This is a genomic window from Acidovorax sp. PRC11 (assembly GCF_031844105.1).
GTDB lineage: Bacteria > Pseudomonadota > Gammaproteobacteria > Burkholderiales > Burkholderiaceae_C > Paracidovorax.
Window position 1 is genome coordinate 1 of record NZ_JAUZUQ010000017.1, and the last position, 54,811, is coordinate 54,811.

A 54,811-nucleotide genomic window follows, 5' to 3' on the forward strand; every position below is an offset into this window, starting at 1 on the left:
CCACGCGAACGGTAACTTGTATTGTGAGAGTTCCGCCTCGAACGTGCGAGAAGGGAATGCGCCAGGTTTTTGCATGTCCGGCCTGTGCCCGCATGATCGGGTGTTCACTTGATCGACCTCCTCCGAAGAACGTCTTCGTGGGCGCAATCCCCCCATTAAACGTGAGCGTGGCGCTCCACTCATATGTCGGGGCTGAGCCCGGAGGGATTGCAATCCCTTGCATTTCCGCAGTTGCGGTGATGAGGGGCATGGTGGCATCTGCGCCAATGAAGAATTTCGGACCCGGAGGCTGACAGGTAATAACGATGGGCATAGTCAGAAAGACGGCCTTGGGCCGTCTTGGCTTGAATTTGCACAGGCATTGTCAGTCCACGGATGAGTTTGACAAGCGGCCGCATTGTCACGAATTGTTGTGTGAACAGGGTCATACGATTAGTCGATGGCACCTCCGTCCGCTATGGCACACTCGCCCGCTTCGAGTTTTCATCGTTCGTTGGCAGGGGTTATGCAGCAGATCATCCGGCAACTGGCCGCGGAAATCAGGGTGGGGGAGCAGCAGGTCCGTGCGGCCGTGGAACTGCTCGACGGCGGGGCGACGGTGCCCTTCATCGCGCGCTACCGCAAGGAAGCCACGGGCGGTCTGGACGACGTGCAGCTGCGCGAGCTGGATGCGCGGCTCGCCTACCTGCGCGAGCTGGAGGACCGCCGCGCGGCGGTGCTCAAGGCCATCGACGAGCAGGGCAAATTGACCGATGCGCTGCGCGCCGCGATCGCTGCCGCGCCCACCAAGCAGGAGCTGGAGGACCTCTACCTGCCCTTCAAGCAGAAGCGCCGCACCAAGGGCCAGATCGCGCGCGAGTTCGGCATCGAGCCGCTGGCCGACCGCCTGTTCGAAGACCCGACGCTCGATCCGTCCGTGGAGGCGCAGGCCTTCCTGCGCCCGCCCGAGGTGCTGGACGACGGCAAGCCGGGCGCCGATTTCTCCACCGTGGGAGCTGTGCTGGACGGCGTGCGCGACATCCTCTCCGAGCGCTGGGCGGAAGACGCCGCGCTGGTGCAGTCGATGCGCGAGTGGCTCTGGACCGAGGGCCTGCTGCGCAGCAAGAAGGTGGAGGCCAAGAACGAGGCCGATCCCGAGGTGGCCAAGTTCCGCGACTATTTCGATTACGACGAGCCGATCGGCCGCGTGCCGTCGCACCGCGCGCTGGCGGTGTTCCGCGGCCGGGCGCTGGAGATCCTGGAAGCCAAGCTGGTGCTGCCCGTGGAGCCCGAACCCGGCAAGCCGAGCATCGCCGAAGGCCGCATCGCGCTGCACCTGGGCTGGAGCCATGCCGGCCGGCCGGCCGACGACCTGCTCCGCAAGTGCGTGGCCTGGACGTGGCGCGTGAAGCTCAGCCTCTCGACGGAGCGCGACCTGTTCTCGCGCCTGCGCGAAGAGGCCGAGAAGGTGGCGATCAAGGTGTTCGCGGACAACCTGCGCGACCTGCTGCTGGCCGCTCCCGCGGGCCCGCGCGCCGTGATGGGACTGGACCCGGGCATCCGCACCGGCGTGAAGGTGGCGGTGGTGGATGCCACCGGCAAACTGGTGGAGACCGCCACCGTGTATCCGCACGAGCCGCGCCGCGACTGGGACGGCTCGCTGCACACGCTGGCGCGCCTCGTGCAGAAGCACGGCGTGCAGCTGGTGGCGATCGGCAACGGCACCGCGAGCCGCGAGACCGACAAGCTGGCGGGCGACCTGCTCAAGCTGGTGGCCAAGGCCGATCTCTCGTTCGAGAAGGTGGTGGTGAGCGAGGCGGGCGCGTCCGTCTATTCCGCCAGCGAATACGCGAGCCAGGAGATGCCGGACGTGGACGTGAGCCTGCGCGGCGCGGCGAGCATCGCGCGGCGGCTGCAGGATCCGCTGGCCGAACTCGTGAAGATCGACCCGAAGAGCATCGGCGTGGGCCAGTACCAGCACGACGTGAACCAGAGCGAGCTGGCGCGCACGCTGGACGCGGTGGTCGAGGACTGCGTGAACTCGGTGGGCGTGGACCTGAACACCGCGAGCGCGCCGCTGCTCTCGCGCGTGTCGGGGCTGTCGGGCACCGTGGCCAAGTCGGTGGTGCGCTGGCGCGAGGCCCACGGGGCCTTCCGCAACCGCCGCCAGCTGATGGAGGTGGCGGGCCTGGGCGCGAAGACCTTCGAGCAGTCGGCCGGCTTCCTGCGCATCCGCGGCGGCGAGAATCCGCTGGACATGACGGGCGTGCACCCGGAGACCTATCCGGTGGTGGAGCGCATCCTGGCGCACACGGCCAAGCCGGTGAACGAGGTGATGGGCCGGGCCGACATGCTCAAGCAGCTCAAGCCCGAGCTGTTCGCCAACGAGAAGTTCGGCGCCATCACGGTGAAGGACATCCTCGCCGAGCTGGAAAAGCCCGGCCGCGATCCGCGCCCGGACTTCAAGGTGGCGCGCTTCAACGACGGCGTGGAGGACATCGCCGACCTGAAGGAAGGCATGGTGCTCGAGGGCACGGTGAGCAACGTGGCGCAGTTCGGGGCCTTCGTGGACCTGGGCGTGCACCAGGACGGGCTCGTGCACGTAAGCCAGCTCAGCCACAAGTTCGTGCAGGATGCGCGCGAGATCGTGAAGACCGGCGACATCGTGAAAGTGAAGGTGCTGGAGGTGGACGCGCCGCGCAAGCGCATCAGCCTCACGATGAAGCTCGATGCCGCCCCCGCGCGGCGCGACCAGGACGGCCGCGGCCCGCGCGAGAACCGGTTTGAAGGAGTGGGGCGCGGCCATGCCCAGCCCGCCCGCCGGGCGCCGGAGCCCGCACAGCCGTCCGCGATGGCGTCCGCCTTCGCCAAACTGCAAGGTCACAAGCGGTAAGAACCGTTTCAGGCGTGGATAATGGGGCGCACCCTTGCCCCGCGCCCCACGCCATGGACATCAACGCCCTGCTGGACATTCCCGTGGCGCTGCCGAGCCATCCGCGCGCGGTGGCGCTGCTGATGGCCGAGCTCTCGCATGCCGAGCCGAGCCTGCGCCGGCTGACCCAGATCTTCGGGACCGACCCCGCGCTCGCCGCGCGCCTGCTGCAACTCGCCAACGGGCCCGATTTCGGCGCGCCCTGCGCCGTCTGCGGCGTGCCCGAGGCGCTGGCCCTGGTGGGAAAAGAGCAGCTGCGTGCGCTGGTCGGCTCCGCGCCGCTGGGCACCACGTCGCGCTCCGTGCCCGGCATCAATCTGCAGCAGTTCTGGCGCTACAGCCTGCACACCGCGAAGATGGCGCGCTCGCTCGCGGGCCTGGTGCGGCACAACGCGCTCGCGGCCTACACGGCCGGGCTGCTGCACGGCCTGGGCGAGCTGCGCATCCGCCTGGGGCACGCGGAGCGGCTGTCGTCCATCGACGCGGTGGTCGGCAGTTTCGATCCGCGCCGCGCCGGCCTGGAGCGGCGCCTGCTCGGCTACGGCTTCGGCAGCGTGAGCGCGGCCATGGCGCGGCAGTGGCATCTGCCGCAGGTGGTGGTGGATGCGCTGCAGTACCAGCATGCGCCCTTCGACAACAACGTCTACGAACCGCTCGCCGCGGTGCTGCACCTGGCCTCCTGGCGTGCCTGGGCGCGCGAGGCGGGGTGGAGCGAGAAGGCGCTCGCGGTGTCGTTCCCGGCCGAGGTGGGCCTGCCCCTGGGCCTGGACATCGACATGGTGCTGCAGCAGGACCCGATCGACTGGACGGCACCCGCGGACGCGGGCGCCTACGTGGTGTGACGGCGGCGCGGCCCTTGCGGGCACTGCGCATCCATGCGGGGCCCGCGGCCCTGCGGCACATTGCGCGGCAGGGCCTCGCACCGGCCGACGTGGGCGTGATCCCGGCGGCCGCGGGCGGGCCCAAGGGCCTGGTGCTGGGCCCGCTGGACCGGTTCCTGTTCGGCGGCTGGCTGAACGCCGCGGCCACGCCCGTGCACCTCGTCGGCGCATCGATCGGCGCATGGCGCATGGCCACCGCCTGCATGGATCGGCCGGTGGAGGCGTTCGAGCGGCTGGAGCAGGCCTACATCCACCAGGCCTACGACGTGCCGCCCGGGCAGCGGCGGCCGCCGCCGTCGCACGTGAGCGAGCGGTTCGGGCGGAATCTGCAGGCGTTCTATGCCGGCCACGTGGACGAGGTGCTGGCGCATCCCCGATACCGGCTGCACGTCGTCACCTCGCGCGGGCGCCACCTGCTCGGGCGCGAGCACCGCGTGGCCACGCCGCTGGGTTACCTGGGCGCGTTCGCGGCGAATGCGGTGCACCGGCGGGCGCTGGGGTGGTGGCTGGAGCGGGTCGTGTTCTCGTCGCCGCAGCCGCAGGGAGGGCCGGCCGCGCTGCCGTTCGGCGTGCGCGACTATCCCACGCGGCAGGTGGAACTGGGTGCGGACAATTTCCTGCCCGCGCTGCAGGCGAGCTGCTCCATTCCCTTCGTGCTGCAGGCCGTGCACGACATTCCGGGCGCGCCGCGCGGCGCCTACTGGGACGGCGGCATCACCGATTACCACCTGCATTTGGCCTATGGCGCGGCCCGGCCGGGCGCCCTCGTGCTGTATCCGCATTTCCAGCAGCACGTGGTGCCCGGCTGGCTCGACAAGGGCCTGCGATGGCGCCACCGGGCCACGCCGGCACTGGACGCCATGGTGCTGCTCTCGCCCGACCCCGCCTGGGTGCGCGATGCCCTGCCCGACGGCAAGCTGCCCGACCGGCAGGACTTCATGCGCTACGGGCTCGACACGGCGGCCCGTGCGCGGGCCTGGGGCGCCGCCGTGGCCGCGAGCCGGCAACTGGCGGACGAGTTCGCGGCGTGGCTGGACGGCGGCTGTTCCGCGGACGTGGTCGAGCCGCTGTAAGCCTGCGTTCCCATCCGCACGTCCGGTCTCGCGGCCCCGGCCGCGAGGGCGGTCAGGTCGATTCCGCCAGCATCGCGCGGTAGTCCTCCGCCGTGGCCTCGCGCGGATTGGTCTTGTGGCAGTGGTCGGCCATCGCGCCGCGGATCACGCCGTCCCACACGTCTTCGCCGACCCCCATGGCCGCCAGGCCCGTCGGCAGGCCCAGGCGCGCGCTCATGTCGCGGATCGCATCGGGAATGTCGCCGGCCGAGGCGAGGCCCATGGCCTGGGCCATGCGCTCCAGGCGGCGGTCGCGGCGCACGGCCTCGTCCTGCGCGTTGAAGCGCACCACCGCGGGCAGGAACACGGCGTTCAGCGTGCCGTGGTGCAGGCGCGGGTTGATGCCGCCCAGGCTGTGGCTGAGCGAATGCACGCAGCCCAGGCCCTTCTGGAAGGCCAGGGCGCCCTGCATGCTGGCGCTCATCATGTGCAGCCGCGCCTCGCGGTCCTGGCCGTCGCGCGTGGCGCGCTCGATGTGCGCCCAGCCGCGGGTGAGCCCGTCCAGCGCGATGCCGTCGGCCGGCGGGTTGAAGGCGGACGACATGAAGGTCTCCATGCAGTGCGCGATCGCGTCCATGCCGGTGGCGGCCGTGAGGTGGGGCGGCAGGCCCAGCGTCAGGGCGGGATCGCAGATGGCGGCCTTGGGCACGAGGTGCCAGGAGTGGAAGCCCAGCTTGCGGTGGTCGTCCACGATGATGATGGCGCCGCGGGCGACCTCGCTGCCGGTGCCGGCGGTGGTGGGCACGGCGATGAGCGGCGCGGTGCGTTCGGTGATGCGCGGCGAGCCGCCCTCGATGGTCGCGTAATGGGTGAGCGGCCCCTCGTGCGTGGCCGCGATGGCGATGCCCTTGGCGCAGTCGATGGCGGAGCCGCCGCCCACCGCCACCAGGCCGTCGCAGCCGTGGGCACGGTAGATCTCCACGGCCGCGCGCACGGCGGCCTCGGTGGGGTTGGCGGGCGTCTGGTCGAACACGGCCACGGGCAGGCCGGCCAGGGCGTCCAGCGCGGGCTGCAGCACGCCGGCCGCCTTGACGCCGGGGTCCGTCACGACCAGCGGGCGGGTGATGCCCGCACGCGCGCACTCCTGCGCCAGCAGCTGCACTGCGCCGTAGTCGATCTGGATCTGGGTGATGTAGTGGATGAGGGCCATGGTGGTGATGGGGGTTGCCAGGATGCGTGCCGGGCGCGTTGGTGGTGTGATGGCGGCAATCTACAACCCCGGAGCTTCCCATGGTGCTGCAGCAAACCCTCACCGCCTTCCTGGTGGCCGTCGCGTGCGTGACAGGCGCGCAGGCCGCATGCCTCGACGACGCACGCGTGGCCGACATGGCGGCGCACTACTTCGAGCGCACGCCGGCGGCCAACCTGCCGCCGATGGATGCGGCCGACGCGGCCTGCACGCGCGCGAAGTTCGACGCGCTGCTCACCCAGCGGCTGGGCAAGGCGGTGGGCTACAAGGCGGGGCTCACCAATCCCGCGGTGCAGCAGCGCTTCCGCACGGACCAGCCGGTCTGGGGCCGGCTCTACCCGGGCATGGTGCTGCCGTCCGGCAGCGAGGTGGAGGCGGCATTCGGTGCCCGCCCGCTCTACGAGGCCGACATGCTCGTGCGCGTGAAGAGCGCTGCCATCAACCACGCGCGCACGCCGATGGAGGTGCTGGACGCGATCGACCAGGTGATTCCCTTCATCGAGCTGCCCGACCTGCTGGTGCAAGCCCCGCCGCAGCTCGACGGCGCGGGGGTGGCGGCGATCAACGTGGGCGCGCGCCTGGGAGTGGCGGGCGCGCCCATCGCGGTGCCGGCGTGGCGGGGAGAGCGCTATGCACTGCTCGATGCGCTGGCCGCGATGACGGTGACGCTGACCGACGGTACCGGCGCGAAGCTCGGCGGAGGGCAGGGCCGCGACATCCTCGGCCATCCGCTGCAGGCCGTGGTGTGGCTGGCCGGCGCGCTGCAGAAGGAGAACATCGCGCTGCAGCCGGGCGATCTCGTCAGCCTGGGATCGTTCTCCGCGCTGCTGCCGCCGCGGCCGGGGCTCGCGGTGAAGGCCACGTTCGACGGGCTGCCCGGGGCCGCGCCGGTGGAGGTGCGGTTCCGCTAGCGCGGCGGCCGGGCGCCGGTGGGCAAGTTCCGTGCGGCGCTGCACCCGCCACCCGTTTCGGGGATGATCGGCGGTTGCGCCGAAGCGCGCCGCCCATGCCCGGGCCTTCCGCGCGTGCTTTTCGATGATCCCCGCTGCCGCCACCGTGCGCTCCTGCCCCCGTGATTGAAGTGACCGTCCTCCCGACCCCTTCCTCCCGCACCCCCGGTGCCCTCCAGCACCGCCTCACGCCGCAGATGCGCAGCGTGATCGACCGCATGCGCCGCGCCCGCCGGCCCCCGATGGAGACGCTGCCCGTGGCGCAGGCGCGCGCCGCCTACGAACTCGGCGCGGGCGTGCTCGAGATCCCGAAGCCGGCGCTGCCGCGCGTGGAGGATCTGCGGATTCCCGCGCGCGACGGCGGGGCGCTGCCGGCGCGCCTCTATGCGCCCCATGCCGACGGCGAAGCCTTGCCGGTGCTGCTGTACCTGCACGGCGGCGGTTTCACGGTCGGCAGCGTCGATACGCACGACACCCTCTGCCGCGAACTGGCCCGCCGCGCCGGCTGCATGGTCGTGTCGCTGGGCTACCGGCTCGCGCCCGAGCACCGCTTCCCGACGGCGGTGGAAGACACCTGGGACGCGCTGTCGTGGCTCGCCGCCGAGGGCCGCGGCCTCGGTGCCGACCCCGCGCGGCTGGCGGTGGGCGGCGACAGTGCCGGCGGCACGCTGGCGGCCGTGGCCGCCCTGCAGGCGCGCGATGCCGGCCTGCCGCTCGCGCTGCAGCTGCTGATCTATCCGGGCTGCACGGCGCACCAGGACACGCCCTCGCATGCGCTCTACGCGCACGGCTTCGTGCTGGAGGAGCCGGCCATCACCTGGTTCTTCGGCCACTACCTGACCCATGCCCAGCGCAGCGACTGGCGCTTCGCGCCGCTGCTGGCGCCGGACGTGGACGGCGTGGCACCCGCATGGATCGGCCTGGCCGAGTGCGATCCGCTCGTGGACGAGGGCATCGCCTATGCCGACCGGCTGCGCGCCGCCGGCGTGGCGGTGGACCTGGAGATCTACCGCGGCGTGACCCACGAGTTCATCAAAATGGGCCGCGCCATTCCCGAGGCGCGCACCGCCCATGCCCATGCCGCCGCCGCGCTGCGCGAGGCCTTCGGCCTGCCCGATCCCCTGAGTGAACCCCTGGACAAGGAGACCCCCGATGCGACGCGCTGATTTCCGCTGCACCGAACGCCTGCGCGTGCGCTGGGCCGAGGTGGACATGCAGAAGATCGTCTTCAACGGCCACTATCTGATGTACGTGGACACGGCCATGTCCGCCTACTGGCGCGCCCTGGCCATGCCCTACGAGGCGGGCATGCATGCGCTCGGCGGCGAGCTGTACGTGAAGAAGGCCACGCTGGAGTACCACGGTTCCGCGCGGCTGGACGACATCCTCGACGTGGGCCTGCGCTGCGCGCGCATCGGCAACAGCTCGCTGCAGTTCCAGGCCGGCATCTTCGCGGGCGACCGTCTGCTGGTGTCGGGCGAGCTGGTCTACGTCTTCGCGGACCCGGCGACGCAGACCTCCCGGCCCGTGCCCGCCGCGTTGCGCGCGCTGATCGAGGCCCACGAAGCCGGCCACGACGTCGTCGAGCTGCGCACGGGCGATTGGGCCACGCTGGGCGAGGACGCCATGCGCCTGCGCATGGCCGTGTTCGTGGACGAGCAGGGAATCGATCCGGCGCTGGAAGCCGATGCCCTGGATGCGGGCGCGCTGCACGTGGTGGCCTACAACCGCATCGGCCTGCCCGTGGCCACCGGCCGGCTGCTGCAGCCCGCGCCGGGCGAGGCCCGCATCGGCCGCATGGCGGTGGACCGCGCGGTACGCGGCCAGCGCTGGGGCCGGGCGGTGCTGGACGCGCTGGTCGAGGCCGCGCGGGCGCGGGGCGACCGGCTCGTCACGCTGCATGCGCAATGCACGGCCGAGAACTTTTATCGGCGCGCGGGTTTCGAAGTGGAGGGCGAACGCTACGAGGAGGCAGGGTTGCCGCATGTGAATATGAGCATCCCCCCCTGAGCGGCTGACGCCGCTTCCCCCTTCTCTCGCGCTGGCGCGCGGGAAGGGGGACGACGCCGGTGGCCGGGCGGAGGCCGTTCCACGGCGTCCGCTGGCTTGGACTGCTCCGCGGCCCTCTGACGGGAAAGGCCGTTGCGGTTCCACGCATCTTTCGCAAGGCGCCCGCTCAGGCCACCGGAAGATCAGGGCAGCGTCAAATGTCTTCGAGCAGCGCGTAAGGCAGATCACCCAGGGCAAGCGGCACGCCTTCCGGGCCGCCCACGCGCAGCGCCTCGCCGGTGGAAGCCACCTGCAGCGCCACCAGCGCGTCGAAGCCGCCGCCCGGGGCCGCGGCGGCCTGCACGACGGTGCCGCAGGGCTGCTCGGCATCGCTCGCGGCGAACACCTCCGCGCCCACGGCGACCGCCTCGGGGGCATGGGCCAGGTAGGTGCGGCGCTTGAGCGTGCCGCGGAACTGGCTGCGCGCCACCACCTCCTGGCCGGGGTAGCAGCCCTTCTTGAAGTTCACGCCGCCCACCGATTCGTAGTTGACCATCTGCGGCACGAACAGGTCGGCCAGCGGGGCCGTGAGCGTGGCGACACCGCTCTGCACTTCGCTCCAGGCCCAGAGACCGGGTGCCAGTTCGGAGCCGGACGGAGCCGGCTGGCCTGCGGGCTGCGCCAGCAGGGCGCGCGGCTGTCCCGCGGCGGGGTAGAGGTGCACCACGGTGCCCTGCGGGGTGTCCGTGCGGCTCCAGGGCGGCAGGGCCTCGCCCGCCACCGTGGCGACGGCATCGCCCGCCAGGCCCCAGAGCGCGAAGTCGGCCGTGGCGTCGGTGAGGCGCGCCTTGGCGCGCAGCACGAACATCGACAGGCGCTTGAACGCCGCGGCCAGCACGTCCTGGCTGCAGACGAGCAGCACCTCGGCATCGCCCTGCCGCCAGCCGATGAACGTGGCCTGCATGCGGCCCTTGGCCGAAAGGAACGCCGCCAGCCGGGCCTGGCCCGGCGGCAGCAGCAGGAAGTCCTGCGTGAGCTGGCCGTGGAGGAACTTCGCGGCATCTTCGCCTTGCACGCGGATCACGCCGAGCCCGTTGAGGGGGGCCAGGCCATTCAGGGGGGACGTCATGCGTGAATTATCATGCCCGGCTCTTTCCCCTCTCTCCATTCCGGTTCGTGCGCCGTTTCCTCCTCTTCATCCTGCTGGTGGCCTTCGCGGTGGCCGGCACCGGTTTCTGGTGGCTCCACCATCCGCTGCCGCAGCGGGCCGCTTCGGGCTCCGCCGCGGCCGGTGCCACCCCGGGCGTGCTCGAACTCGAGATCGAGCCCGGCACCACGCCGCGCGGGGTCGCCGCGGCGGCCGTCGCCGCGGGCGTCGAGACCGACCCGCGCCTGCTCTACGCCTGGTTCCGCCTGTCGGGCAAGGACCGGCTGATCAAGGCCGGCAACTACGAAATCCCCGCCGGCACCACGCCTTTCGGCCTGCTGCAGAAGCTGGTGCGCGGCGAAGAGGCGCTGCGCGCCGTCACCCTCGTGGAGGGCTGGACCTTCCGCCAGTTCCGTGCCGCGCTCGACCGCGACGAGGCCCTGCGCCATGACACGCAGGGCCTGGCCGATGCCGCCGTCATGGAGCGCCTGGGCCGGCCGGGCGTGGCGGCCGAGGGGCGCTTCTTCCCCGACACCTACACCTTCGCCAAGGGCACGAGCGACCTCGCCGTCCTGCGCAGGGCGCTGCACGCCATGGACCGGCGGCTGGAGGCCGCCTGGGCACAGCGCTCGGCCGACACGCCGCTCAAGAGCGCCGACGAGGCGCTGATCCTCGCGAGCATCGTCGAGAAGGAAACCGGGCGCGCTTCGGACCGCGGCCAGATCGCGGGCGTGTTCAGCAACCGGCTGCGCACCGGCATGCTGCTGCAGACCGATCCCACCGTCATCTACGGCATGGGCGAGAGGTTCGACGGCAACCTGCGCCGCCGCGACCTGCAGGCCGACACGCCCTGGAACACCTACACCCGCGCCGGCCTGCCGCCCACGCCGATCGCGATGCCGGGCAAGGCGTCGCTCATCGCCGCCGTGCAGCCCGAGCGCACGCAGGCCCTCTATTTCGTGGCGCGGGGCGACGGCACCAGCCATTTCAGCCCCACGCTCGACGAGCACAACCGCGCGGTGAACCGCTACCAGCGCGGGCAGACGGCGCCGCAGGGGCAGTGAGCCCGCGCCGGCAGCGCACGCACCACAAAGGTCTTTTCTCCATGCAGCGACGGGGTTGGTTCATCACATTCGAAGGCATCGACGGTGCCGGCAAGTCCTCGCACATCGAGGCCGTGGCCGAGGTGCTGCGGCGCGCGGGCCGCACGGTCACGGTGACGCGCGAGCCCGGCGGAACGAAGCTGGCCGAGGCACTGCGCGCGCTGCTGCTGCACGAGGCCATGGATGCGCTCACCGAGTCGCTGGTCGTGTTCGCGGGCCGGCGCGACCATCTGCGCACCGTGATCGCGCCGGCGCTCGCGCGCGGCGAGGTCGTGCTGTGCGACCGCTTCACCGATGCCACCTTCGCCTACCAGGGCGCGGGCCGCGGCTTCGACCGGGGCGTGCTCTCGCAACTGGAGCGCATCACCCAGTCGGGGCTCCAGGAAGGGGTGGACACGCTGCTGCAGCCCGACCTGACGCTCTGGTTCGACCTGCCGGCCGAAGTGGCCGCCGAGCGGCTCGAGGGCGCGCGCGTGCCCGACCGTTTCGAGGCCCAGCCGGTCGAATTCTTCCGGCGGGTGGCCCAGGGCTATGCCGACCGCGAATCCGCCGATCCCGGCCGCTTCGCGCGGCTCGATGCGGCGCTGCCGCGCGAGGCCGTGCGCGCGCGGCTCATGGAGGTGCTGCAGCAGCGGGGCGTAGCGGGCGCCGCGGGGGAGGGCGCATGAGCGCCGCGGAATCCATCCCGCCGTGGATCGCCGCCCAGCGCCGGCAGCTGCTGGCGCAGCGCGGCCATGCCTGGCTGCTCAGCGGGCCATCCGGCCTCGGCCAGTACACGCTCGCGCTGGAACTGGTGCGCGCCTGGCTCTGCGAGAACCCGTCGGAGGACGGCGCCTGCGGCCATTGCGGCAGCTGCCACGCCATCGAGGTGCGCACCCACGCCGACCTGTGCGTGCTGATGCCGGAGACCGACATGGTCGAGCGCGGCTGGCCGCTGCCCGAGAAGGCGCAGGCCGAGATCGACGACAAGAAGCGCAAGCCGAGCCGCGAGATCCGCGTGGAAGCCATGCGCGACGCCGTGCAGTTCGCGCAGCGCACCTCGGCGCGCGGACGCGGCAAGGCGGTGCTGGTCTACCCGGCCGAGCGCATGAACAACGTCACCGCCAATGCGCTGCTCAAGACGCTGGAGGAGCCCGCCGGCGACGTGCGCTTCGTGCTCGCGAGCGAGGCCGCGCACCAGTTGCTGCCCACCATCCGCAGCCGCTGCCTGGGCCATGCGCTGCAGTGGCCGGACGAGGCGCAATCCCTGGCCTGGCTCGCGCAGCAGGGCATCGCGCCCGAGGCCGCCGGCCCGCTGCTGCGCGCCGCCGGCGGGCGGCCCGAGGATGCCCGGGCGCTCGCCCGGGGCGGCCGCAGCCCGCAGGCCTGGGCGCTGCTGCCGCGCGCCGTCGCGCGGGGCGACGCCACCGCGCTGTCGGACTTCTCGCCCGCCGAGGCGGTGGACGCGCTGCAGAAGCTCTGCCACGACCAGCTCGCCCGCCGCGTCGGCGCCGCTCCGCGCTACTTCGCCGAGGCCGACCTGCCTCCGCCGCCCGGCGTCGGGCCGCTGACCCGCTGGGCGCGCGCCCTCGCCAAGGAGGCGCGGACGGCGGACCATCCGTTCAACCCCGGGCTCATGCTCGAGTCGCTTGTGGCCCAGGCGCGAATCGCCCTAAACTCCCGCCATTGAACGACCACGACCGGCCCGTCCCGACATGAGCACCCCCTCCAGCGCCCCCCGTCCCAGCGTCATGCAGCTGGCCATCAAGGAGAAGGCGGCCCTGTACGCGGCGTACATCCCGTTCTTCGCCGAAGGCGGCATCTTCGTGCCCACCCCGCGCGAGTACCGCCTGGGCGACGACGTGTACGTGCTGCTCACGCTGCCGGAAGACACCCAGCGCTACCCCGTGGCCGGCCGCGTGGCCTGGGTCACCCCCGCCCGCGCGGCGGGCAACCGTACGCAGGGCATCGGCATCCAGTTCCCGAAGGACGACAAGTCCCGCGTGCTCAAGGCGCGCATCGAGGAGATCCTGGGCTCCGCCCTGGCCTCGGAGCGGCCCACCCAGACCATCTGATTTCCCGCGCCGCGCCGCCTTGCCGCCTGCGGCCACCGGGCGGGGAATCTCCGCCCTCGGCCCCGTGCGGGCCTTCCGGCCGTGCCGTGCCGTGACTCGTCGGGCCGGACCGCGCTTTCCCGCGCCGGGCAGCCGAAGCGCCGCCTCCCCGATCGCATTCCTTTCCGTCCACGATGCCCGGGCTCTTGCGCAGCGCTTCTCCTACGGGCGCCGCGCTCCGGGCCGCCTAACATTCCGTCCGCCATGTTCACCGATTCGCACTGCCACCTGAGCTTTCCCGAACTGTCCGCCCAACTGCCCGCCATCCGCGAGGCCATGGAGGCGGCACGCGTCACCCGCGCGCTCTGCATCTGCACCACGATGGAGGAGTTCGGCGACGTGCATGCGCTCGCCGTGGCGCACGACAATTTCTGGAGCACCGTGGGCGTGCATCCCGACAACGAAGGCGTGACCGAGCCGTCCGTGCAGGACCTGCTCGACCGCGCCGCGCTGCCGCGCGTGATCGCCATCGGCGAGACCGGGCTCGACTACTACGGCATGGAAGACCGCAAGGGCGGGCGCAGCGTGGCCGACCTGGAGTGGCAGCGCGAGCGCTTCCGCACGCACATCCGCGCCGCGCGCGCCTGCGGCAAGCCGCTGGTCATCCACACCCGCAGCGCGTCTGACGACACCCTCGCGATCCTGCGGGAAGAGGGCGAGGACGGCGCCGGCAACCGCGCGGGCGGCGTGTTCCACTGCTTCACCGAGACCGCCGAGGTGGCGCGCGCCGCGCTCGACCGGGGCTACTACATCTCGTTCTCCGGCATCCTCACCTTCAAGAATGCCCAGGCGCTGCGCGACGTGGCCGCCTTCGTCCCGATGGACCGCATGCTGATCGAGACCGACAGCCCCTACCTCGCACCCGTGCCGTACCGCGGCAAGACCAACAATCCCTCCTACGTGCCTTTCGTGGCGCAGCAGATCGCGGCGCTCAAGGGCCTGGAGGCCGAGGCCGTGGGAGAAGCCACGAGCCGCAACTTCGACACGCTCTTCTTCCGAAAGGACGCCCCATGACGCAAACCTCCCGCCTGTCGCGGCGCATGTTCGTTTCCGCCGTGGCCCTCACCGGCGCGGCACTGTGCAGCGCCTGCGCGCACGCCGGGGCCTACGACGATTTCTTCACCTCGATCGTGCGCGACCAGGGCAGCGACATCACGGCCCTGGTGCGCCGCGGCTTCGATCCGAACACGCGCAACCCGAAGGGCGACGTCGGCCTCACGCTGGCGCTGCAGCAGGGTTCGATGAAGGCATTCGACGCGCTCATGGCGGCGCCCGGGATCAAGGTCGAGACGCGCAATGCGAAGGACGAGAGCCCGCTCATGATCGCCGCCCTGCGCGGGCAGGTCGCGGCCGTGCGCGCGCTCATCGCCAAGGATGCCGACGTGAACAAGACGGGCTGGACGCCGCTGCACTACGCGGCCTCCGGCACCACCGACCAGCAGCTGGAGATCGCGCGCATCCTGATCGACCAGAGCGCCTACATCGACGCCGAGTCCCCCAACGGCACGACGCCGCTCATGATGGCCGTGAGCTATGGCCGCGCCGACGTGGCGCGCTTCCTGGTGGAGCAGGGCGCGGACCCGACGATCAAGAACCAGCTCGGACTCACCGCGGCCGATTTCGCGCGCCGCGCGTCGCGCCAGGACATGGCGGACCTCGTCGCCGAAGCGATGCGCCGCAAGCAGCCGAACCGCGGCACCTGGTGATGCCGGCAGCGGGCCGGGCGAGCCGGACCCTCAGCCCGCGAGCACCGCGCCCTTGAGGCGCGCGTAGAGCCCGCCCTGCGCGACCAGCTCGGCGTCCGTTCCCTGTTCCACGATGCGGCCACGCTCCATCACCACCACGCGGTCGGCGTGCTCGATGGTGGAGAGCCGGTGCGCGATCACGAGCGTGGTGCGCCCGCGCATGAGGCGCTGCAGCGCGTCCTGCACCAGCCGCTCCGATTCGGTGTCCAGCGCCGAAGTGGCCTCGTCCAGGATCAGGATCGGCGCATCCTTGTAGAGCGCACGGGCGATCGCCAGGCGCTGGCGCTGCCCGCCGGACAGCTGCGCCGCGTTGTGGCCCACCAGCGTGTGCATGCCCTGCGGCATCGCCGCCACGTGCGATGCGAGGTTCGCGGCCTCCAGGCAGGACTGCACGCGCGCCTCGTCCACGGCGGCGCCCAGGGCCACGTTGGCGGCCACGGTGTCGTTGAACATCACCACGTCCTGGCTCACCATCGCGAATTGCGATCGCAGGGCCGGCAGGTTCCAGTCCTCCAGTGCCTGCCCGTCGAGCAGCACCCGGCCTTCGGTCGGCTGCAGGAAGCGGGGCAGCAGGTTCACGAGCGTCGTCTTGCCGGCCCCCGAGGGGCCCACCAGCGCCACCACCTCGCCGGGCCGCACCGACAGGTGGACGCGGTCCAGCGCCGGGGCCAGCTCCGAGCCGAAGGCCACGGTCACGCCCTCCAGCACGAGCGCGCCCTGCGCGCGCCCGGCGGGCGCATGGCCGCCGCCCGTCTCGGCCGGGGAGCTTTCCAGCAGCACCAGGCCACGCTCCAGCGCCGCCACGCCGCGCGTGAGCGGGTTGGCCACGTCCGCCAGCCGGCGGATCGGCGCGATCAGCATCAGCATCGCCGCCATGAAGGCCGCGAAGCCGCCCACGGTGACTTCCTTCGTCTGGCCGATGTGGCTCTGCCACAGCGCCACGCAGATCACCGCCGACAGCGCCGCCGCGGCGAGCAATTGCGTGAGCGGGGTCATGGCGGCGGAGGCGATGGTCGCCTTGATCGCCAGGCGCCGCAGGCTCTGGCTCAGCGCCCCGAAGCGGCCCGCCTGGCCTTCCTCGGCGCCGTGCAGGCGCACCATGCGGTGGGCGAGCACGTTCTCTTCCACCACGTAGGCGAGCTGGTCGGTGGCCTCCTGGCTGCTCTTGGTGATGCGGTAGAGGCGGCGCGACAGCGTCTTCATGATCCAGGCCACGCCCGGCACCAGGAAGGCGACGATCAGCGTCAATTGCCAGTTCAGATAGAGCAGGTAGGCCAGCAGCGCGACCAGCGTGAAGCCGTCGCGCGAGATGCCCAGCAGCGCCTGCACCAGCTGCGTGGCGCCGTTCTGCACCTCGTACACCACGGTGTTCGACAGCGTGCTCGCCGATTGCCGCGAAAACAGCGCCATGTCCGCCGACAGCAGCCGCTGGAACAGCGTCTCGCGCAGCTTCAGCATGCCCTCGTTGGCGATGCGCGCGAGCGCGTACTGCCCGCCGAACTGCGCCAGCCCGCGCACGAAGAACACCCCCATCACGGCCACGGGCACCAGCCAGAGCTTGAGCGAGCCTTCGGTGAACCCCTGGTCCAGCAGGGGTTTGAGCAGGGCGGGGATGAGCGGCTCCGTGATCGCCGCCACCACGGTGGCCAGCACCGCCAGCGACCAGGCCAGCCGCTGGCGGCCGAAGAACGACGACATCCGCTTCAGGCGGGAGAACAGGGGCGGCGGGGAGGATGCGGGGCCGTCGGCGGCGGCTCCCTGGGGGGGCGAGGCTTGCATGTGGGGCGGATTCTACGTAGGACCGCGCCGGCAACTCGAACAGTTTGTCACAGGGGTATCCGGGCTGTGTGTAACATTCGGCCCCTGTCCTTCCGGTTTGCTCCGGCGCATGGCCCGGTATCCCAACGCTGTCAATGACTTCAGACCGTCCATCCCACTCCCTCCTCGCGGCACTGCCGTCCCCCACACGCCGCCACGCCATCGTGGCCCTCGCTTCCGCCGCCACCACGGTCCCTGCGCTGGCGCAGTTCAGCCTCACCATCGTGGGCGTGGGGACGACGCAGTACCCCACCGCCATCGCGCCGTTCCGCGGCGAGGCCGGCGCTCCGCAGAAGATTTCCGCGATCATCCAGGCCGACCTGGAGCGCAGCGGCCAGTTCCGCGTCGTGGACGGGGCCGGCCCGCAGCTCGACGAGAACTCGCGCCCCGACGTCGCCGCCTGGAAGCAGAAAGGCGCCGACTCGCTCACCACGGGCAGCGTCACGCGCCTGCCGGACGGCCGCTACGACGTGCGCTTCCGGCTGTGGGACACGGTGCGCAACGAACCGGACCTGGGCGGCCAGAGCTTCGTGGTCACGCAGGGCGACCTGCGCCTCGTCTCCCACCGCATCGCCGACTACGTCTACGAGAAGATCACCGGCCAGCGCGGCATCTTCTCGACCCGCATCGCCTACGTCACCAAGGCCGGCAGCCGCTATAGCCTGTGGGTGGCGGACTCCGACGGCGAGAATGCCCAGTCGGCGCTCTCCAGCCCCGAGCCGATCATCTCGCCCGCGTGGTCGCCTTCGGGCACGCAGCTGGCGTACGTCTCGTTCGAGTCGCGCAAGCCGGTGGTCTACGTGCACGACGTGTCGACCGGCCGGCGCCGGCTGATCGCCAACTTCCGCGGCTCCAACAGCGCCCCGGCCTGGGCGCCGGACGGCCGCACGCTGGCCGTGACGCTCAGCCGCGACGGCGGCTCGCAGCTCTACACCATCGACGCCAACGGCGGCGAACCGCGCCGCCTGATGCAGAGCGCGGGCATCGACACCGAGCCCACGTACTCCAGCGACGGCCGCAGCATCTACTTCGTGAGCGACCGCGGCGGCGCGCCCCAGATCTACCGCGTGCCCGCCACCGGCGGGAATGCGGAGCGCGTCACGTTCACGGGCACCTACAACATTTCTCCGAGCATCAGCCCCGACGGCAAGTTCTTGGCCTACATCTCCCGCGTCGGAGGCGCTTTCAAACTCCACGTCATGGATCTGGGTTCCGGCACCACCGCGGCCATCACCGACACCACCGCCGACGAGAGCCCGAGCTTCGCGCCCAACGGCAAGCTCATCGTCTACGCCACCCAGCAGGGCGGCCGCGAGGCGCTGATGACCACCACGCTGGACGGCAAGATCAAGGCACGCCTCGCAGGCCAGAGCGGTGACATCCGCGAACCGGACTGGGGACCGTTCCAGAAACAATAATTGGAATCTTTTTCAATTTTCAGACTCGACCGTACCAATTTTCTGGACTAGGAGAACCTTCGCATGATCCACCTTCCCTTCAAACGCATCACCCTGGCCCTCACCGTGGCCGCCGTCATGGCCGGCTGCAGCTCCGGCGTCAAGCTCGAGGACGTACCCGTCGAGAACAAGGGCGCCACCTCCACCGCCCCCAACGGCGGTGCCAACGCCAACGGCAGCTCCCAGAGCGGTGTCGCTCCGGTCGACCTGAACCAGTCCGCGCGCGACGCGGCCGGCCCGGTCGGCGTGGCCCGCATCGTGTACTTCGATTTCGACAGCTACGTCGTGAAGCCCGAATACCAGTCGCTGATCGAGCAGCACGCCCGCTTCATCAAGCAGAGCCAGGGCCGCAAGGTCATGATCGAAGGCCACACCGATGACCGCGGCGGCCGCGAATACAACCTGGCCCTGGGCCAGAAGCGTGCCGAGGCCGTGCGCCGCGCGCTGGGCCTGCTGGGCGTGCCCGACAGCCAGATGGAAGCCGTGAGCTTCGGCAAGGAAAAGCCCGCGGTGCAAGGCAACTCGGAAGATGCCTTCTCGCAGAACCGCCGCGTTGAACTGTCCTACCGTTGATGGCGATGGCTTTCGTGCAGCAGCGGGCGCGCGGGCGCGTCCGCAGGGCAGCAGCGCTCGCCGCGCTGTCGCTGGCCGCGGGCTTCGGCGCCACGGCCAGCCACGCCGCGCTTTTCGAGGATGACGAGGCGCGCCGCGCCATCATCGAGATGCGCCAGCGCGTCGATGCGCTCCAGCAGCAGCTGGGGGGCGACCAGCGCCGCACCACGGACGAAACCTCGCAGATGCGCCGCAGCCTCATCGACCTGCAATCGCAGATCGAGACACTCCGCTCCGAGCAGGCCAGCCTGCGCGGGCAGAACGAGCAGCTGCAGCGCGACGTGGCGGAACTGCAGCGCCGGCAGAAGGACATCGCCCAGGGCGTGGACGAACGCCTCAAGCAGTTCGAGCCCGCGAAGGTCACCATGGACGGCCAGGAATTCCAGGCGGACCCGACGGAAAAGCGCGACTTCGACGCCGCGCTCGCCGTGTTCCGCTCGGGCAAGTTCCCGGAAGCCGTGACCGCCTTCGGCAACTTCCTGCGCCAGTACCCGCGCAGCGGTTTCGTGCCCTCGGCCCGTTTCTGGCTGGGCAACGCCCAGTACGCGACGCGCGACTACAAGGAAGCGATCAACAACTTCAAGGCCCTGCTGGCCGCGGCCCCCGACCATGCGCGGGCGCCGGAAGCTGCGCTCTCCATCGCCAACTGCCAGATCGAACTGAAGGACACGCGCGCCGCCCGCAAGACGCTGGAAGACCTGCTGCGCGCCTACCCGCAATCCGAAGCCGCTGCCGCGGCCAAGGAACGCCTCGCGCGGCTCAAGTGAGCACAGAGCCCGTGCAGCAGCATGTGCAGGGGGAGGCGCCGGAAACGGCGTGTTCCTTCGCACCCGTTCCCTCGGGCCCCGCCCCGGGGGGGCAAGATCACTTTCCCCTCGACGCCGACCTGCAGCGCCGCTTCGGCGGCCTCGAGCGCCTCTATGGCGTGGAGGGTGCCGCTCGCATCCGCGCGGCCCACGTGGCCGTCATCGGCGTGGGCGGCGTGGGCTCCTGGGCCGTCGAAGCCCTGGCGCGCAGCGGCGTGGGGCGGCTCACGCTGATCGACCTCGACAACGTGGCGGAATCGAACGTGAACCGCCAGATCCATGCGCTCTCCACCACCGTGGGCCAGGCCAAGGTGGACGCCATGCGCGACCGCATCGCGCTCATCAACCCAGCGTGCCAGGTCCATTGCATCGAGGAATTCGTCGAGCCCGCCAACTGGCCCGCGATCCTTCCCGAGGGCGTGGACGCGGTGATCGACGCCTGCGACCAGGTGCACGCCAAGACCGCCATGGCGGCCTGGGCGCTGAAACTGCGCCGCGGCCACCAGCGCTTCATCAGCGTGGGCGCGGCCGGCGGCAAGCGCCTGGCCCACAAGGTGGACATCGACGATCTCTCCCAGACCACGCACGACCCGCTGCTCGCGCAACTGCGCTACCGCCTGCGCCGGCAGCACGGCGCGCCGCGCGAGGGCCGCCGCATCGGCATCGCCTGCGTCTTCAGCCGCGAGGCCGTGGCCCCGCCACATGCTTCGTGCGCGGTGGATGCCGGCGCGGACGGCACGCTCAACTGTCACGGCTACGGCTCGGTGGTGTCGGTCACGGCCACCTTCGGCCAGTGCGCCGCGGGCTGGGTGCTCGATCGGCTCGCGGAAGTTGGTCCGGCGCCAAAGTAGCGCTATAATTTGAGTCTTTGCTGATTGCAGCCTCTGGGCCGCAGATCCGCAATGTCGGGACGTTAGCTCAGTTGGTAGAGCAGCGGACTTTTAATCCGTTTGTCACTGGTTCGACCCCAGTACGTCCTACCAGACATGCCGAGCCGCTACAGCCTTCCGGGTTGTAGCGGCTTTCCTGTTTCCAGGCCTTGCTCACCCGCAGACCTAGAATGCGTGGATGCCCTCGACCCCGGACCTCGACCGCTTTCTTCCTGCGCAGCAATCCGTGTGGGAGCAGGTGCTGACCGAACTGCGCGCCAGGCGCAAGCGCTCGCACTGGATGTGGTTCATCTTCCCGCAGATCCAGGGCCTGGGGCACAGCGACATGGCGCGCCACTACGCCATCCAGTCCCGTGGGGAGGCCGAGGCCTATCTTGCGCATCCCGTGCTGGGAGCGCGCCTGCGGCAGGCCTGCCAGGTGCTGCTCGATCACGGTCCCGACGCCCCATCCGCCCACGCCATCTTCGGATCGCCCGACGACGTCAAGCTGCGCTCCAGCATGACGCTGTTCGCGGAAGTGGCGGGGCCGGGCGGCTGTTTCGACGCGGTGCTGCAGCAGTACTTCGGCGGCGCGAAGGATGGGCGCACGCTGGAGCTGCTGGAACGGGGCACCTGATCATGCCCCGTCCCGGCCCTGGATGGCCGCAGGCTGCCCCGCGGCGCAGCCTGCTCACAGGCTCTTCAACGGCACCACGTCCTTGCCCTTGAAGGTGTACACCGTCACGGCCGACGACTTGAGGTCGTGCTTGTCGTCGTAGGCGAATTCGCCCGTCACGCCCGCGTACTTGCCGCGCTCGATCGCCTGGGCGATCTTCTTCGTGTCGGTGGTGGTCTGCGCGGATTCCATCGCGTTGGCCAGCAGGTGCATGCCGTCGTAGAAGGCCGCGGCGTAGGTGAGCGGGTCGCGCTTGTATTCGGCGCGGTAGCGCTCGGCGAACTTCTGGCCCTTGTCGCTCTTGTCCAGCATGGAGCCGCCCTGCGTGCAGAAGACGTTCAGGTCGCCCGCGAGCTGCGCGAGGTTGGCGGTTTCGGACGAACAGATGCCGTCGCCGCCGAGCAGCGGGCCGGTGATGCCGAGGCCGCGCATCTGCTTGAGCAGCGGGCCGCCCTGGGGAGAGTAGCCGCCGTAGAACACGGCGTCGGCCTTGGCGCCGCGGATGTTGGTGAGGATCGCGCTGAAGTCCGTGGCCTTGTCGGTGGTGAATTCGGTGGCCACCACCTGCAGGCCGAGGCGCTTGGCCTGCGCGGTGAATTCCCGCGCCACGCCCTGGCCGTAGGCGGTGCGGTCGTCGATCACGGCCACCGTCTTGAGCTTCAGATCCTGCGCCGCGTAGGTGGCCATCTTGGTCCCCAGCTGGTTGTCGCTCGCGCCGATGCGGAACAGCGTGCGGTAGCCGAGTTCCGTGACCTTGGGGTTGGAGGCGACGGTGAGCGCGAGGATGTCGGCATCGTTCAGCACGCGCGCGGCCGGCACCGTGACGCCCGAGTTGTAGGGGCCGAGCACGAAGCGGATCTTCTTGTCCGCGAGCGTCTGCGCGACCTGCACGCCCTGCTTGGGGTCGGCCACGTCGTCGTTGATGTCCAGCTCGAACACCACCGGCTTGCCGGCGATCTTCACGCCCTTGGCGTTCAGTTCCTTGATGGCGAGCAGCGCGCCGTCGCGGTTGTCTCCTCCGTTGGCGGCCTGCGGGCCCGTGATGGGGCTCATGAAGCCGATGCGGATGCGGTCCTGCGCCTGCACGGTCAGTGCCGCCAGGCCCAGGGCCACGGCGGTCAGGCGGGATATCGTTCTCGTTCTGTTCATTGCAATCTTCCTGGTGATGAAGGAGGGGGCACGCCGATCGGTGGTGCCCGGTGCCCCGGCGGGCGTTGGACAGCCCGCCCGGCTTGTGGCCGGGCGGACCGGGAACCCGCGATTGTGCGCATGAAAGGGAGTGCCCTGGCCGACACGCCGCCGAAAAACGCCAGGGAGGGCCGCCGAACGGCGCGGCCGGTCACGTGCCGAGGCCGAGCGCCCGCACCGCGACCCGTGCGGCCGCGAGATCCCAGGCGGCGGTGCCGACGCTCTTGAACACCAGCGGGCGGCTGCGGTCGGGCGCCTCTGCCAGCAGGGAAGCGAGCGAGCGGACGCTGTTCCAGTCCACGCCCGCGCGGATCAGGTCGCCGGCCTCGTGCCGCGCGCCGGCCGGATCGTCCGCGTACAGCAGGCTGCCTGCGAGCGTGGCCCGTCCGATCTCGGCCATGTCCGGCTTGAACGCGCCGACGCCCACGACGGCGCGGTCCGCGCGCGCGGGAAGGTCGTAGACGGGTTCGGTCGCCGTAGTGAGGGTGACGACGGCATCGACCGTGTCCGGGATGTCCGGCGGGCAGAGCTGCACGTGGCCGGTGGCGGATGCCTGCGCACAGAAGGCGCGCGCGGCCGCATCGCTGCGGCCCCGCACGAGGACCGGGCAGTCGGGAAACAGCGCATGGATGGCCCCCACGTGGTGCCGTGCCTGCACGCCCGTGCCGATGAGCAGCACCTGCCGCGGCGCGCGCCCGAGCAGCCGGCGCAGCGCCACCATCGACACCGCCGCCGTGCGCCGGCCCGTGACCTCGGGGCCGTCCAGCAGGCACAGCGGCCGGCCCGATGCGGCATCGCACACGGCGACGATGCCGTGGATCGTAGGCCACTGCCGTGCCGCGTTGCCTGGCTGCACGGTGACCAGCTTGTGGATGCCGAGGTCGTGCGAGGTGGCGGGCATGCTGAGCAGCGCGCCGCCGGCCCCCAGCGGCAGCACCGTGCGCTCGGGGCTGGCGATCCGGCCGGCCTGGAGGTCGGCGGCGGCGGCTTCGATGGCCTGCGCGAGCGCAGCGAAGGGCAGGGCGGCGGCGGTGCGCTCCCGGTCGAAGGCCTGCAGGGTGGGAGCGGACGGTTCGGGGGCGGACGCCATGGCGGGCGTCAACCGATCCGCACGTCGAAGTAGGCGCCCTCGGATTCGCCCAGACCCTGCATGCCGGCCGTGCGCGCGGCGACCGCCGCGCGCGCCCAGCGGTTGACGATGGCCATGGCATCGGTGCCTTCGGGGACTTCGTCGCCGTCCTGCAGCCGCTGCACCGCGGCGAGCGTTTCGGCCACGCCTTCCGGGCCGCCGAGCTGGCGTTCGAGCACCCGGGCGTAACGGCCCTCGGCCGCGGTGCGCTCGCGGGACGGCAGCTCGGGGAAATCGCACAGGGCGACGGTGTAGGCGGCAACGGCGGTGTCGGTATCGATATCGGACATGGCGGGCTCCTGGTGTATGAAGGCTGTACGAATATACAGTGAACCCGGGCGTTGTTGAAGAGGGTGTTTACCCCGTCCGGCCGAACGGCCGGCTGCTTGGAGGCCACCCGCCCTGTTCAGTGCGCCTGCGGCAGCAGCTGCATGCCCGTGCGCCGCTCGAGCTCTTCCAGCGTGATCGGCGTGCCCGGGGTGGCGGCGGCCGCGTTCTGCTGCCAGTGCGCCCAGGATTTGCCGGTCTCCGCGTCGTACACCAGCTTGAAGACGTGCGAGGGCACGGCCACGCCATTGCTTCCGATCGTCTTCGCGCCGGGCTCGAACACCGGGCCGGTGATCACATACACGTTGCCCCGGGCGCGCAGGGCATAGCGCCGCGTGTCCTCTTCGATCTTCGCCCACGGGCCGCTGTTCTGTTTCTGGTCCTGCGGCACCATGTTCGCGAGGCTGAAGGACTGCGCCATGGCCTCGGGCGTGCCCATGTCCCCCGCGGGCGCCATGTGCCCGCGCGCATACCCCGAGCCGCGGTAGTCCTCCAGTTCCGCGCGCTCGGCGCGCGGCAGCCGGGCATCGGCATAGAAGCGGTCGGTGCGGTGCTGCTGGCGGGCCTGCTGGAGGATCTGCCGGTTCAGCCGTTCGGCGACGTACACCGGAGTGCGCGTGTTGCCGCTGTGGAGCACCGCGAAGGCGTCGAAGCACAGCTCGCGCAGCCGCGGCGCCTCGGGCGTGATCGGCGGGGTGCCACCCGCGAAATGCTGCCGGCAGGCGGAGAACACGCCGGCACGCGTGGGGGCAGGGTGCGCGCCGCCGGACCCGGGGCCCGGTACGGACGGGATGCCGCAACTCGTGACCTGCACGCCGACCACGGCCGATGCGGCGAAGGCGACCAGCAGCCGGCGCAGGCGGCCGGCGGAACGGTGGAGGAGGGCGATGGACGGGGTGCGGGAGGAAGACTTCTTCGTGCGCTTGCGCTTCTGTGTGGCCATGCACCGATTAGAACCCGCCGCGGGGGCGGCACCGGCATTGCGGGGCACTCCGGACCGCGGCATGCGCTCGCGGGCCTGACTCGCCGACGCTGCGTTGTCCGACGCGCCCGCAGCGCCGGACGCACTACCGTCGTGGCATTCAAGAACCACCGACAGGACCGCACCATGATCACTGCTGAACCGACGATGACCAACCTGTTCCTGCAAATGGGCCTGGACGAGAGCGAGGATGCGATCACCCGTTTCCTGCGCACCCACCAGCTGCCGGCCGGCGTGCGCGTGGCCGATGCGCCTTTCTGGAGTGATGCCCAGCGCCAGTTCCTGGCCGACCAGTTGAAGGCGGATGCGCACTGGGCCCTCGTGGTGGACCAGCTCAACGAGGCACTGCATGCCGATGCCGTCGAGCAGCGCGCCGAGGCCGAGGCCGCCGCGGTCACGGAGAACGATCCGTCCACCATCCCCGCGCGCTGAGCGTCGCCTTCCCAGCCTTCCCGCGGCCCGGCCCCTGCATCGCAGGGCCGGGCCGCGCTGCGTTGCGCATTACGCATCGCGCGGTCCTTGCACGGTCCTTGCACGGCGGGCTTCGCTGCCGCCCATCCTCCCGTCACAATGCGCGGGCAATCCTGCACGAGGCATGTACGAGGGGACGACGCGATGGGAGAAGTTGCTGGGGGCGATGCGCGGGTGATGGAGGCGGGCGCTGCGGACGGCATCGGCGGATCCCGCGGCCAGGACGCACCGCCCCGGATTCCGGCACTGGAGGCCGCATGGTCGCGCATGGCGCTGGCGCGGCAGGGCCAGGCGGGGCACGTTCCGATGCGGCAATGGCGGCAGGACCAGTGGGTGCTGCATGCCCTGGGCATCGGGCTGGAGCCGTTCTACAGCTGGTTCGGGAAGAACGCAGGCGCGGGATTCGACGCGTTCGAAGGCTGGGTCGCCGGCATCGTCGCAGCACTTCCCGCGGAGCGTCTGGCGCGGCTGGAAGCCGCATTGCAGGGGTTGCCGCCCCCCGCTTCGGCCGCGGCAGCGATCGAAGCCATCGACCGCATGGAACCCGTGCTGTCGGCGGACGATCTGGCGTTCTGGGACGAGCACGGCTATGTCGTGGTGCACGACGCCGTGGCGCCTGCGGAGGCCGGCGCCGTGGCCCAGGCCATCTGGGATTTTCTCGGGGCCCGCCCGGACGATCCGTCCACGTGGTACCCCCCGAACGACCACGGCATCATGGTGCAGCTCTTCCACCATGCCGCGCTGGAGCGCAACCGGTGCAACCCGCGCATCCACAAGGCGTTCGCGCAGCTGTGGGGCACGGCGGACCTGTGGTGCACGACGGACCGTGTCGGGTTCAACGCGCCCGAGACGGCGACGCACCAGTTCCGGGGGCCGCACCTGCACTGGGACGTGAGCCTGCACATGCCGGTGCCGATGGGCACGCAGGGCATCCTCTACCTCACCGACACGCGCGCGGAGCAGGGCGCCTTCACGCTCGTGCCGGGTTTCCACCGCCGGCTCGGCGAATGGCTGGACGGGCTGCCGGGCGGCCCGGGCACCGCGCGGCAGCATGATCTCTCACCGCTGGGCCCGCAACCCATCGCGGGCCGCGCGGGCGATCTCGTCATCTGGCACCACGCGCTGCCCCACGGCAGCCGGCCCAACACCACGAACCGGCCCCGGCTGGTGCAGTACCTCAACTTCGCTCCCGCGGACGCGCCCGCGCACGACATCTGGGTGTGACGGCCCTTCGCCCGCCCCGCCGCTGCGGCGTGTTGCGCCACCCGTATCCATGGCCTTGTCCGACGCGCCGCCCGTGCGCCGGCGAATACCTTCAGGGTTTCCATTCCATCGCTGGAGATCTGCCATGAACGCACCGCGCAACACCCCGGGCGCCGTCCCCACCTCGTCGAGCCGCAACCGCTTCGCCAGTGCCCGCACGTTCTGGGTGGCCGGCATCGCACTGGCCGTCATCCTGTTCGTCTTCATGATTCCGTGGTGACCCGGGAGACCGCCATGGCCCATCCGACGCCATCCCCCTCCGCCCCGGACACGACAGCCGCCCGGCAGCCCCCGCCCTCTCCGGCGAACCGCGACAGCCGGCGCGGCTGGTGGATGGCCGTGGCCACGGCCGCCATCGTGCTGGGCGCCGTGCTCTTCTTCAACGTCGCGGGGCCGCGCCAGCCGACCGTGTCGCCGGGCGAGGGGCACTCCACGCCTGCATCGCAGGGCGCGAACCAGACCGGCGGCCCGGCACCGGATGGTTCGGTGGAAAGCGCCGCGCCGCAGCGCTCCGATACGCCGACGCCGGTCGGCCGCGAGGGCGTGGGTGCCCCGGCGGGAGCCGCCCCGCAGGCCCCCGGCGCAGCCGGCGCCGCCTCTCGCTGACTGACCCCGCCGCCGACCGCCCGGAAATTCAGGCGCGGCCGGCGCCGGCGGGCGCTTCCACCGGGGGCTCCGCCGATGCCACGATGCGGTCGCGACCCTGCTGCTTGGCCTGGTAGAGCGCCGCGTCGGCGCGGCCCATCAGATCGCTGGGCGTCTCGCCGGGCGGGGCCCAGGTGCAGCAGGCCAGTCCGCCGCTGACGGTGACGTGGCCGAACGGGCTGCCGGGGTGCGGCAGCCGCAGCGCTCCGACCGCCGCGCGCGCCGCCGAGGCGACCAGGTAAGCGCCCCCGGCATCCGTCTCGGGCAGCACGATCGCGAACTCCTCTCCGCCATAGCGGGCGATGAAGTCCCCGGGCCGGCGGATCGCGCCGGCGAGCGCGCGGGCCACGCTGCGCAGGCATTCGTCGCCCTCGCCATGGCCGAGCGCATCGTTGTAGTTCTTGAAGAAGTCGACGTCGAACATCGCCACGGACACCGGCCGCCCGTAGCGCCGGCACTGCGCCATGACCTCGCGGATGCGCCGGTCGTAGGCCCGGCGGTTGTGCATGCCGGTCAGGCCGTCGTGGTCCGCCATGTGCTCCATCTGCGCATGCGCTTCCACCAGGGCATGGTGGGTGGAGCGCAGGCGCGTGTCGGCGTCGTGGCGCTGCTTCACCGTGCGGATCACGTAGGCGCCCGAGGCGCCCACCACGCTCAGCAGCAGCAGGATGCCGCCCCCCTGCACCCAGGTGGCCTGGCGCCATTGCGCGAAGATTTCGTCCTCGGACAGCGCCACGGCCACGGCCAGCGGCGTGTTGGGCGCGTATTCGAAACTCAGGAGCCGCTGCACGCCGTCGATCGGCGACGGCATGACGATGACCCCGGAGCGCCGCTGCAGGAACTGCGACTGCAGGTGCGGGTCGGGAATCATGCGCCCCAGGGTGTCTTCGCCGTAGGGCCGGCGCGTGAGGATGCGGCCGTCCGTGCGCAGCAGCACGATGGCGCCCTTGCTGCCGACGTCGAACCCCTGCAGCACCTGCAGCACGTAGCGCACGTGCAGCGTGGCCAGCACCACGCCCGCGAACCCGCCGTCGGGATCGTTGATGCGCCGGGACAAGGGAATGACCCAGTCGCCGGTCGAGCGGCTGCGGATGGGCGTGCCGATATAGGTGCGCGCGCTGGGGTTGTCGCGGTGGTACGCGAAATAGTCGCGGTCGGCGTTGTTGGCGCCGGCCGGCTGCAGCGGCTGGCTGTGCACGAGCCAGGTACCGTCGCGCCCGTAGACGAACAGGCCGTGCAGGTGGTCGGCCTGCGCCACCTGATTGACCAGCACGGGCTGGAGCGCCTCCAGCGTCGCGGGCGACAGGTCGCCACGCTCGAGTTCGTACTGGATGACCACCAGCGCGCGGCCCACCTCGGAGGCCACGCTGTCGAGCTGCTGCGCGACGGCGCGCGACAGGTTCTGCGCGAAGGCCCGCGCCTTCTGCCATTCCGCGTTGTGGGCCCGCCAGGCCAGCCAGGCGTTCGAACCGATGAGCAGCAGCGTCACCAGCACCACGAAGCCGATGGTGACGGGCAGGGAGCGGTCCCTGGACGCCGGCAGCTGCGCGGCCGGAGACGGCAGGGGCACGCTCGCGTCGGGCACGGATGGGTCGTTGATCGGTGGCGGAAGAACGTGCGGCATCCCTGCCTATTCTCCGCGCTCCGCAGGCCTGTTCAGCGGGTTTTTCACACCCTTGGACGGTTTTCCATCACGCGCCGGTAGAGCTCGCGGGCGGCGACCGAGAGGCTGCGGTCGCGTCGCCGCACGAGAAAGATCTGGCGCGTGAGCGCGGGCAGCGGCAGCGGGCGGGTGACGAGATCGGGGTGCGCGAAATGGAACAGCGTGAGCGTGGGCACCACGCTGATGCCGAGCCCGGCGCGCACCATGCCCATGACGGTGGCGAGCTGCTCCACTTCCATCAGCGTGTTCAGCGCATGCGGATGCAGCGCGGCTTCGAGGTACTGGCGCACGCTGCTCGTGCGTGCGAGGTGCACGAAGGGCCAGGGTGCGAGATCCTGCACCTGCAGGCCGCCGCGGGGCCGGCGGCGCGCGAGCGGATGGTCGGCGCGGCAGACGAGATGGAAACCATCGCTGCAGAACGGCTCGGCCTGCAGCGAGGGCGTATCGGCGCGGATCGCCGCGAGGGCGAAGTCCGCGCGGCCGGAAGCCACGCGCTCGATGCAGGGCTCGGACAGCACGTCGGCAATGTCGAGCTCGATCTGCGGATGGTCGGCGCGGAAGCCCGCGAGCAGGCCCGGCAGCCAGCCCGCGGCCAGCGAGGGCAGCAGGGCGATCGCCACGCGGCCGCGCCGCAGCTCCGCCGCATCGCGCGCGGCGCCGAGCGCGCTGTCGATCTCCGCGCGCAGGCGCAGCGCGGACCCGAGGAAATGCGTGCCTTCCGGCGTGAGGTCCACATGGCGCGTGGTGCGGTCGAAGAGGCGCAGGCCGAGGCCCTCTTCGAGCGACCGCACCAGCGCGCTGAACGCCGGCTGCGACAGATGGCATGCGGCCGCGGCGCGCGTGAAGCTGCGCTGCTGCGCCAGGGCCAGGAAGGCGTCGATGTGGCGGCTGGAGAGGTGCATTCGTGAGAAGAACCGCGATGGCGGGCCTGGGCGGCGGTGGGCCGGATTGATCCGGAAAGCAGATCAATCCATCTTAACAATCTATTTCACGAAACAAGCCCGCGCGCCTACATTCGCCCGCAGGAGATCCCACGACGATGAAGAACGGAGACATATTGCGGATCGGGTGCGCGGCCGGTTTCTCGGGCGACCGCACCGATGCCGCTGTGCCGGTGGTGCGGTCGCTGATCGAGAGCGGCGGTCCGTCCGTGCTCATCTTCGAGACGCTGGCCGAACGCACGCTCGCACTCGCGCAACTCGCGCGGCGGGCCGATCCCCAGGCCGGGTACGAACCGCTGCTGGACGAACTGCTGCGCCCGGTGCTGGCGCAGTGCCTGGAACACGGCGTGCGCATCGTGAGCAATTTCGGCGCGGCCCATCCGGAGGGCGCTGCGCGGCGCATCCAGCGCCTCGCCGATGAACTGGGCATCCGGCGTCCGCGCGTGGCCGTGGTGCACGGCGACGACCTGAGCGGTCCGGCGCACCGGGAGCTGTTGGCCCATGCCCTCGGCAACGCGCTGCCGGGCGAGCCGCTGGTGAGCGCCAACGCCTACATCGGCGCGGAGCCGATCGCGCAGGCCCTGCGCGCGGGGGCGGACATCGTCGTCTGCGGCCGCGTGGCCGACCCGTCCCTGGTGCTCGGCCCCGCGCTCGCGCACTTCGGCTGGGCCCTGGACGACTGGGGCCGCCTGGCGCGCGCGACCATGGCCGGCCACCTGCTGGAGTGCGGTGCGCAGGTCACGGGCGGCTACTTCGCCGATCCGGGCTACAAGGACGTGCCGGGCATGGCGAGGCTCGGCTACCCCATCGCGGAGATCGATGCCGACGGGCACTGCACGCTGTCCAAGCCCGAGGGCACGGGCGGGCGGATCGACGAGCGCACGGTCAAGGAACAGTTGCTGTACGAATTGCACGACCCGGCGGCCTACCTCACGCCCGACGTGGTGGCCGACATCACCGCCGCCACGGTGCGCGAGGTCGCTCCCGGCCACGTGCGGCTGGAGGGCGTGCGCGGCCATGCGCGGCCGCCCTCGCTCAAAGTGAACGCCTGCTTCGAGACCGGCTGGTTCGCGGAGGGCGAGATCTCCTATGCAGGGCCGCGGGCCGAAGCCCGGGCCCGGCTGGCGGGCGAGACATTGCGGGAGCGCCTCGCGGGCGTGGCGCCGCTGCGCCTGGACCTGATCGGCGTGACCAGCGTGTTCGGCGACGACGCGAGCCGCTGGATGGAGGCCTCTGCCTCCGGCGATGCGCGCGACGTCCGGCTGCGGGCCGCGCTGCAGCACCGCGACCACGCCAGCGCGCAGCGCCTGGTGCGCGAGGTGACGGCGCTCTACTGCTGCGGCCCGGCGGGCGGCGGCGGCGTGCGCACGGCCATGCGGCCGCGCCTGGGCATGCTGTCGTGCCTGGTACCGCGCGAAGCCGTGCCCACCGGCCACCGTTTTCTGGATTGAAAGGAGCGGCGATGGACTTCCCGCAATCGGCCGCCGATGGGCCTCTGACGGTGCCGCTCTACCGGCTCGCGCACGGCCGCACCGGCGACAAGGGCAACCGCTCGAACATCAGCGTGATCGCATGGCATCCGGCGCTCTGGGACGTGCTCGTGGAGCAGGTGACGGAAGACGCCGTCGCGCGCCGCTTCGCGCTGCGCCGCCCCAGCGGCGTGCGGCGCTACCTGCTGCCGCAGCTGCACGCGATGAACTTCGTGATCGACGACGTGCTCGACGGCGGCGTGAACGATTCGCTCAATTTGGACAGCCATGGCAAGGCGCTGTCGTACCTGCTGCTGGACCTGCCGGTGCGGGTGCCCGCCGCGCTCGCGCAGCACCTGGCCGGGCCGCCCTGAGCCCGCTGCGGGCCCGCCTTCCCGACGACAAGAGATTTCTACACAAACCGACAGGAGACAACGCACCATGACCCCTTCTTCCTTCCGCCCCCTGCGCCGCCGTTTCGTGGCCGCCTCCGCCGCCGCGGCCTGCGCAGCGCTGTTCGGCGGCACCGCCGCGCTCGCACAGCCGGCCGCCTACCCGTCCAAGCCCGTCACCTTCGTGGTGCCGTTCGCGGCGGGCAGCGCCACCGACCAGCTCGCCCGCGCGCTGGGCCAGTCGCTCACCACGGACACGAAGCAGCCCGTGGTGGTGGACAACAAGGGCGGGGCGAGCGGCATGATCGCGGCGCAGTTCGTCGCCAAGGCGCCGCCGGACGGGTACACGGTGCTGATCACCACCAACACCACGCACGCGGCCAACGAGCACCTCTACAAGAAGCTGCCGTACGACCCGGTGAAGGATTTCGTGCCGGTCACGGGCCTGGGCAAGGGCGGGCAGGTGCTGGTCGTGAGCGCCGGCGCACCCTACAAGAGCGTGGGCGACCTGCTGGCCGCCGCGAAGAAGAACCCGGGAAAGCTGAGCTTCGGCAGCGGCAGCTCGTCGAGCCGCATGGCCGGCGAGATGCTCAAGCAGCTCGCGGGCGTGGACATCCTGCACGTGCCCTACAAGAGCAATCCCCTGGCCATCACCGACCTGCTCGGCGGGCAGATCGACATGATGATCACCGACACCTCCACCGGGGTGCCGCAGGTGAAGGCCGGCAAGCTGCGTGCCCTGGGCTACTCGACGCAGAAGCGCAGCGCGCAGCTGCCCGACGTGCCCACGCTGGAGGAGGCGGGCGTGAAGGGCTACGACATGGGCTACTGGTTCGCGGCCTACGTGCCCGCCGGCACGCCCGCGCCGGTGGTGGCGCGCCTGAACGAGCTGCTCACCGCCGCCACGCGCAGCGCCGCGGCGAAGTCGTTCTACGAGACCGCGGGCTCCGAGCCCTGGACCACCACCTCCGATGAGCTGGCCCGCTTCCAGGCCGGCGAAACGCAGAAGTGGGGCAAGGTCATCAAGGCCGCCGGCATCGAACCGGAATAAGCACCCGCACGGCCCGCCCCACCGGAGACATCGCCATGCATTTCCCTTCTTCGCCTTCCCGGCGCGTTCATTCGCGCCGCGCTCCGGCCAGGACCACCGCCGCGGCCGCGGCGCTGGTATCTGCCGCACTGCTGTCCGCCTGCGGCGGCGGCGGTGGCTCACCATCGCTCGCGGACGGCACGCCGAAGCTGCGCCTGACGCTCGGCGCCGCCGAGGATTTCCCCGGCAGCTTCGGCAGCGTGGGCGCCTATGAAAAGGTCTCGGGCACCCTGCAGGGCGAGCTGGACCCGAAAGACCCGCGCAACGCCGTCATCCAGGATCTGGAACTCGCGCCGCGCAATGCGCGCGGCATGGTGGAGTGGAGCGCCGACTTCGTGCTGCTCAAGCCCAAGGACATGTCGAAGGCGGGCGGCGTGCTGCGCTACGACGCGCCCAACCGCGGCAACATCCTCACGCTGCCCAACCCGTCCGCCGTGCCGGGCGACGCGGTGTATTTCGAGCGCGGCTACACCTTCCTCTATTCAGCCTGGCAGGGCGACGTGCCCAAGAGCTCGCCCGCGCGCCTCACGGCCACCGTGCCGGTGGCGCGCAATCCCGACGGCAGCAGCATCACGGGCCCGTACCGCACCGAACTCGTGCCCACGACCGCCGTGCCGGCCATGGCGCTGCCCGGCGGCGTCTTCAACGGCACGATGATTCCCTACGCGCCTGCGAGCCTCGACAACACGCAGCCCGGCTATTCGCTCACGCGCCGCCGCAACGAGACCGACCCGCGCGAGCCCGTGCCGGCCGCCGACTGGAAGTTCGCCGCCTGCGACACGGCCGCCAACCCCTTCCCCGGCACGCCCGGCCCCGCCAGCGTGTGCCTGCGCGGCGGCTTCGATCCGCAGTACCTCTACGAACTCGTCTACGTGGCCAAGGACCCGAAGGTGATGGGCGTGGGCCTCGCGGCGCTGCGCGACACGGTGGGCTTCTTCCGCGGCCGGGCCGCCGACGCCGAGGGCCGCGCCAATCCGCTGGCGGGCCGCATAGCGCACGTGATCGGGCAGGGCACTTCGCAGTCCGGCAACGCGATGAAGACCTTCCTGCATCTGGGCTTCAACCAGCGGCTGGACGGCGGCATGGTGTTCGACGGCCTGTATGCCCACGTGGCGGCGCGGCAGACGAACGTCAACACCCGCTTCGCCGTGCCGGGCGGCGGCGGTGGCCTGCGCACCGACCACACCGCCTTCGGGCAGACGGCGCCGCGCGGCCTCGCGGCCGACTACGTGGATTCGGTCAGCGGCCGCGAGGGCGGCGTGATGCGGCGCTGCAGCGCGACCGGCACCTGCCCGCGCTTCTTCCTGGGGCTGTCGGGCACGGAGTTCTGGCAACTGCAGGGCTCGCCCGTGCTGACCGACGCGGAGGGCCGGCGCGACATCGCGCAGCCCGCCAACGCGCGCATCTACTACTACGCCAGCACCCAGCACGGCGGCGCGGGCGGCGTGGAGAGCATCAGCTACGCGCCCTCGCGCACCGTCTATCCCGCCGGTACCGTGGTGCACTTCAACGACACCTTCCGCGCGCTCTTCCTCGCGCTGGAGGACTGGGTGGTGCGCGGCACCGAGCCGCCGCCGAGCCAGGTGCCGCGCATCGCGGACGGCACGCTCGTGCGCCCCGCGCAGGTGGCGTTTCCGGCCATGCGCGGGCTGACGTGGAACGCGGGCGGCGTGCCGGCGCAGATCCCGGATTTCCGCTACCTCGGCCGCTACAACGACTTCACGCTGCTGGACTTCGGCCCGCAGTACCGGGCGCAGGACGAATCGGGCATCGCCACCGTGCAGCCCCCGCGGGTGGTGGGGCGCGACTATGCGATCCTGGTGCCGCAGGTGGACCCGGCGACGGGCCTGGCGAAAGCCGGCATCCAGAGCGTGGAAGCGCGCGCGCCGCTGGGCACCAGCATCGAGTTCAACGACGTCGCCACGCCCGGCATCGTCGATCTGGTGAACCTCACGGGCAGCTACATCCCGTTCCACACCACGCGCGCCGCCCGCATCGCGGCGGGGGACGGGCGTCCTTCGCTGGAGGAGCGCTACGGTTCCCAGGCGGGCTATGTGGCGGCCGTGTCGCGTGCCGCGGACGACCTGGTGGCGCAGCGGCTGCTGCTGCGGCGCGATGCGGACGCGATCGTCGCGAAGGCGCGCGCGGCGAACATCCTGCCCTGAGCCCGGGGAGGCGAGGCGGGCCGTGGCCGGGACGCGGTGAGCGACCGCGAAAGGAGCTCTCGTGCGCACGCCGAACGGTCCCATGGTGACGCCGGCAGGCTGTACGGACCGGCCGGGGATGCGTAGAGTAAGGGCACGGGGTGCAGGGCGCCCCGCCTTCACCATAACGACGAGACATCCCCCATGCCCGCGCCGATGGATTCCGCCTTCGGGCCCACGCCCGCTGCCGCTGCCGCCCCACGCCCGTCCCGGGCCCGCCGCCAGCCGCCGCGTGGTATGGCCTCGCACCTGTTCCTCTGCCTGCGCAGCCGGGTTGCCGGTCGGCTGCTGCTGGTGGCCGCCGCCGCGGTGGGATGGGCGGGCGTCGCCATGGCACAAGGGCAGGGCCCGGCGCAAGGGTTGCCAGGTGCCACGGCGGTTCCTGCCAGCCCAGCCCCATTCAGCCCGGCGGTGGACCCTGGCATGGCCGACCGCGTGATCGCCTGCACCGCCTGCCATGGCCGCGAAGGCCGGGCCACGCAGCAGGGTTATTTCCCGCGGATCGCTGGCAAGCCGGCTGGCTACCTCTACCACCAGCTCCTCCATTTCCGCGACGGCCGCCGCAGCTACCCGCAGATGTCGTACCTGCTGGAGCACATGACGGACGGCTATCTGCGCGAGATCGCCGGCTATTTCGCCGCGCTGGAGCTGCCCTACGCACCGCCCCCGCCGCCGCAGGCCGCGCCCCCGGCGCTGGAACGCGGCCGGCGGCTCGTGCACGAGGGCGACGCGGCCCGCGGCATTCCGGCCTGCGTGCAGTGCCATGGTGCGGCGATGACCGGCGTGCAGCCCGCGATTCCCGCGCTCGTCGGCCTGCCGCGCGATTACCTCAACAGCCAGATCGGCGCGTGGCAGACGGGCCAGCGCCGCTCGCACGCGCCCGACTGCATGGCGCGCGTGGCGCGGCAGCTCACGGCCGAGGACGTCAGCGCGGTCTCGGCCTGGCTGGCCGCGCAGCCCGTGCCGGGGACCGGCAAGCCGGCCGCGCAGGCGCCCGGGCCGCTGCCGATGCCGTGCGGCGGCGTGGAGGCCTCGGCCCGTGGAGATGCGCCATGAACGCAGCACCCGCGCCGACGCCCACGACCACGACGGCTCGCTCGCGCGGGCCGAAGCGATGGGCCCTGGCCGCTTTGGCCGTCGCCGTGCTGCTGGTGGCCTGCGCGTCGGCGGTGGCCTGGCTCAACCGCTGGGGCGAGGCACCGCTGCCCGAGGGCGACGGCCCGCCGTCCGCGCCGCCCGCGGCACGGTCCGTCGCGCGCGGCGAGTACCTGGCGCGCGCCGGCAACTGCATGGCCTGCCACACCGAGGCGGGCGGCGCGCCGTTCGCGGGCGGCCGCGGCATCGAGACGCCGTTCGGCACCGTCTACAGCACCAACCTCACGCCCGACCCGGACACGGGCCTGGGCCGCTGGTCTGCCGGGGCCTTCTGGCGCGCCCTGCACCACGGCCGCTCGCGCGACGGCCGGCTGCTCTATCCGGCATTCCCGTACCCGAGCTACACGCACGTGACGCGCGAGGACGCGGACGCGATCTACGACTACCTGCGCAGCCTGCCTCCGGTGCGCCAGCCCGCGCGGCCCCATGCGCTGGAGTTTCCGTACGGCACGCAGACGGCGCTGGCCGTGTGGCGGGCGATGTTCTTCCGGCCGGGCGGCCTGGCGCCCGAAGCCGACCGCCCGGCGGAGTGGAACCGCGGGCGCTACCTCGTGCAGGGCCTGGGCCATTGCGCCGCCTGCCACGCCCCGCGCAATGCGCTGGGCGCCACGCGGGATGCCGCCGGCCTGCGCGGCGGGCTCATCCCGGTGCAGAACTGGTATGCGCCCGCGCTGGACACCGTCCACGAGGCCGGCGTCGCCGACTGGCCGGTGGAGGAGGTGGTGGCGCTGCTGCGCGATGGCGTGGCGCCACGCGGCACCGTCACCGGGCCGATGGCCGAGGTGGTGTTCCGCAGCACGCAGTACCTGGACGATGCCGATCTGCGCGCCATCGCCGCTTATCTGCGCGCGCTGCCCGGCGCCGAGCCGCAGGGCCGCCGCCCGACGCCTCCGGAGCCCCCGAAGGCGGCGATGGAGCAGGGCGCCGCCCTCTACGCCCGGCACTGTGCCCAATGCCACGGCGACGACGGCCGAGGGCGTCCCGGAGCCTTCCCGCCGCTCGCCGGCAACCGGGCGGTGCTGCTCGACACGCCGGTCAACGTGGTGCGCACGATCCTGCAGGGCGGCTATCCTCCGGTCACCGCCGGCCATCCGCGCCCCTACGGCATGCCGCCCTTCACCCAGGTGATCTCCGACGACGAAGTGGCGGCCGTGGCGACCTACGTGCGCAACGCGTGGGGCAACCGGGCGCCCGGGGTCGCTACCATGGATGTCTACCGGGCCCGCGAGCGCCGCGGCCGTTGAGCCGGCGGGCGGCTCCACCCGCCCCATCCGCGGCCATCCCCGCGCCCGTTTCTCCGAGGTCGTTGAAAAAACCATGCAGGACACCATCTCTCCAGCAGCGCCGCTTTCCGCCGGTGGCCCCCCCGCGGCCCCGGATTGGTGGGTGGTGTGCCTGTGCGCCGCCTGGTGCGGCGTCTGCCGCGAGTACGGTGCCGTTTTCGATGCCCTGCGGGCCGCCCATCCAGACGTGCGCTTCGAGTGGGTGGACGTGGAGGACGAGGAAGACCTCGCCGGCGATCTCGACGTGGAGACCTTCCCCACCGTGCTCGTCGCCGACGGCGCCCATGCGCGCTTCCTCGGCCCCGTGCTGCCCCAGGCGGGCGTGCTGACCCGCATGCTCGCCGCCCTGCGGGAGCAGGGCGGGGGGGCGCCCGTGGAGGCGCAGGCCCAGGCGGTGTTCGAGCGTGTCCGGCAGGCGCGCGGCGTGGCAGGAAACTGACGCGCAACGCCGCGATGTGTGGCGCGGATGCAATGCAAATTGCATGCCGCCAGCTTGGCAAAGCCGGGCGCTGCAGGCTACAATAGGAGCTTCACGGCCAAACGGGCGGGTCCCCACCGCCCGTTTTTTTTGGCCGTTCGATTTTCTTCGAGCTCGAAGCTGTCGGGGGAGACTCCTCGGCGGTTATCGGGTTTTTTGCACTTCTGGAACAGAACTGAACGACACGTGGCATTGCAGCAGATCGTCGAACAAACCGTCGCAGGGCTGGGTTACGACCTGGTGGAGATCGAACGCTCCGCCGGCGGGCTGCTGCGCATCACCATCGATCTGCCCTGGCAGGCGCCCGCGCAGGCCGCGGCGCCCGATGCTGCCGCTGCCGCTGCCTCCGTGCCGGCCGCCCCCGAACAGTTCGTCACTGTGGAAGATTGCGAGAAGGTCACGCGGCAGCTGCAGTTCGCGCTGGAGGTCGATGGCGTCGAGTACAAGCGCCTCGAAGTCTCCTCGCCCGGCATCGACCGCCCGCTGCGCCACGAACAGGATTTCCAGCGCTTCGCCGGCGAGGTGATCGACATCACGCTCAAGGCGCCCATCGGCGAGGCGGCCGCCGGCCAGGTGAGCGCCAACCGCAAGAAGTTCCGCGGCACGCTCGAACGCACCGAGGCCGGGGGCTGGCAGATCGTCTGGAGCGACGAGCCCCCCACGAAGCCCGGCCAGAAGATCAGCAAGAAGCGGGTGCCCGCTCCGCTGCAGGCGCTGGGCTTCACGCTCGACGAGCTGCGCGATGCGCGCCTGGCGCCGATCGTGGATTTCAAGGGGCGCGGCCCGAAGGGCGGCGCGGCCGAGGGCTGAAACCCTGCTGCAGCGAATTCGAATCAAGGGCCGACGCGGGGCGCGGGCCTTCAAGGGATTGAAAGATAGGAGAGTCGTCGATGAATCGCGAACTGTTGATGTTGGTTGAAGCCATTTCGCGCGAGAAGAACGTGGAGCGCGACGTGGTGTTCGGCGCCGTGGAACTGGCATTGGCCCAGGCCACGAAGAAACTCTATCCCGGCGAAGTGGACATCCGCGTGGCGATCGACCGCGACAGCGGCAACTACGAGACTTTCCGCCGCTGGCTCGTCGTGCCCGATGACGCCGGCCTGCAGAACCCCGATGCCGAAGAACTGCTCATGGACGCCCAGGAGCGCATCTCCGACATCGAAGTGGGCGAGTACATCGAGGAAGGCATCGAATCGGTGCCGATCGGCCGCATCGGCGCCATGGCTGCCAAGCAGGTCATCCTGCAGAAGATCCGCGACGCCGAGCGCGAGATGCTGCTGAACGACTTCATGTCGCGCGGCGAAAAGATCTTCACCGGCACCGTCAAGCGCATGGACAAGGGCGACATCATCGTCGAGTCCGGCCGCGTGGAAGGCCGCCTGCGCCGCGGCGAGATGATCCCCAAGGAAAACCTGCGCAACGGCGACCGCGTGCGGGCGATGATCATGGAGGTGGACCTGACGCTGCGCGGCGCGCCCATCATCCTCTCGCGCTCCGCGCCCGAGTTCATGATCGAGCTCTTCCGCAACGAAGTGCCCGAGATCGAGCAGGGCCTGCTGGAGATCAAGAGCTGCGCCCGCGACCCCGGCAGCCGCGCCAAGATCGCCGTGCTGTCGCACGACAAGCGCGTCGATCCGATCGGCACCTGCGTCGGCGTGCGCGGCACCCGCGTGAACGCCGTCACCAACGAGCTGGCCGGCGAACGCGTCGACATCGTGCTCTGGTCCGAAGACCCGGCGCAGTTCGTGATCGGCGCCCTGGCGCCCGCCAACGTGTCCTCCATCGTGGTCGATGAAGAGAAGCACGCGATGGACGTGGTGGTCGACGAGGAGAACCTCGCGATCGCCATCGGCCGCGGCGGCCAGAACGTGCGCCTCGCTTCCGACCTGACGGGCTGGAAGATCAACATCATGGACGCGGCCGAGTCCGCCCAGAAGCAGGCCAACGAGACCGACGCGTCCCGCCGCCTGTTCATGGAAAAGCTCGACGTGGACGAGGAGATCGCCAACATCCTGATCGAGGAAGGCTTCGCCAGCCTCGAGGAAGTGGCCTACGTGCCGCTGCAGGAAATGCTGGAGATCGAGAGCTTCGACGAGGACACCGTGAACGAGCTGCGCGCCCGCGCCAAGGATGCGCTGCTCACGATGGAAATCGCCCGCGAGGAAAGCGTGGAAGGCGTTTCGCAGAACCTGCGCGATCTCGAGGGCCTGACGCCCGAGCTGATCGGCAAGCTGTCCGAAGGCGGCGTCCACACACGCGATGATCTGGCCGACCTGGCCATCGATGAACTGACCGCCCTGACCGGCCAGTCTGAGGAAGAGGCCAAAGCCTTGATCATGAAGGCGCGCGAACATTGGTTCGCGGGGCAAGAGTAAGGGTCAGGGGAGGTACGAACCGAATATGTCCAGTAACACCGTTGCCGAGTTCGCCAGCGAACTCAAGAAATCGCCGGAAACCCTGCTCGACCAGCTCAAGTCCGCTGGCGTGGCCAAGGCCGCGCCGTCCGATGCGCTGACCGAGTCCGACAAGCAGAAGCTGCTCGCCTTCCTGCAGGCCAGCCATGGCACCGCCACGGGCGACCGCCGCAAGATCACGCTCACCAAGAAGTCCACCAGCGAGATCAAGCAGGCCGACGCCACCGGCAAGGCGCGCACGATCCAGGTGGAAGTGCGCAAGAAGCGCACCTTCATCAAGCGTGACGACGTCGCCGAAGGTGCTGCCGACGACCAGGGCGCCGTGTCGGAAGACACCGCCGCGCCGTCCGCCGAGGACCAGGAACTCGCACGCCGCGAGGAAGAGGCCCGCCGCCAGGCCGAGCTGATCAGCCAGCAGGAACAGGAGCTGAGCGCCACGCGCCGTGAACGCGAAGACCGCGAACGCCGCGAGCGCGAGGCCGAGGAACGTGCCGCCGCCTATGCCGCGCAGCAGGCCGAGCGCAAGGCCCAGGAATCCGCCGTGCGCGAGGAAGCCTCCCGCGAGGCCGCCGCCGAAGCCGCTGCGCGCAACGCCGCGCAGGCCGAGGCACGCGCCAAGGCCGAAGCCGAATCCAAGGCCCGTGCGGCCGAGGAAACCGCGCGCGCTGCCGATCTGGACGAGCGCCGCCGCAAGGCCCTGGCCGAAGCCGAGGCGATCCGCGCCATGATGGCCGCGCCCAAGAAGGTGCTGGTCGCCAAGAAGCCCGAAGAGCCGAAGCCGGCTCCGAAGCCCGCGGCCGCGGCCGACGCCAAGAAGGGCACGCTGCACAAGCCGGCGGCCACGCCGGGCGCGCGTCCCGCGGCCGGTGCGCCGGCCGGCGGCGGCAAGGAAGTGAAGTCCGCCAAGCTCTCCTCGAGCTGGGCCGGCGATCCTGCCAAGAAGAAGGAAATCAAGACCCGCGGCGACGCCAGCGGCGGCGTGGGCCGCAACAACTGGCGCGGAGGCCCGCGCGGCCGCCGCAACGACCGCGACGACCATTCGCACCAGCAGTCGGCACCGGTCGAGGCGCGCGTCATCGAAGTGCACGTGCCCGAGACCATCACGGTGGCCGACCTGGCGCACAAGATGTCGATCAAGGCGTCCGAGGTCATCAAGGCGCTGATGAAGATGGGCCAGATGGTCACCATCAACCAGCCGCTGGACCAGGACACGGCCATGATCGTGGTCGAGGAGATGGGCCACAAGGCCGTCGTGGCCGCGCTGGACGATCCCGAGGCGTTCACCGACGAGGACGTGTCCGGTCAGCAGGCCGAGGCGCTGCCGCGCGCTCCCGTGGTCACCGTCATGGGCCACGTCGACCACGGCAAGACCTCGCTGCTGGACTACATCCGCCGCGCCAAGGTGGCGGCGGGCGAAGCCGGCGGCATCACGCAGCACATCGGCGCCTACCACGTCGAAACCCCGCGCGGCATGGTGTCGTTCCTCGACACCCCCGGCCACGAGGCCTTCACGGCCATGCGGGCCCGCGGTGCGCAGGCGACCGACATCGTCATCCTGGTGGTGGCCGCCGACGACGGCGTCATGCCGCAGACGAAGGAAGCCATCAAGCACGCGAAGGCCGCCAAGGTGCCGATCGTCGTGGCGATCACCAAGGCCGACAAGCCCGATGCCAACCCGGACCGCGTGAAGCAGGAACTGGTGGCCCAGGAAGTCGTGCCCGAAGAGTACGGCGGCGAATCGCCCTTCGTGCCCGTGTCCTCCAAGACCGGCATGGGCATCGACGACCTGCTCGAGCAGGTGCTGCTGCAGGCCGAAGTGCTGGAACTGAAGGCGCCCGTCGAGGCGATGGCCAAGGGCCTCGTCATCGAAGCGCAGCTCGACAAGGGCCGCGGCCCCGTCGCGACGGTGCTGGTGCAGTCCGGCACGCTCAAGGTGGGCGACGTGGTGCTCGCGGGCCAGACCTCCGGCCGCGTGCGCGCCATGCTGGACGAGAACGGCAAGGCGACCAAGTCCGCCGGTCCCTCCATTCCGGTGGAGATCCAGGGCCTGTCCGACGTGCCCCAGGCCGGCGACGAGTTCATGGTGCTCTCCGACGAGCGCCGTGCCCGCGAGATCGCGACCTACCGCGCCGGCAAGTTCCGCAACACCAAGCTGGCGCGCCAGCAGGCCGCGAAGCTCGAGAACGTGTTCGCCGACATGACGGCGGGCGAGGTGCAGAACCTGCCCATCATCATCAAGGCCGACGTGCAGGGCTCGCAGGAAGCGCTCGCCGCCTCGCTGCTCAAGCTCTCGACCGACGAGATCAAGGTCCAGCTCGTGTATGCGGGCGTGGGCGGCATCAGCGAGTCCGACGTGAACCTGGCCATCGCCTCCAAGGCGATCGTGATCGGCTTCAACGTGCGTGCCGATGCCGGCGCGCGCAAGACGGCCGAGGCGAACGACGTCGACCTGCACTACTACAACATCATCTACGACGCCGTGGACGAGTTGAAGGCCGCCATGTCCGGCATGCTGGCACCCGAGCAGCGCGAGGAAGAGATCGGGACCGCCGAGATCCGCACCGTGTTCGTGGCCTCCAAGATCGGTACCGTCGCGGGTTCCTACGTCACGTCGGGCCAGGTCACGCGCAACTGCCGCTTCCGCCTGCTGCGCGACAACGTGGTCATCTACACGGGCGAAGTCGAGTCGGTGCGCCGCCTCAAGGACGACGTCAAGGAAGTCAAGGAAGGCTTCGAGTGCGGTATCAAGCTCAAGAACTACAACGACATCAAGGAAGGTGATCAGCTGGAGTTCTTCGAGATCAAGGAAATTGCACGGACCTTGTGATGCACCCCCTGAGTCGCTTCGCGCCTTCCCCTTCCAGGGGAATGGCGCCGCGGCAGGGGCAACGATATGGCTGCTAAAAAATCCTCCACGCCCAACCGCGGCTTCAAGGTCGCGGACCAGATCCAGCGCGATCTGACCGAGCTGATCCGCGAGTTGAAGGACCCGCGCATCGGCATGGTCACGCTGCAGGCCGTGGAAGTGACGCCCGACTACGCGCACGCGAAGGTGTTCTTCAGCGTGCTGGTGGGCGACGCCGACGCGACGCAGGAAGCGCTGAACCAGGCCTCGGGGTTCCTCCGCAACGGCCTCTTCAAGCGCCTGCACATCCACACCGTGCCGACGCTGCACTTCATGTTCGACCGCACCACCGAGCGTGCGTCGGACATGAACGCGCTGATCGCGCGTGCCGTGGCTTCCCGTTCCAAAGACGACGACGAAGCATGACCGCACGCGCTCCCCGCATCCGGGTGCAGCGGCGCCCGGTGCACGGAGTGCTGCTGCTCGACAAGCCCCTGGGCCTTTCCAGCAACGATGCGTTGCAGAAGGCCAAGTGGCTGCTGCGCGCCGAAAAGGCGGGCCACACCGGCACGCTCGATCCGCTGGCTTCCGGCGTGCTGCCGCTGTGCTTCGGCGCGGCCACCAAATTCAGCCAGTTGCAGCTCGATGCGCCCAAGACCTACGAGGCCGTCGCCCGGCTCGGCGTGACCACCACCACCGGCGATGCCGAGGGGGACGTGGTCGACCGCCGCGACGTGGACCCGGCCCGGCTCGCCCCCGAGCGGCTGGCAGCCGTGCAGCGGCAGTTCACCGGCCCGATCCGGCAGGTGCCGCCGATGCACAGTGCCCTCAAGAAGGACGGCAAGGCGCTCTACGAATACGCCCGCGCGGGCATCGCCGTGGAGCGCGAGGCGCGCGACGTGGTGATCCATGCGCTGCAACTCTCGCTGGCCGAAGATGCCGAGGGCCAGCCAGCGGTGCGCCTGCGCGTGACCTGCAGCAAGGGCACCTACATCCGCACGCTGGGCGAGGACGTGGGCGCCGCGCTCGGCTGCGGCGCGCACCTGACCTTCCTGCGGCGCGTCGACACGGGCGGGCTGGGCGTGGAGCGCTGCGTCACGCTCGCCGCGCTCGAAGCGATGGACGAGGCCGCGCGCATGGACTGCGTCCAGCCGGTGGAGACGCTGCTCGCAGGGCATGCGGCTGTCACGCTGGACCACGACAATACGGCGCGTTTCCTCTCCGGCGTGCGCCGCCGCGGGCCCTGGCCCGATGCGCCCGCCGTGGCGGTGTTCGGCGACGAACCCCGCGCCCTGCTGGGCGTCGGCCGCGTGGCGGCCGGCGAACTCATCCCCGAGCGCCTCCTGAGCCCCCAGGAGATCGCACAGATTCTGGAAAGCACGCCGCGGGCAGAGCGCGGCACATTGGAACCCACTCTATGAGCAAACAAATCCGCAACATCGCCATCATCGCGCACGTCGACCATGGCAAGACCACCATGGTGGACCAGCTGCTGCGCCAGTCCGGCACCTTCGCCGACCACGAAAAGGTCGTCGACACCGTGATGGACAACAACGCGATCGAAAAGGAACGCGGCATCACCATCCTGGCCAAGAACTGCGCCGTGAGCTGGGAAGGCACGCACATCAACATCGTCGACACCCCGGGCCACGCGGACTTCGGCGGCGAAGTGGAACGCGCCCTGTCGATGGTGGACAGCGTGGTGCTGCTGATCGACGCGCAGGAAGGCCCCATGCCCCAGACGCGCTTCGTGACCAAGAAGGCCCTGGCCCTCGGCCTGCGCCCCATCCTGGTGGTGAACAAGGTCGACAAGCCTGGCGCCAACCCCGACAAGGTCGTGAACGCCGCGTTCGACCTGTTCGACAAGCTGGGCGCGACCGACGAGCAGCTCGACTTCCCCGTGGTGTACGCCTCGGGCATCAACGGCTGGTCGTCGCTGGAAGAAGGCGCGCCGGGCGAGCAGTGGGGCCCCGACATGTCGGCCCTGTTCAACACCATCCTGAAGCACGTGCCCCCGAACTCGGGCGACCCGGAAGCGCCGCTGCAGCTGCAGATCTCGGCGCTCGACTTCTCCACCTTCGTGGGCCGCATCGGCGTGGGCCGCATCAGCCAGGGCACGCTCAAGCCCGGCCAGGACGTGCTGGTCATGGAAGGTCCGGACGGCAAGAGCGTCAAGGGCCGCGTCAACCAGGTGCTGACCTTCCAGGGCCTGGACCGCATGCAGACCCCGCTGGCCGGCCCCGGCGACATCGTGCTGATCAACGGCATCGAGGACATCGGCATCGGCGTGACCGTGACCGACCCGAACAACCCCGCGCCGCTGCCGATGCTGAAGGTGGACGAGCCCACGCTGACCATGAACTTCTGCGTGAACACCTCGCCGCTGGCGGGCCGTGAAGGCAAATTCGTGACCAGCCGCCAGCTGTGGGACCGCCTGCAGAAGGAACTGCAGCACAACGTGGCCCTGCGCGTGAAGGAAACCGACGAGGAAGGCATCTTCGAAGTGATGGGCCGGGGCGAACTGCACCTGACCATCCTGCTGGAGAACATGCGCCGCGAAGGCTACGAGCTGGCCGTCTCCAAGCCGCGCGTGGTGTTCAAGGACATCGACGGCGTGCGCCACGAGCCGATCGAACTGGTGACGGCCGACATCGAGGAAGGCCACCAGGGCGGCGTGATGCAGGCCCTCGGCGAGCGCAAGGGCGAGCTGGTCAACATGGAATCCGATGGCCGCGGCCGCGTGCGCCTGGAATACCGCATCCCGGCACGGGGCCTGATCGGCTTCACCAACGAATTCCTGAACCTGACGCGCGGCTCTGGCCTGATCTCCAACATCTTCGACAGCTACGAGCCGCACAAGGGCGACATCGGCGGCCGCAAGAACGGCGTGCTGATCTCCATGGACGACGGTGAAATCTTCACCTACGCCCTGGGCAAGCTGGACGACCGCGGCCGCATGTTCGTGAAGGCGAACGACCCGGTGTACGAAGGCATGATCGTCGGCATCCACAGCCGCGACAACGACCTCGTCGTGAACGCCACGCGCACCAAGCAGTTGACCAACTTCCGCGTGTCCGGCAAGGAAGACGCGATCAAGATCACGCCCCCGATCGACCTCACGCTGGAATACGGCGTGGAGTTCATCGAGGACGACGAGCTGGTCGAGATCACGCCCAAGAGCGTGCGCCTGCGCAAGCGCCACCTGACGGAAAACGAGCGCAAGCGCGCCAGCCGCGGCATGTGAACGGGGCCCCGGCCGGGGCTCTGGTTAGCACAGCCAATGACGCGCCCCACGGGGCGCGTTTTTCATTTCGGGGATGGCGATGGCGATGGCGATGTCGATGTCGATGTCGATGTCGATGTCGACGCGGCGCCGGCACCGGCCGGCTCGGCGCCGTCGTCGCGCCGCACGTCCACGCGCGCGATGCGGCGCCCCTGCACGGCCACCACTTCGAAGCGCAGGCCATGCAGCACGGCGGTGCGCCCGGGCGCGGGCAGTTCGCCGAAGGTCTCCAGCAGAAGACCGGCCAGCGTGCTCGCATCGTGCGCGCTGTGGGCGAGCCGCTCCACGCGCACGGCCCGCGCGAGCGTGTGCAGGTCCACCAGCCCGTCCGCCAGCCAGTGGTCCGGTGCCACGGGCTGCAGCAGCAGGTCTTCGCCCGCATCGGGGAATTCGCCGGCGATCGCCTCCAGCACGTCCATCGGCGTGACGAGGCCCAGGATCGTGCCGTACTCGTCGCTCACCAGCGCGAGGTGGTTGCGCGAGCGGCGCAGGTTCTCCATCAGCCGCAGGATGCTCACGGTCTCGGGAACGACGAGCGGGGCCTGCAGGCTCTTGCGGCGGTCGATGGTGCCGTGCGCAATCAGGTCGGCCATCAGGTCCTTGGCGCGGCCCACGCCGATCACCGCGTCCAGACCGCCGCGATCGCACACCGGGAACAGGCCGTGCGGCTGCGCCTGCAATTGGCGGTAGAGCGCGGACTTGTCCTGGCTGATGTCGATCCAGTCCACGTCGGCGCGCGGCGTCATGATCGAGAGCACGGAGCGGTCGGCGAGCGAGAGCACGCCCCGGACCATGCTGCGCTCCTCCTGCCGGAAGGCATGCAGCGCAGCTTCTCCACCGGGGGATGAGGGCGTGCCTCCGGAGGCGCCCGCGCCGCCGGCCTCCTGCCCGCCGAGCAGCCGCAGCACCGCGCGCGCGGTGCGTTCGCGCATCGGCAGCCGCGCGGCATGGCGCGCGATGTTGCGCAGCCGCCATTGGTTGAAGAACTCGATGAGGATCGAGAAGCCGATCGCGGCGTACAGGTACCCCTTGGGCAGGTGGAAGCCCATGCCTTCGGCCACGAGGCTGAAGCCGATCATCAGCAGGAAGCTCAGGCACAGCACCACCACCGTGGGGTGCCGGTTGACGAAGGCGGTGAGCGCGCGCGACGCCAGCATCATGAAGCCCATGGCGATCACCACCGCCGCCATCATCACCGGCAGGTGCTGCACCATGCCCACGGCGGTGATGATCGAGTCGAGAGAGAACACCGCGTCCAGCGCCACGATCTGCACCAGCACCACGCCGAAGGCGGCATGCTCGCGCTGCTTCGGCCCGGCCGTGTCCACGCCCTCCAGGCGTTCGTGCAGCTCGGTGGTGGCCTTCCACAGCAGGAACACGCCGCCGCCCAGCAGGATCATGTCCCGCCACGACAGCGACAGCCAGCCCCATTCGATGATGGGCGCTGTGAGCCGGATCAGGTGCGCCATCGCGGCCAGCAGGCACAGCCGCAGCACCAGCGCGAGCGACAGGCCGATCAGCCGCGCGCGGTCCCGCTGCTCCGGGGGCAGCTTGTCCGCGAGGATCGCGATGAAGACGAGGTTGTCGATGCCGAGGACGATCTCCAGCACCACCAGGGTGAGCAGGCCCGCCCAGGCCGACGGGTCGCTCAGCCATTCCATGGCGTGCTCCCGGGCAGGTGGGCGGCGGCGTCTGCAGGGCGCGCGCGGGCCGGGCCGCGTTCGCCTTCAGCGGACAGGGCGGCGGCGGAGGGAATCGGGCAATGCTGCGTTGCCACGGCGTCGAGGGGCATGCCGGGGCATTCTAGGCAGCGGCCCGCGCAGGTCCTGTAGGAGACCGGGCACACCGCGCGGCGTGCGGCACAATTTCGGGCACCGCTTTGACCAACAACAGGATGACGAAGGAGACTCGAATGGATGCAACGCAACGCGACGTGCTGGCCGAGGTGCGTGGGCAGGTGGGCTTCATCACGCTGAACCGCCCCCGCGCGCTGAACGCGCTGTCGCTGGGCATGGTGCGCGACCTCATGGAGGCGCTGCTGCGCTGGCAGGCCGATCCGGCCGTGCTGGCGGTGGCCATCCGCGGCACGAACAAGGAGGGTGACTTCGGCGCCTTCTGCGCGGGCGGCGACATCCGCTTCCTGCACCAGGCCGGCAGCACGGGCAACCCGCAGCTGGAGGACTTCTTCACCGAGGAATACGCGCTCAACCACCTGATACACGCCTTCGGCAAGCCCTACATCGCGTTCATGGACGGCATCGTCATGGGCGGGGGCATGGGCATCAGCCAGGGCGGCACGCTGCGCCTCGTCACCCCGCGCACCAAGATGGCCATGCCCGAGACCGCGATCGGACTGTTCCCGGACGTGGGCGGCGGCTACTTCCTCTCGCGCTGCCCCGGCCGCACCGGCGAATGGCTGGCGCTCACCGGCGACACGATCGGCGCGGGCGACGCGGTGGCGCTGGGCCTGGCGGACGGCTGCGTGCCGGCCGAGGCACAGGCAGGCCTCTGGGACGGCCTCGGCACGCGCAGCTTCGAGGACGGCGCCGCCATCGAACGCTGGGTCGCCACGCATTTCACCGAACCGCAGCCCGCCGCCACGGCCGACCGCGCGCGCATCGACGCCGCCTTCGGCGCAGCCGACGTGCCGGCCATCCTCGCCGCGCTGGAGGCCGACGGCAGCGACTGGGCGCGCGCCACGGCGGCCACGCTGCGCAAGCGCTCACCGCTGATGCTGCACGTGGTGCTGGAGCAGATCCGCCGCGCGCGCGGCATGGACCTGGCCGCCGACCTGCGCATGGAGCGCGACATGGTGCGGCACTGCTTCTACCTGCGGCCCGGCCAGAGCGAAACGGTGGAGGGCATCCGCGCCCTGGCCGTGGACAAGGACCACGCCCCGCGCTGGAACCCGGCGCGTATCGAGGACGTCACGCCCGCGATGTGGCAGCCGTTCTTCGACAGCCCCTGGCCCGCGCACGCGCATCCGCTCGCCGCGCTGCGCTGAATCAGAGCTGCGGGTGGACGGCCGCCGCGATGGCCAGCAGCGCCTCGCGGGGCAGCGGGCCGCTCAGCGCGTAGCCGAAGCCATCCTCCACCCAGTAGAAGCTGGGCACGGGCCCGTCGCCTTCGTAGCGGAACGCGGTTTCCGCCGCGGGCGTGGGGGCCGTTCTCCCGGACGCGCCCGCCGTGCCGGCGGCAGGCAGTGCGCCGAGGTACAGCGTCACCCGCTGCCCCGCGGCGTTCTGGTACATGAACTGCGCGCGCGCACCGCTGGTGCCGCCCGGGCCGGCATCGCCCGGCAGCAGGCGCCCGCCCACGAGTTCGTAGCCCTGCGGCTGCAGGTCCGGAATGTGCAGCGGCCGGCCCAGGCGCTTGGAGAGCCACTGCACGAGATGTTCCTGCTGGGCCGCGCCCACTTCCACCGGATGGCGCTGCTCGGGCTGGTAGACCGCATGCGCGGCGGCGGCCTGTAGCGCGAAACGCTGGGTGGGTGCGAGGGGTGGGGGGGCCGAGCGCGCCAGCGTGGCGGCGGCCGGATCGGCGGGGCGGACCGTGCCGTGCAGCGTCCATCCGAGCCCGAAGGCGAGCGCGAGCGAGGCCGCGAGGCCGGCCATGCGCCAGGCCTGGGCCGACCGCAGGCGGCGGCGTTCAAAGTCCCGCGCCGCCTGGGCGAGCGGCGGCGGAACGGGCGCCTCTTCCCAACCCGCATGCAGCCCGCGCAGCCGTTCGCGCTGGGCCTGCCAGGCGTGCACGCGCTCCCGTGCCGCAGGGTCGCCGGCCAGCCGCCGGCGCAGAGCCTGCGCTTCGTCGCCCGGCAGCCGGCCGTCCACCAGCGCATGCAGGCGGTCGTCGTCCAGGCCGGTGTCCGGATCTTTGGAAGGCGCGCCATGCAGGGCGCCGTCGGGAGGGGGGGTGCGCGGGGTGTTCATGGCCTGCGGTCCAGCGTCATTTCAGCCGCCGCAGCCGCGGCACCGCGGGCGGCGAGGTCGGCCGCGGCGCTGCCGCCTCCGGCACCGTGCCGGGCGTGCGGGCCTGCGGCTCCATGAGTTCGCGCAGCCGCTGCCGGGCGCGCGAGAGGCGCGACATCACCGTGCCCACCGGCACGCCCAGCACCTTGGCGGCGGCGGCGTAATCCATGTCTTCGAGCGTCACCAGCAGCAGCACCGCACGCTGGTCGGCGGGCAGGCGCTGGAGGCAGCGGTCCAGGTCCAGCGCGTCGTCGGTGCGCGCGGGCGGCGCCTGCAGATGGTCCTGCACGGCTTCCAGGTCGATCGGCGGCTGCGCCGGCACCGCGCGCATCTGGTTCAGGTACACCCGGTGCATGAGCGTGAACAGCCACGCGCGCAGGTGGGTGCCGGGGCGCCACAGCAGCCATTTGCGGCAGGCGCGCTCCAGCGTGTCCTGCACCAGATCGTCCGCCGCCCAGGCATTGCCCGTCAGCGCCCGCGCGTAGCGGCGCAGGCCCGGCAGGTGCGGCGTGATGTCGTCCATGGGGCGGTTACCTGGGGGGAGTCACCATGGCGAGGGTATGCCGACTGCGTTCATGGCGTCGTATACGGGTTCGCCATGCCAGCGAGAACAAGGCGCGCAGCCGCAGACAGTGCCATGGCACGGCAAGGCGAAGCAACGCAGTTATCGCTGGGATGGCGGACTCGTATCAGGGCTTGGCGGTGCGCCAGACCTGGTTCACGCCGTCGCCGGTGCGCTCGCCCGGCTGGGTGTCCTTCACCCAGTAGTAGAGCGGCTTGCCCTTGTAGGCCAGCTGGCGGGCGCCGTCGTCGCGTTCCACCACGGTGAAGTCTCCCGTGGGCGTGTCGCTGCCGGCCAGCAGGGGCGGCCAGTTCTTCGCGCAGGGGCCATTGCAGGCCGACTTGCCGCCGCCCGCCGGGTCGCGGTCGAAGGTGTAGAGGGTCATGCCGTTCGGGCCCACGAGGGCGCCGTTCTTCTCGGCGACGCCGCCGGGCATGCGGGACGACGACATGGAGGCGCAGCCGGCGAGTGCCAGTGCCAGGGCGGAGGCCGCGAAGAGGGTGGAGAGTCGGGTCATCGGTGTGTGCTCCTGTAGGCGCGGGTGGCGGCGACATGCCGGCCCCACGCAGGATAGAACACCGGGCGCGATCGGTTTATTCCGCACCGCCCGAAAATTTTTTGCGGCCGCTCAGCGGTGGCGGCTCTTCATGGCGCGCTCCACCTCGCGCTTGCCCTCGCGCTCCTTGATCGTGTCGCGCTTGTCGTGCTCGGCCTTGCCCTTGGCGAGCGCGATCTCGCACTTGGCGCGGCCGTTCGTCCAGTGCAGGTTGAGCGGCACCAGCGTGTAGCCCTTCTGCTCCACCTTGCCGATGAGCCGCAGGATCTCGTCCTTGTGCAGCAGCAGCTTCTTGGTGCGGGCCGCGTCCGGGCTCACGTGGGTGGAGGCCGTCTTGAGCGCGTTGATCTGGCAGCCGATCAGGTAGAGCTCGCCCTCGCGGATCACGACGTAGCCGTCGGTGAGCTGCACCTTGCCCTCGCGCAGCGCCTTCACCTCCCAGCCGTGCAGCACCATGCCCGCCTCGTGGCGTTCCTCGAAGAAGTAATTGAAGGCCGCCTTCTTGTTGTCGGCGATGCGTGACTGGGTGTCGGGTTTCTTGGCCATGGAGAATCAGATGCGGCACATGGAGGGGTTTGAAAGCCCTCCCTACAATCGAACGATCGTCCGTGCGCTTTCCGGGGATTCTAGTGTGCCGCCCTGCCGCGGCCCGCCATCCCCGTCCATCCATGAAAAACGTCAACAAGTCCGTCCTGATCTGGTACAGCCCCGAAGAGATGTTCGCCCTCGTCACCGACGTGGCGAAGTACCCGGAATTCCTGCCCTGGTGCGACAGCGCGCGGGTGCTGGAGCAGGACGAGCACGGCATGACCGCCGAGGTCGGCATCGCCTTCAGCGGCCTGCGCAAATCCTTCGTCACGCGCAACCAGCACGAGCCGGGCCGGCGCGTGCAGATGCGGCTCGTGAAGGGGCCGTTCTCGCAGCTCGACGGCGACTGGCGCTTCCATCCCGTGGGCGACGGCAGCCAGCGCGCCTGCAAGGTGGAGCTGCAGCTCAACTACGGATTCGACAACATCGCGCTCGCTGCCCTGGTGGGGCCGGTGTTCGACCGCATCGCGGGCAGCATGGTGGATGCGTTCATCCAGCGCGCGGAGCAGGTGTATGGGGAGTGACGGCGCGGGCCGCGTGGCGGTAACCGTCGCGTGGTCGCCCGCGCCGCGCGAGGTGCGCGAAGTCGCCCTGGAGCTGCCCGCGGGCGCCACGGTGCGCGACGCGCTGCGTGCCTGCGGCGGGCCGGTGGAGGATGGTGCGCCCTGCGGCATCTGGGGAAAGCCGGTGGAGCCTGGCCGCATCCTGCAGACGGGTGACCGCATCGAGTGGTACCGGCCGCTGCGGGTCGATCCCAAGAAGGCGCGGCGCGAGCGCTTCGCACGGCAGGGAGCGCGTGCGACGGGGCTGTTCGCCGCACGCCGTCCCGGCGCCAAGGCCGGGTACTGAAAGCGGCTAACACGACCCTTCTGGCGTCGTTGCCGCATCTTGTCGTACTCATCGTACTGCCTGCGATACGACGCCTGGCCAGAACCGCTTCGCTGGGCCGTGTCAGCCGCTCTGAGCACCGGGCAGGGCTGCCCGTTTCAGCGTGCGCAGTCGGATGCGATCGCCGCTTCGGCCCGGCGCAGCTCGGCGGCGCGGGTCGCGTCGTCCATGAACGCGCGCTCGCCCTGGGCGTTCACCTGGCTCACGAGCTGGCCCGAGGCCAGCATGGACTGCTGCTGCCGCGCGCGCTGGCAGTTCTCGGCGCGGGCCTTGGCGATGCGGTCGTCTTCCGCCTTCTTGCGCGCGGCCTCGGCGGCCTCCGCCTGGGCCTTGCGTTCCTGCAGCTCCTTGTCGGTGCCGGACAGCTGCGGCGCGCTCGCGGCGGAGGCGGGCGCCCCGGGGCGGGCCGCCACCGCGGCGCCGGGCTGCGTGCCGGCCACCGCATCGGCCGGCGCGGCCTGCGAGCGCGGCGCGGGCTGCAGGCTGCCGCCGGGCTGCTTCAGGATGTTCTTGGCGGGCACGTCGACCGGCGGAGGGCGGTCGCTGAACACCTTGCGCCCGTCCTTGTCGACCCATTGCCATTGCGCCGAAGCCGCCAGCGCCCAGGACGTGGCGCACACGAGCACGAGAAGTCGGTGGAGTGTCATGCGGCGAGTGTAGCTTCGGCCCTCCGGGCGCGCCATCGGCTGACGCCCCCGGGGAGCCCGGCCGGAGCAGAGGATGCGGCTCGGCGGGTACAATCGTTTTTTTGGAGCGAATCTCATGCGCCTTCTAGGAAAAGCGCTCACCTTCGACGATGTGTTGCTGGTGCCGGCGTACTCCCAGGTCCTCCCCAAGGACACGTCCCTCGCGACGCGACTCTCCCGCAATATCTCCCTGAACCTCCCGCTCGTGTCCGCTGCCATGGACACCGTGACCGAAGCGCGCCTGGCCATCGCCATCGCGCAGGAGGGCGGTATCGGCATCGTGCACAAGAACCTCACGGCGCAGGAGCAGGCGGCCCACGTCGCCAAGGTCAAGCGCTATGAGTCCGGCGTGGTGCGCGACCCGGTCGTCATCACCCCGGACCACACGGTGCTGCAGGTGCTGCAGATGTCCGAGCAGCTCGGCATCTCGGGCTTCCCCGTCTGCGACGCGGGCAAGGTGATCGGCATCGTCACGGGGCGCGACCTGCGCTTCGAGACCCGCTACGACGTCAAGGTGCGCGACATCATGACGCCGCGCGAGAAGCTCATCACGGTGAAGGAGGGCGCGACCGCCTCCGAGGCCAAGGCGCTGCTCAACAAGCACAAGCTCGAGCGCCTGCTCGTCATCAACGACGCGTTCGAGCTCAAGGGCCTGATTACCGTCAAGGACATCACCAAGCAGACCAGCTTCCCCAACGCGGCGCGCGACAGCAACGGCCGCCTGCGCGTGGGCGCGGCCGTCGGCGTGGGCGAGGGCACCGAGGAGCGCGTCGAGGCACTGGTCAAGGCCGGTGTCGACGCGATCGTGGTGGACACGGCCCACGGCCACAGCAAGGGCGTGATCGAGCGCGTGCGCTGGGTCAAGCAGAACTACCCGCAGGTGGACGTGATCGGCGGCAACATCGCCACCGGCGCCGCCGCACTGGCGCTGGTCGAGGCGGGAGCCGATGCGGTCAAGGTCGGCATCGGCCCGGGCTCCATCT

Annotated in this window: 53 protein-coding genes, 1 tRNA gene and 1 pseudogene (1 of these 55 cut by a window edge); 39 read left to right on the forward strand and 16 right to left on the reverse strand. The window is 70.8% G+C overall.

All coding sequences use genetic code 11. From position 1 onward, the window contains the following. Positions 1-250 (reverse strand): annotated as a pseudogene (locus Q9R47_RS17885) (hypothetical protein); the annotation flags it as partial. 255 nt (positions 251-505) lie between these two features. On the opposite strand from Q9R47_RS17885, the gene Q9R47_RS17890 reads away from it, so the two are divergent. From Q9R47_RS17890 to Q9R47_RS17900, 3 genes are read left to right on the forward strand one after another with little or no spacing between them, the layout of a single operon-like run. Continuing rightward, the gene (locus tag Q9R47_RS17890) at positions 506-2,872 is read left to right on the forward strand and encodes a Tex family protein (protein WP_311234532.1); all 2,367 of its coding nucleotides are present in this window, start codon (positions 506-508) and stop codon (positions 2,870-2,872) included. 53 nt (positions 2,873-2,925) lie between these two features. Continuing rightward, positions 2,926-3,753, forward strand: a complete 828-nt coding sequence (locus tag Q9R47_RS17895; RefSeq protein ID WP_311234533.1) for an HDOD domain-containing protein — start codon at positions 2,926-2,928, stop codon at positions 3,751-3,753. Between the two features lie 14 nt (positions 3,754-3,767). Beyond that, entirely contained in the window at positions 3,768-4,865 is a 1,098-nt protein-coding gene (locus Q9R47_RS17900; RefSeq protein WP_311234534.1) for a phospholipase, read from the forward strand. 52 nt (positions 4,866-4,917) lie between these two features. On the opposite strand, the gene Q9R47_RS17905 is transcribed toward Q9R47_RS17900, so the two are convergent. Next, positions 4,918-6,054 carry an iron-containing alcohol dehydrogenase gene (locus Q9R47_RS17905; RefSeq protein ID WP_311234535.1) on the reverse strand — a complete coding sequence of 379 codons (1,137 nt, stop codon included), beginning with the start codon at positions 6,052-6,054 and terminating at the stop codon, positions 4,918-4,920. Positions 6,055-6,134: 80 nt separating this feature from the next. On the opposite strand from Q9R47_RS17905, the gene Q9R47_RS17910 reads away from it, so the two are divergent. From Q9R47_RS17910 to Q9R47_RS17920, 3 genes are all read left to right on the forward strand, one after another. Beyond that, positions 6,135-7,004, forward strand: coding sequence for a fumarylacetoacetate hydrolase (locus Q9R47_RS17910; RefSeq protein ID WP_311234536.1), 870 nt, complete (start codon positions 6,135-6,137; stop codon positions 7,002-7,004). A gap of 236 nt (positions 7,005-7,240) precedes the next feature. Then, positions 7,241-8,209, forward strand: a complete 969-nt coding sequence (locus tag Q9R47_RS17915) for an alpha/beta hydrolase (RefSeq protein ID WP_311234606.1) — start codon at positions 7,241-7,243, stop codon at positions 8,207-8,209. After that, positions 8,196-9,053, forward strand: a complete 858-nt coding sequence (locus Q9R47_RS17920; protein WP_311234537.1) for a YbgC/FadM family acyl-CoA thioesterase — start codon at positions 8,196-8,198, stop codon at positions 9,051-9,053. The genes Q9R47_RS17915 and Q9R47_RS17920 overlap by 14 nt, the downstream gene beginning before the upstream one ends. A gap of 193 nt (positions 9,054-9,246) precedes the next feature. On the opposite strand, the gene Q9R47_RS17925 is transcribed toward Q9R47_RS17920, so the two are convergent. Continuing rightward, entirely contained in the window at positions 9,247-10,161 is a 915-nt protein-coding gene (locus Q9R47_RS17925; RefSeq protein WP_311234538.1) for a folate-binding protein, read from the reverse strand. Between the two features lie 47 nt (positions 10,162-10,208). On the opposite strand from Q9R47_RS17925, the gene mltG reads away from it, so the two are divergent. From mltG to Q9R47_RS17955, 6 genes are all read left to right on the forward strand, one after another. Then, positions 10,209-11,243, forward strand: coding sequence for an endolytic transglycosylase MltG (gene mltG / locus Q9R47_RS17930; RefSeq protein ID WP_311234539.1), 1,035 nt, complete (start codon positions 10,209-10,211; stop codon positions 11,241-11,243). Between the two features lie 41 nt (positions 11,244-11,284). After that, positions 11,285-11,950: a dTMP kinase gene (gene tmk, locus Q9R47_RS17935; protein WP_311234540.1), complete on the forward strand. Its 666-nt coding sequence runs from the start codon at positions 11,285-11,287 to the stop codon at positions 11,948-11,950. Beyond that, positions 11,947-12,951: a DNA polymerase III subunit delta' gene (locus Q9R47_RS17940; RefSeq protein WP_311234541.1), complete on the forward strand. Its 1,005-nt coding sequence runs from the start codon at positions 11,947-11,949 to the stop codon at positions 12,949-12,951. The genes tmk and Q9R47_RS17940 overlap by 4 nt, the downstream gene beginning before the upstream one ends. 25 nt (positions 12,952-12,976) lie before the next feature. Next, complete coding sequence (locus Q9R47_RS17945) at positions 12,977-13,336, forward strand: PilZ domain-containing protein (RefSeq protein ID WP_311234542.1); 360 nt, start codon at positions 12,977-12,979, stop codon at positions 13,334-13,336. Between the two features lie 243 nt (positions 13,337-13,579). Then, complete coding sequence (locus Q9R47_RS17950; RefSeq protein WP_311234543.1) at positions 13,580-14,389, forward strand: TatD family hydrolase; 810 nt, start codon at positions 13,580-13,582, stop codon at positions 14,387-14,389. Beyond that, a complete protein-coding gene (locus tag Q9R47_RS17955) occupies positions 14,386-15,081 on the forward strand; it encodes an ankyrin repeat domain-containing protein (RefSeq protein WP_311234544.1) in 696 nt (231 codons plus the stop codon). Before Q9R47_RS17950 ends, Q9R47_RS17955 begins: the two co-directional genes overlap by 4 nt. Before the next feature lie 30 nt (positions 15,082-15,111). Here the strand turns inward: Q9R47_RS17955 and msbA are convergent, their stop codons facing one another. Then, positions 15,112-16,899, reverse strand: coding sequence for a lipid A export permease/ATP-binding protein MsbA (gene msbA, locus Q9R47_RS17960; RefSeq protein WP_311234545.1), 1,788 nt, complete (start codon positions 16,897-16,899; stop codon positions 15,112-15,114). A gap of 134 nt (positions 16,900-17,033) precedes the next feature. On the opposite strand from msbA, the gene tolB reads away from it, so the two are divergent. The 6 genes from tolB to Q9R47_RS17990 all read left to right on the forward strand — a co-directional run bounded on the left by tolB (position 17,034) and on the right by Q9R47_RS17990 (position 21,319). After that, on the forward strand, positions 17,034-18,356 hold the full coding sequence (gene tolB / locus Q9R47_RS17965; protein WP_311234546.1) for a Tol-Pal system beta propeller repeat protein TolB: 1,323 nt from the start codon (positions 17,034-17,036) through the stop codon (positions 18,354-18,356). Between the two features lie 63 nt (positions 18,357-18,419). Further along, entirely contained in the window at positions 18,420-18,968 is a 549-nt protein-coding gene (gene pal, locus Q9R47_RS17970; RefSeq protein WP_311234547.1) for a peptidoglycan-associated lipoprotein Pal, read from the forward strand. Continuing rightward, positions 18,968-19,774: a tol-pal system protein YbgF gene (gene ybgF, locus Q9R47_RS17975; protein ID WP_311234548.1), complete on the forward strand. Its 807-nt coding sequence runs from the start codon at positions 18,968-18,970 to the stop codon at positions 19,772-19,774. Before pal ends, ybgF begins: the two co-directional genes overlap by 1 nt. A 119-nt stretch (positions 19,775-19,893) precedes the next feature. Next, positions 19,894-20,664 (forward strand): tRNA threonylcarbamoyladenosine dehydratase, encoded by a 771-nt coding sequence (locus tag Q9R47_RS17980; protein WP_311234607.1) that lies wholly within the window; start codon positions 19,894-19,896, stop codon positions 20,662-20,664. Positions 20,665-20,720: 56 nt separating this feature from the next. Then, a tRNA-Lys gene (locus Q9R47_RS17985) sits at positions 20,721-20,796 on the forward strand. A gap of 85 nt (positions 20,797-20,881) precedes the next feature. Continuing rightward, positions 20,882-21,319 (forward strand): DUF1810 domain-containing protein, encoded by a 438-nt coding sequence (locus tag Q9R47_RS17990; protein WP_311234549.1) that lies wholly within the window; start codon positions 20,882-20,884, stop codon positions 21,317-21,319. 54 nt (positions 21,320-21,373) lie between these two features. On the opposite strand, the gene Q9R47_RS17995 is transcribed toward Q9R47_RS17990, so the two are convergent. From Q9R47_RS17995 to Q9R47_RS18010, 4 genes are all read right to left on the reverse strand, one after another. Further along, positions 21,374-22,507, reverse strand: a complete 1,134-nt coding sequence (locus Q9R47_RS17995) for a branched-chain amino acid ABC transporter substrate-binding protein (protein ID WP_311234550.1) — start codon at positions 22,505-22,507, stop codon at positions 21,374-21,376. Between the two features lie 190 nt (positions 22,508-22,697). Continuing rightward, a complete protein-coding gene (gene lhpI, locus Q9R47_RS18000; RefSeq protein ID WP_311234551.1) occupies positions 22,698-23,636 on the reverse strand; it encodes a bifunctional Delta(1)-pyrroline-2-carboxylate/Delta(1)-piperideine-2-carboxylate reductase in 939 nt (312 codons plus the stop codon). 8 nt (positions 23,637-23,644) lie between these two features. Continuing rightward, on the reverse strand, positions 23,645-23,965 hold the full coding sequence (locus Q9R47_RS18005) for a hypothetical protein (protein WP_311234552.1): 321 nt from the start codon (positions 23,963-23,965) through the stop codon (positions 23,645-23,647). A 116-nt stretch (positions 23,966-24,081) separates the two neighbouring features. Next, positions 24,082-24,945 (reverse strand): DNA/RNA non-specific endonuclease, encoded by an 864-nt coding sequence (locus tag Q9R47_RS18010; protein WP_311234553.1) that lies wholly within the window; start codon positions 24,943-24,945, stop codon positions 24,082-24,084. Between the two features lie 165 nt (positions 24,946-25,110). Here Q9R47_RS18010 and Q9R47_RS18015 point away from each other — a divergent pair, with 165 nt between their 5' ends. The 4 genes from Q9R47_RS18015 to Q9R47_RS18030 all read left to right on the forward strand — a co-directional run bounded on the left by Q9R47_RS18015 (position 25,111) and on the right by Q9R47_RS18030 (position 27,324). After that, positions 25,111-25,416, forward strand: coding sequence for a DUF2789 domain-containing protein (locus tag Q9R47_RS18015; protein WP_311234554.1), 306 nt, complete (start codon positions 25,111-25,113; stop codon positions 25,414-25,416). Positions 25,417-25,599: 183 nt separating this feature from the next. Continuing rightward, complete coding sequence (locus Q9R47_RS18020) at positions 25,600-26,679, forward strand: phytanoyl-CoA dioxygenase family protein (protein WP_311234555.1); 1,080 nt, start codon at positions 25,600-25,602, stop codon at positions 26,677-26,679. A 124-nt stretch (positions 26,680-26,803) separates the two neighbouring features. Next, a complete protein-coding gene (locus tag Q9R47_RS18025; protein ID WP_311234556.1) occupies positions 26,804-26,938 on the forward strand; it encodes a hypothetical protein in 135 nt (44 codons plus the stop codon). 14 nt (positions 26,939-26,952) lie between these two features. Continuing rightward, positions 26,953-27,324 carry a hypothetical protein gene (locus Q9R47_RS18030; RefSeq protein ID WP_311234557.1) on the forward strand — a complete coding sequence of 124 codons (372 nt, stop codon included), beginning with the start codon at positions 26,953-26,955 and terminating at the stop codon, positions 27,322-27,324. 28 nt (positions 27,325-27,352) lie between these two features. Here the strand turns inward: Q9R47_RS18030 and Q9R47_RS18035 are convergent, their stop codons facing one another. Then, the gene (locus Q9R47_RS18035) at positions 27,353-28,987 is read right to left on the reverse strand and encodes a sensor domain-containing diguanylate cyclase (RefSeq protein ID WP_311234558.1); all 1,635 of its coding nucleotides are present in this window, start codon (positions 28,985-28,987) and stop codon (positions 27,353-27,355) included. Between the two features lie 44 nt (positions 28,988-29,031). Next, positions 29,032-29,928 carry a LysR family transcriptional regulator gene (locus tag Q9R47_RS18040; protein WP_311234559.1) on the reverse strand — a complete coding sequence of 299 codons (897 nt, stop codon included), beginning with the start codon at positions 29,926-29,928 and terminating at the stop codon, positions 29,032-29,034. A 137-nt stretch (positions 29,929-30,065) separates the two neighbouring features. Here Q9R47_RS18040 and Q9R47_RS18045 point away from each other — a divergent pair, with 137 nt between their 5' ends. From Q9R47_RS18045 to typA, 13 genes are all read left to right on the forward strand, one after another. Then, on the forward strand, positions 30,066-31,418 hold the full coding sequence (locus Q9R47_RS18045; RefSeq protein ID WP_311234560.1) for an acyclic terpene utilization AtuA family protein: 1,353 nt from the start codon (positions 30,066-30,068) through the stop codon (positions 31,416-31,418). 11 nt (positions 31,419-31,429) lie between these two features. Beyond that, on the forward strand, positions 31,430-31,810 hold the full coding sequence (locus Q9R47_RS18050) for a hypothetical protein (protein ID WP_311234561.1): 381 nt from the start codon (positions 31,430-31,432) through the stop codon (positions 31,808-31,810). A gap of 67 nt (positions 31,811-31,877) precedes the next feature. Next, on the forward strand, positions 31,878-32,879 hold the full coding sequence (locus Q9R47_RS18055) for a tripartite tricarboxylate transporter substrate binding protein (protein ID WP_311234562.1): 1,002 nt from the start codon (positions 31,878-31,880) through the stop codon (positions 32,877-32,879). A 35-nt stretch (positions 32,880-32,914) separates the two neighbouring features. After that, entirely contained in the window at positions 32,915-35,083 is a 2,169-nt protein-coding gene (locus Q9R47_RS18060; RefSeq protein WP_311234563.1) for an alpha/beta hydrolase domain-containing protein, read from the forward strand. 369 nt (positions 35,084-35,452) lie between these two features. Further along, complete coding sequence (locus tag Q9R47_RS18065) at positions 35,453-36,178, forward strand: c-type cytochrome (protein WP_311234608.1); 726 nt, start codon at positions 35,453-35,455, stop codon at positions 36,176-36,178. After that, positions 36,175-37,521 (forward strand): c-type cytochrome, encoded by a 1,347-nt coding sequence (locus tag Q9R47_RS18070; protein ID WP_311234564.1) that lies wholly within the window; start codon positions 36,175-36,177, stop codon positions 37,519-37,521. Before Q9R47_RS18065 ends, Q9R47_RS18070 begins: the two co-directional genes overlap by 4 nt. 73 nt (positions 37,522-37,594) lie before the next feature. Then, the gene (locus Q9R47_RS18075) at positions 37,595-37,999 is read left to right on the forward strand and encodes a thioredoxin family protein (RefSeq protein ID WP_311234565.1); all 405 of its coding nucleotides are present in this window, start codon (positions 37,595-37,597) and stop codon (positions 37,997-37,999) included. 225 nt (positions 38,000-38,224) lie between these two features. Next, positions 38,225-38,848 carry a ribosome maturation factor RimP gene (gene rimP, locus Q9R47_RS18080; protein ID WP_311234566.1) on the forward strand — a complete coding sequence of 208 codons (624 nt, stop codon included), beginning with the start codon at positions 38,225-38,227 and terminating at the stop codon, positions 38,846-38,848. A gap of 80 nt (positions 38,849-38,928) precedes the next feature. Further along, a complete protein-coding gene (gene nusA / locus Q9R47_RS18085; RefSeq protein WP_311234567.1) occupies positions 38,929-40,413 on the forward strand; it encodes a transcription termination factor NusA in 1,485 nt (494 codons plus the stop codon). A 25-nt stretch (positions 40,414-40,438) separates the two neighbouring features. Then, complete coding sequence (infB, locus tag Q9R47_RS18090; RefSeq protein ID WP_311234568.1) at positions 40,439-43,279, forward strand: translation initiation factor IF-2; 2,841 nt, start codon at positions 40,439-40,441, stop codon at positions 43,277-43,279. 66 nt (positions 43,280-43,345) lie between these two features. Beyond that, positions 43,346-43,723 carry a 30S ribosome-binding factor RbfA gene (gene rbfA / locus Q9R47_RS18095; protein ID WP_311234569.1) on the forward strand — a complete coding sequence of 126 codons (378 nt, stop codon included), beginning with the start codon at positions 43,346-43,348 and terminating at the stop codon, positions 43,721-43,723. Continuing rightward, entirely contained in the window at positions 43,720-44,718 is a 999-nt protein-coding gene (truB, locus tag Q9R47_RS18100) for a tRNA pseudouridine(55) synthase TruB (protein WP_311234570.1), read from the forward strand. The genes rbfA and truB overlap by 4 nt, the downstream gene beginning before the upstream one ends. Continuing rightward, entirely contained in the window at positions 44,715-46,541 is a 1,827-nt protein-coding gene (gene typA / locus Q9R47_RS18105; protein ID WP_311234571.1) for a translational GTPase TypA, read from the forward strand. Before truB ends, typA begins: the two co-directional genes overlap by 4 nt. 62 nt (positions 46,542-46,603) lie before the next feature. Here typA and Q9R47_RS18110 read toward each other — a convergent pair whose 3' ends face one another. Further along, positions 46,604-48,241, reverse strand: a complete 1,638-nt coding sequence (locus Q9R47_RS18110) for a TerC family protein (protein ID WP_311234572.1) — start codon at positions 48,239-48,241, stop codon at positions 46,604-46,606. 251 nt (positions 48,242-48,492) lie between these two features. Here Q9R47_RS18110 and Q9R47_RS18115 point away from each other — a divergent pair, with 251 nt between their 5' ends. Further along, positions 48,493-49,584, forward strand: a complete 1,092-nt coding sequence (locus Q9R47_RS18115; RefSeq protein WP_311234573.1) for an enoyl-CoA hydratase/isomerase family protein — start codon at positions 48,493-48,495, stop codon at positions 49,582-49,584. A gap of 1 nt (position 49,585) precedes the next feature. Here Q9R47_RS18115 and Q9R47_RS18120 read toward each other — a convergent pair whose 3' ends face one another. From Q9R47_RS18120 to smpB, 4 genes are all read right to left on the reverse strand, one after another. Further along, the gene (locus Q9R47_RS18120; protein WP_311234574.1) at positions 49,586-50,509 is read right to left on the reverse strand and encodes an anti-sigma factor; all 924 of its coding nucleotides are present in this window, start codon (positions 50,507-50,509) and stop codon (positions 49,586-49,588) included. 16 nt (positions 50,510-50,525) lie between these two features. Next, the gene (locus Q9R47_RS18125; protein WP_311234575.1) at positions 50,526-51,071 is read right to left on the reverse strand and encodes an RNA polymerase sigma factor; all 546 of its coding nucleotides are present in this window, start codon (positions 51,069-51,071) and stop codon (positions 50,526-50,528) included. A gap of 166 nt (positions 51,072-51,237) precedes the next feature. Next, the gene (locus tag Q9R47_RS18130; RefSeq protein ID WP_311234576.1) at positions 51,238-51,627 is read right to left on the reverse strand and encodes a hypothetical protein; all 390 of its coding nucleotides are present in this window, start codon (positions 51,625-51,627) and stop codon (positions 51,238-51,240) included. A 111-nt stretch (positions 51,628-51,738) separates the two neighbouring features. Beyond that, entirely contained in the window at positions 51,739-52,212 is a 474-nt protein-coding gene (gene smpB, locus Q9R47_RS18135) for an SsrA-binding protein SmpB (RefSeq protein ID WP_311234577.1), read from the reverse strand. 122 nt (positions 52,213-52,334) lie between these two features. Here smpB and Q9R47_RS18140 point away from each other — a divergent pair, with 122 nt between their 5' ends. Further along, positions 52,335-52,778, forward strand: coding sequence for a type II toxin-antitoxin system RatA family toxin (locus Q9R47_RS18140; protein ID WP_311234578.1), 444 nt, complete (start codon positions 52,335-52,337; stop codon positions 52,776-52,778). After that, complete coding sequence (locus Q9R47_RS18145) at positions 52,768-53,103, forward strand: RnfH family protein (RefSeq protein WP_311234579.1); 336 nt, start codon at positions 52,768-52,770, stop codon at positions 53,101-53,103. Before Q9R47_RS18140 ends, Q9R47_RS18145 begins: the two co-directional genes overlap by 11 nt. Before the next feature lie 137 nt (positions 53,104-53,240). Here Q9R47_RS18145 and Q9R47_RS18150 read toward each other — a convergent pair whose 3' ends face one another. Further along, positions 53,241-53,789: a DUF4124 domain-containing protein gene (locus tag Q9R47_RS18150; RefSeq protein WP_311234580.1), complete on the reverse strand. Its 549-nt coding sequence runs from the start codon at positions 53,787-53,789 to the stop codon at positions 53,241-53,243. A gap of 115 nt (positions 53,790-53,904) precedes the next feature. Between Q9R47_RS18150 and guaB the strand changes: the two genes are divergently transcribed. Further along, positions 53,905-54,811, forward strand: partial view of an IMP dehydrogenase gene (gene guaB / locus Q9R47_RS18155; RefSeq protein WP_311234581.1) — the 5' portion only. Its footprint extends 563 nt past the window's final position; 907 of the gene's 1,470 nt are visible here — the first part of the coding sequence; the start codon lies at positions 53,905-53,907; the stop codon falls past the right edge of the window.

Excerpts from the sequence above, each read along its gene's own strand:
- Q9R47_RS17890 (WP_311234532.1), top strand. The coding sequence starts at position 506 with ATGCAGCAGATCATCCGGCAACTGGCCGCGGAAATCAGGGTGGGGGAG.
- Q9R47_RS17895 (WP_311234533.1), top strand. The coding sequence starts at position 2,926 with ATGGACATCAACGCCCTGCTGGACATTCCCGTGGCGCTGCCGAGCCAT.
- Q9R47_RS17905 (WP_311234535.1), bottom strand. The coding sequence starts at position 6,054 with ATGGCCCTCATCCACTACATCACCCAGATCCAGATCGACTACGGCGCA.
- Q9R47_RS17910 (WP_311234536.1), top strand. The coding sequence starts at position 6,135 with ATGGTGCTGCAGCAAACCCTCACCGCCTTCCTGGTGGCCGTCGCGTGC.
- Q9R47_RS17915 (WP_311234606.1), top strand. The coding sequence starts at position 7,241 with ATGCGCAGCGTGATCGACCGCATGCGCCGCGCCCGCCGGCCCCCGATG.
- Q9R47_RS17920 (WP_311234537.1), top strand. The coding sequence starts at position 8,196 with ATGCGACGCGCTGATTTCCGCTGCACCGAACGCCTGCGCGTGCGCTGG.
- Q9R47_RS17925 (WP_311234538.1), bottom strand. The coding sequence starts at position 10,161 with ATGACGTCCCCCCTGAATGGCCTGGCCCCCCTCAACGGGCTCGGCGTG.
- tmk (WP_311234540.1), top strand. The coding sequence starts at position 11,285 with ATGCAGCGACGGGGTTGGTTCATCACATTCGAAGGCATCGACGGTGCC.
- Q9R47_RS17940 (WP_311234541.1), top strand. The coding sequence starts at position 11,947 with ATGAGCGCCGCGGAATCCATCCCGCCGTGGATCGCCGCCCAGCGCCGG.
- Q9R47_RS17945 (WP_311234542.1), top strand. The coding sequence starts at position 12,977 with ATGAGCACCCCCTCCAGCGCCCCCCGTCCCAGCGTCATGCAGCTGGCC.
- Q9R47_RS17950 (WP_311234543.1), top strand. The coding sequence starts at position 13,580 with ATGTTCACCGATTCGCACTGCCACCTGAGCTTTCCCGAACTGTCCGCC.
- Q9R47_RS17955 (WP_311234544.1), top strand. The coding sequence starts at position 14,386 with ATGACGCAAACCTCCCGCCTGTCGCGGCGCATGTTCGTTTCCGCCGTG.
- msbA (WP_311234545.1), bottom strand. The coding sequence starts at position 16,899 with ATGCAAGCCTCGCCCCCCCAGGGAGCCGCCGCCGACGGCCCCGCATCC.
- tolB (WP_311234546.1), top strand. The coding sequence starts at position 17,034 with ATGACTTCAGACCGTCCATCCCACTCCCTCCTCGCGGCACTGCCGTCC.
- pal (WP_311234547.1), top strand. The coding sequence starts at position 18,420 with ATGATCCACCTTCCCTTCAAACGCATCACCCTGGCCCTCACCGTGGCC.
- ybgF (WP_311234548.1), top strand. The coding sequence starts at position 18,968 with ATGGCGATGGCTTTCGTGCAGCAGCGGGCGCGCGGGCGCGTCCGCAGG.
- Q9R47_RS17990 (WP_311234549.1), top strand. The coding sequence starts at position 20,882 with ATGCCCTCGACCCCGGACCTCGACCGCTTTCTTCCTGCGCAGCAATCC.
- Q9R47_RS17995 (WP_311234550.1), bottom strand. The coding sequence starts at position 22,507 with ATGAACAGAACGAGAACGATATCCCGCCTGACCGCCGTGGCCCTGGGC.
- lhpI (WP_311234551.1), bottom strand. The coding sequence starts at position 23,636 with ATGGCGTCCGCCCCCGAACCGTCCGCTCCCACCCTGCAGGCCTTCGAC.
- Q9R47_RS18005 (WP_311234552.1), bottom strand. The coding sequence starts at position 23,965 with ATGTCCGATATCGATACCGACACCGCCGTTGCCGCCTACACCGTCGCC.
- Q9R47_RS18010 (WP_311234553.1), bottom strand. The coding sequence starts at position 24,945 with ATGGCCACACAGAAGCGCAAGCGCACGAAGAAGTCTTCCTCCCGCACC.
- Q9R47_RS18015 (WP_311234554.1), top strand. The coding sequence starts at position 25,111 with ATGATCACTGCTGAACCGACGATGACCAACCTGTTCCTGCAAATGGGC.
- Q9R47_RS18020 (WP_311234555.1), top strand. The coding sequence starts at position 25,600 with ATGGGAGAAGTTGCTGGGGGCGATGCGCGGGTGATGGAGGCGGGCGCT.
- Q9R47_RS18025 (WP_311234556.1), top strand. The coding sequence starts at position 26,804 with ATGAACGCACCGCGCAACACCCCGGGCGCCGTCCCCACCTCGTCGAGC.
- Q9R47_RS18030 (WP_311234557.1), top strand. The coding sequence starts at position 26,953 with ATGGCCCATCCGACGCCATCCCCCTCCGCCCCGGACACGACAGCCGCC.
- Q9R47_RS18035 (WP_311234558.1), bottom strand. The coding sequence starts at position 28,987 with ATGCCGCACGTTCTTCCGCCACCGATCAACGACCCATCCGTGCCCGAC.
- Q9R47_RS18040 (WP_311234559.1), bottom strand. The coding sequence starts at position 29,928 with ATGCACCTCTCCAGCCGCCACATCGACGCCTTCCTGGCCCTGGCGCAG.
- Q9R47_RS18045 (WP_311234560.1), top strand. The coding sequence starts at position 30,066 with ATGAAGAACGGAGACATATTGCGGATCGGGTGCGCGGCCGGTTTCTCG.
- Q9R47_RS18050 (WP_311234561.1), top strand. The coding sequence starts at position 31,430 with ATGGACTTCCCGCAATCGGCCGCCGATGGGCCTCTGACGGTGCCGCTC.
- Q9R47_RS18055 (WP_311234562.1), top strand. The coding sequence starts at position 31,878 with ATGACCCCTTCTTCCTTCCGCCCCCTGCGCCGCCGTTTCGTGGCCGCC.
- Q9R47_RS18060 (WP_311234563.1), top strand. The coding sequence starts at position 32,915 with ATGCATTTCCCTTCTTCGCCTTCCCGGCGCGTTCATTCGCGCCGCGCT.
- Q9R47_RS18065 (WP_311234608.1), top strand. The coding sequence starts at position 35,453 with ATGGCACAAGGGCAGGGCCCGGCGCAAGGGTTGCCAGGTGCCACGGCG.
- Q9R47_RS18070 (WP_311234564.1), top strand. The coding sequence starts at position 36,175 with ATGAACGCAGCACCCGCGCCGACGCCCACGACCACGACGGCTCGCTCG.
- Q9R47_RS18075 (WP_311234565.1), top strand. The coding sequence starts at position 37,595 with ATGCAGGACACCATCTCTCCAGCAGCGCCGCTTTCCGCCGGTGGCCCC.
- nusA (WP_311234567.1), top strand. The coding sequence starts at position 38,929 with ATGAATCGCGAACTGTTGATGTTGGTTGAAGCCATTTCGCGCGAGAAG.
- infB (WP_311234568.1), top strand. The coding sequence starts at position 40,439 with ATGTCCAGTAACACCGTTGCCGAGTTCGCCAGCGAACTCAAGAAATCG.
- rbfA (WP_311234569.1), top strand. The coding sequence starts at position 43,346 with ATGGCTGCTAAAAAATCCTCCACGCCCAACCGCGGCTTCAAGGTCGCG.
- truB (WP_311234570.1), top strand. The coding sequence starts at position 43,720 with ATGACCGCACGCGCTCCCCGCATCCGGGTGCAGCGGCGCCCGGTGCAC.
- typA (WP_311234571.1), top strand. The coding sequence starts at position 44,715 with ATGAGCAAACAAATCCGCAACATCGCCATCATCGCGCACGTCGACCAT.
- Q9R47_RS18110 (WP_311234572.1), bottom strand. The coding sequence starts at position 48,241 with ATGGAATGGCTGAGCGACCCGTCGGCCTGGGCGGGCCTGCTCACCCTG.
- Q9R47_RS18115 (WP_311234573.1), top strand. The coding sequence starts at position 48,493 with ATGGATGCAACGCAACGCGACGTGCTGGCCGAGGTGCGTGGGCAGGTG.
- Q9R47_RS18120 (WP_311234574.1), bottom strand. The coding sequence starts at position 50,509 with ATGAACACCCCGCGCACCCCCCCTCCCGACGGCGCCCTGCATGGCGCG.
- Q9R47_RS18125 (WP_311234575.1), bottom strand. The coding sequence starts at position 51,071 with ATGGACGACATCACGCCGCACCTGCCGGGCCTGCGCCGCTACGCGCGG.
- Q9R47_RS18130 (WP_311234576.1), bottom strand. The coding sequence starts at position 51,627 with ATGACCCGACTCTCCACCCTCTTCGCGGCCTCCGCCCTGGCACTGGCA.
- smpB (WP_311234577.1), bottom strand. The coding sequence starts at position 52,212 with ATGGCCAAGAAACCCGACACCCAGTCACGCATCGCCGACAACAAGAAG.
- Q9R47_RS18140 (WP_311234578.1), top strand. The coding sequence starts at position 52,335 with ATGAAAAACGTCAACAAGTCCGTCCTGATCTGGTACAGCCCCGAAGAG.
- Q9R47_RS18145 (WP_311234579.1), top strand. The coding sequence starts at position 52,768 with ATGGGGAGTGACGGCGCGGGCCGCGTGGCGGTAACCGTCGCGTGGTCG.
- Q9R47_RS18150 (WP_311234580.1), bottom strand. The coding sequence starts at position 53,789 with ATGACACTCCACCGACTTCTCGTGCTCGTGTGCGCCACGTCCTGGGCG.